The following is a 56,367-nucleotide window of genomic DNA, read 5'->3' as shown; positions in this document are numbered from 1 at the left end:
CCTGAGTGAGGCGCACCAGAAGAGCTATGACACCCTGAAGGCGGCCGTGGGCAGGGCGCGGGCGAACATGGACGCCGTCCGCGACAACTTGGGTGCGAACCAGACCGGACGAACTGATGTGAAGTTCTACATTCAGCGTATGTGGGCGGGCTCGGCCCTGGAGAAGGCTGTGGCCCAGGACCCGGAGGTGCTTGCCGACAGCAACATCACCCACCTCGGCACGTCCGAACCCGGCAAGAAGCTTCCGGACTTCCGGATCGGCGACTCGTATAATGTGGACGTGACTGGAGCCAGTAAGACATCCATCGCCGAGCACATGGGGCGGGACTACTATGAGCACCCGGATCAGCTCATGACGTATCCGACGCTCAAGGGTGCGGACATTGCAGAGATCTTTGGTGGAGTCGGCGAATGACCGACGCCATTGAAGGGTCCTCATTTGAGCGTCTGCGCCAGTACGGCAGTGGGCGGGTCTTCAGCGATCTCGATCTGAGGCGCGTCAAGTTCACCAGTTCTGTGCTGGCGCAGCATGACGACCCGTCATTCGGCCTGGTGGTGCGGGACTCGATCCTACAGAACTGCTCTTTCAGCGCGTGCACAATGGCGGGCGTAAGGCTGGAGAACGTCACGGTGGACGGGGCGAAGCTGAGTAAAAGCTCCATCTCCGGGTGCGTATTCCGCAACGTCACACTGCGCGGGAAGATCGGCCAGTTCATCTTCGCCGGTCCTGTCCGGTCGCTCGGGGCAGAGATGTTTGCAGCCTTCTCGGATGGGATGGCCGACTTCTACCGTGACGTCGACTGGGCCCTGGACATCCGGGATGCCGTGTTCGCTGACGCCACGATTCGTGCGGTGCCGGGAGAACTGGTGCGCAGGGATGAGAACAGGCATTTCCTCCTGCGCCGCGCGGATCGGGACACCGTGCTTTCGCTCCCGGACGCGCCGGACCTCGCAAAGGCGTACTTCAGGGATTTCGATCTCACACCTTTCGACTCCATGGTCGCTGTCGCTTCCCAGGGCTCGAAGACGTTTGAGAAGCAACTCGCCGAACTTCAGTGGCTTCGCGAGCGGAGTCTTGCCGGTTAGTTTCCCGCGCCGATTACAGCAGCCCCTGGTTTCCCGGCAATCTGGGTGCGAGGGGCTGCTGACTCTTCCCATAATGGATTTTATGGAAGATCAGGCCGTTTTCCCGTCACCGGGCTCCGGCGGCGGTGCGTTGACGCTGCTGCTCTTGGCGGTGTTGTTCAAGGCGCCGCGCATCCGCGCGGCGTGGCGCCTGCCTCCGTCCCGCTCCGGCCCGCAGCCCGCACGGGCGCCGCGGCCAGCAACGCACGCCAACCCGAGAACATCAGTGGGGCTCTGCCCCGCACCCGGGCCCTCTCTTGGAGGGGGGAGGGGGTCCGGTCATGCGCGGGTGCGTCGTAGCGCGGGAATGAGTGGCTGCCACGGGTGGGTCCCTCCTCGGCCGGGCCCCGGGGGCGTACCAGGAACCTCCAGGGGCCGCCAAGGCCGAGCGCAAGCGTCACGGTGTGAGCCTTGGCGGCCCCTGGAGAACCCTGGTCCGGCGAAGGTGCCCGACCGAGGAGGGGCCCACCCGCTCCGGTCGGTCGTGTGCCGGTAGGCCGGTCGGCAACCCGCACCACAGGCACGTCTGTTGACGGCAACGGTGACGGCAACCGGGACGCACCCCAGCGCACATTTACGGACGCCGACGGACCGTTGATCTCCCCCTCCTGGGCCCCTGTTTCCGAATTGAAGAGATTGTCGATGATGGTCTGCTCCGCATGCCCTTCACCCCCGCTTGAAAATCTCGCCAGGATTCAGCGAACCATTCTTCTTCCACCCCGTAGGAATGTATTTTTTATTGCTGGCCACCCATATCGTCTCGATCCCATTACCTTCTTCGTCGGCGAGTGACTTACTGCGTACCCCACTGCTTCTGCAGGGCGGTCGCTCGCTTCATCAGCTGGTAAGCGCCACATGCTGTCCCACCGGAGCCGCCGTAACTCGGCAGCGTTTTGCTCGTGGACTTGATCGAGCGATGGTGATGTCGTTCTCCTGACGGACGGCTGTCCGTGCGCTGCTGCTATGTGCGTGAGACGTGTGCGCAAGGGCAGCGTTCGCTTCGGTGGTTCGGCCGCTACCTAAACTTGAAAGCATGATGTCGGTCAGCCGTCTGCGATCAGTCCGGTGCCGGCGTGACGTTCGGCGAAGACGGTGGAGCAGTGGGACAACGAACTCCGGGAGAGCCTGGCCGGAGGACTATTACTCGTGAGCGAGGATTCCGCGGGCCGCAGCCACGAGCTCGGCAGGCAGCGCGGGGCCAGCACAGGCGTGATCAATCAACAGGTCCCGGTACGAGTCGTTCGGCAGGTTCGGCGCCAGTTTGATGAGTTCACTCAGGTCGGCAGGCGAGCCGGTCAGTCGTGCCCGGTAGGCGGCTCCGGCCGCGCGAAGGGTGAGCTCTGTCGGCTCGTGCTTGATTCCCTGATCGATCAGTCGGACCGCGGCAGTGAAGTCGCCCTGCTCTGCGCGAATGTCGGCCAGGTCGAGATAGAGCGACCAGTTGTACGGGTCCAGGGCAAGAGCGCGCTCGAACGCCGCCACAGTCTGTTCAACATCACCCAGCTTGCGCCACGTCCCCGCTCGCACAACTTCCGTCAGCATGATCCGCTCGATGGCGTCCGCCTGGTCGCAGAGGGCGAACGACGCATCGGTGAGACCGCATATGCGCAGCAGGATCGCCATCTTGGCCAACGCTTCTGGAACTGGCTGGCGGGCAGAGACCACATCGATGGCATGGAACCAGGGCCGGAACCGTTCCCGCATGTCATCGGTGTCCAGATCATGGCCATAGTCCGTCGTCCGCATTGCGGCATCAGCCAGCGCCTCGGCACTCACCACACCGAGAAACCGTTCATCGCTGAACCAGGGCGCTCTGGCCCATGCAATATCGGGTCGCGCGCCCGTCACCGATCCGATGTCCAGCACCGCGTCGTCCATGTTGCCCTCGAGGAACCCGATGTACGACCGTGCCAGTACCGCCCGCAAAGAAGTGGCGTCTTGGACGACCTCGGCCAGCTCCGACGGCTTGCTCTTCCACAACTCGGCAAGAACCGCATAGGGCTCCGGGGTCTCGGGCGTGGCCGCGATGGCACTCGCCAGATAGCCCACGGCCGCTGCTGGACTGCCCCCGCAGTGAGCCATCACCCGCGCGAGACCTACTCCAGCTGCTAGCGCACGATTCGACACCATCCGAAGATAACCCAAAGCCTGTCCGTGATCCCAGGTAAGGCGATCCTGTGACCGAACCGTTCAGAGGCCTTATCTCCGCTCAGCCGTTGCCCTCCGGCGGCATCACGCTGACGACGTTCGGGCTGATGAAGGCGGCGATGAGTGTGACGCCTTTCTGCGAGGCGGCGCCCGAAGCGAGACGTGGACTGTCCCAGTGACCCTTGCCTCCGAGTCGGTTGGGGAGGAGTCGGCCCAGACGCTTCGCAGCTGCTCTTCCCAGGCGGAGTCCGTCAGGGTGAGGGTGTAGGCGCCGTCGCCCAGGCCGGGCGTGGCCGGTCCGGCGACCATCACCGTCGAATGTGGGCGGTGGGCGACGACTTCTGCGGTATCGCCAGGACACTGACCTGGACTGCAGTCGCCAAGGAAGGTTTGGCCATGGACATCGCTGCGAAGCTGTCCGCGCTGCCCAATGCCAGGCCGCTCCTTGGCGTCTGGGACGCCTGGGAGCGGTCCCCGGCCCCTGAATTCGTGCTGTTGGCAGCACTCAGCTCCGACCGTCGGTATGCGTTCCGGTTGAACACCAAGGATTCGTACGACGCGGAATTGTGTCGTGCCGTCCTGGAATTCGTACGAGAGCGGGAGGGCGAGGTCATCGGGCGGCCTGAGCCGTTGATCACACTGGCTGGTTTTTCATGGCCGGGACGCGAGTTCGACGTGGTCGGCCGGGTCGGGCCGGAGGCGCACCGGCTGTTCTACGAGGAGCTTGACCTTCACGATGTGGTGTTCGGAGTCTTCCCTGGATGCTCCGCCGAGGTCTCGGGTGCCGAGTCGGTCGATCAGGCCGCCGAGCGGTACGGCCGTATGCTCAAGGCGTCGGACATGAACCGCAGTCCCAGTCCGTACGTCCTGGTCCGTTTCGACAATCCGAGGACAGGTGCGGGGACCATCGGGGAACAGCCGGTGTTCATTTCCCCGGATTACCTGGCGCACGAGCTACGGCTGCTGGAAGGCGTCAGAGGTGCCTACCTTGAGCTGTGGAATCACCGGAACCAGCAGTGGCACGTGCGGTGGGACGGGCTCTGGCACGTCACCTGTGGCGCACGGGAACTGCGTCTGTCGGCCGAGGAAGTCGCCACCTGGCGGCCGAGGTGATCCGATAGATGGAGCGGTGACCACTCGCTCGGCGCATCTACCTGCCCCTCGTTCGCGAGGGGCGGGTTGTTTGTGTCACGGCAGAGGGGGCGCGATACTGCGGTGAAAATGCCCGGGAGGACAGTCCTTGCTCTAGTGCCTCAACGTTCCTGGAAGATGGCAGAATGTCCAATACGGTGACCGTAGAAGTTTGGGACCCCTCGTACCGTCAGTTCGAGGTCCATTTGGCAGAGCTCTCGGACGTGTACCGGTCGATACCATCGGATGCCTCCTTGGGGCTGACTCTGGACGATGGAGAGGGCGACTGTGTCATCGTGACCGTGGAACCGTATTTCTCCACCGTGACGGCGCTCCGTGACCGGACATTCTACAATCTGCAACTCACCGATGATCACGCAGAAATGGAGATCATGACCGCCGGGGAAGAGATCCGCTGGCCGAAGGGGTGCATTCTGCCCCGGGAGATGGGGACTCAAGTCCTTCTTGAGGCTGCGGATCGGGATGTCATGTGGTCGAAGCACACCTGGGTCGAGCAGTGAGGGTATGTCGCCCTGCGTCCGATGTCGGTCCGACTCGTAACGGTGTCCAGGAGAGAGATGTTCAGGCCATGAGTGAAGCACCAGACCAAGTGGCCCGCGTGGCACGGCTGGACGAGGAAGGCAAGCAGGCCGTGGCCGCACTGCTGTTGGTCAGGTACTGCGGCTGGCACACCGACCCAAAGTTCCAGCAGTGGTACGGACAGGCCCGGGAAGCGCTGGCAGACGCCACGTCGGCCGCTCGGGCAGTGCTTCGGGGAGAGGCTCCTGACCTTGCAGGCCTTCGAGACGAGGTCAGCGAGGCCCTGGAGGCATGTGATCCGGACGGACCGCCCTTCGAAGCGGAAATCACGGATCACTTGGTGTTCGCCACCGAAGTGCTTGACTTCCTTCTCGCGCCCGAGGAGACAGATGCGCTTGCCCACGCCTTCAAACGGGCTGACGAATTGGCAGAGGCGTGCGGCGAAATGGTGCAGGAGGAACTGCCCGAGGGCCATGAGCTGGCGACGGTCGACTTCGAAGGTCTGGAGGCCGATGCCCGAGAGGCAGACAGTGAGGTGCCTTTGAACCAGCGTGCGGCTTTGCGGCGCAGCGAGGAATTCGCCGACCTGTATGCGCGCGTCATCGGGCTGAGCTACTCCGAAGAGGATGCCGGAATGAGTGACTGACCTCACTCTGTACGTGTCCGGGCCGAGTTCTAGGTGGGGGCGATCCGCGGGTAGCGGTATCGCCCTCACCTACTTGTGCCTTCTGCCATCGTGCGAGCCGTCGTGGCGACCGGCCAGCGAGTCGGCCTGGTCGCCCCTTCCCCATCGGAGTACCTCTGTCAGCATTCCGCTGAATGCCGGCGAGGCACGCGTCAACGACGGCTGACACAACCGCCGTGGATCGAGTCGAATGAGCTGTGAGACCGCCTGGTGCTACTGGCGTCGGCTGCGGGACTGGAACGAGGCCGGGGTCCGGCAGCGGCTGCACGAGGCGTTGCTCGCCGAGCTGAACGCGGCGGCGAAGCTCGACGGTCGCGCTGTGTGGTCGACTCCTCCCATGCCAGGGTGTTAAAAATGGCCGGGTCGCAGCCGAGTCGCGCAACGGCTCGCGGCGGCGACGACGCGACGGCCTGCGCGGTCGGTGCCCCGAACGCGGCTGGGCCACCCTGCGTCGGGCGCCGGGCGTCGAACATCGCGAACAGCGGAATCCACGTCGCCGTCAGCAGGCACAGCAGGGCGACGGCGCCCAGCGGTGCCGCGGGCGAGGAGCTGTCGTCGGCGACACAAAGGTCTTTGCTGTCGCTTGAGAGAATCATGTGCTGATCGAGGTGATCCGTTTCCCGTTCGCAGGAGCATCATCAGTTAGTTTGCGATGCGCTTCGCGCGCATGGTGATCGCGAGAGATCGCGAGTGATTCCTGGCGATCCCCGGCGATCCCTGATGGTCCCTGGGGTCTCGGCAGGCGAACCCACGCGCTCCGCATCGCATGGGACGCCCCCCGTCGCCATCACTGGCTGACCGGCGAGACACCGCAGCCGTGAAGCCGGAGGGAACCGGAGGGGAGGGGACAACGGATGAGGACCGCTACCATCTTGAGGTCGGCCGCGCTGCGGCTGAACGTCGTACGGGCCGCGCTCACCGCGCTGCCCGTCATCAGCCTCGGCCTCCTGTGCCCCGTGCCGTCCCTGGTGATCGCGCTACGGCGACGCGGACGCGCCGACTGGTGGGCTTTCGCGGTCTTCAGTGCCGTGCTCGTGGCCTGGGTAACCGAGCTGGCACTGACCCCCGAGGACACCCACGGACTGCTGTTCGCAGCTGATCTGCTGCTGATCCTGCTGTCCACGGTGGGGGCCTCGGTGCACGCCTGGACCGCTTGGGCTCGGCAGTCCGACGACCGCTGAGCCGTAGCAAGGCAAGAACGACCGCTGAGCCCGGGGCACAGCAAGAACCGGCGTCCGACGCCGGCGCACGGCAAGAGAGCAGGTAGGACATGACCAAGCAGGTCCGGCAGGTGTCACAGGCGCGCCCGGCGCAGGACAAGCAGCCCGCCACGGGCGCCCGGCTCGCGGTGGTGGGGCGGGCCGCCGTCACGTGGCTGCGCTCAGTGCGCGGGCGCACCATCGCGCTCGCGGCGGGCGCGGTGGCCGTCGTCGGCGCGCTGCTGGTGACCGGCTTCCTGCTCTTCTCGCACGATGACCGGCCGCCGATCCCCGACACCCGGGCCCGGCACTACACCGAGACCGACGCCTGCCTGCTCACTGACAAGGACGGCATCGTCGGTCACACAGCTGCTGCCGTCTGGCAGGGGATGCAGGACGCCTCCCTCAAAACCCATGCCCGGGTCAGCTACACGCAGGTGACCGGGGAGCAGAGCGTCGGCAACGCCCGTCCGTTCCTCAACGGGATGCTGCAGCGCTCCTGCGACGTCGTGCTGGCCGTCGGCCTGCCCGAGGTGACGGCGGCGGCCGACACCGCACCGCACTACGGGAAGGTCGGCTTCGTACTGGTCGGCGGCGGTCACGACGGCGGGAACGTGAGCACGGTCGGCGTCGGCGACGGGCTGCGCGCCGGCGTGGCCGCGGCCGTCGAGCGGGCGGTGAACGACCGGAGTTGAGTGGCGGCGCCCGGGGCGGTATCGGAACAGAGGAACAGGGCAGCATGACGCCCGCCGCTACATCATCGGGCGGAACAAACACGCCGCCGACGAACGCCTGAGTGAAGTTGTCGACAGGGTGAGCGTTGCCTGATGCGGGACTCGTTGACGAATGCGGATGGCCACCCAGATTCTGGGTCAGTTCAACGACGTCAGCTCCACGTACACCCCGACGCGCTCTTCCTCGAGGAATCCTGCGAGAAGTTCGCCCAGCCCATCGAGACGGCGCTGGAGAGCCGTACCGGCACCGGCTGGGACGTCAGATTCGCGCCCATCTACTATGACGTGGACACCGGCGGTTCCGGCTCTGTGTTTGCGCAGAAGGAATGTGCCGACACCACGGGAAATACCGACCGGGGCGCTTACGGTGTCTCCGTAGCGGTGCCGGACGAGAACACCTGGTACCGGGCGCACATCCTCAAGTCGCCGGGCATTGCCGGTTCCGGCATCGAGAAGCGGGCCGCCCTGTGCGCGGCCATCACCTCCAAGGCCGTGATGTACTGCGGCGCGCACTTCAGCACTGGCGGCACGGGGTACGACGACCCCGATTGGACGTACCACGGGTATCAGCGAGACGAGCTGATGAGCGACGAAGCCAGGGCGAAGGCCAGCGGCTACCGCGGGGTTCGGCGGCGATCTGAACGTCAACCCGCCAGCCCGTGGCTGGGACGGCTACGAGGTCCTCAACCCAACGTATGACGCATACCGCGAGTGCGCGCAGCTGCAGGATGCGAACAGCCCACGGGACGGCCAGAACACGCTCAACAACTCGAAGATCGACTATGTCTTCGGGACCGGTCACACGTCCTGCGCGGTCTCCACCAACGCCTGGGGTTCCGACCACCACGCCTTGCGTTCGACGACGGTCCTTCCCTGACCGTCAGCTTCCTCAGCCCGTCGTCTTGCCGACTCACCAGCACCAGCCCCCGCATGGCTCGGTAGGCCTCCTGGGTGCCGAGGCGGGTAGGCCGAAGCCCAGCGCGGCGCGCCGGGCTCCTGCTCCGCTTTCACAGCCACACCTCGCCCCGGCATCACCGGGTCGTCGTCGCGGGTCATGGGGCAGCGAGCCGCCGAAGGTCACACCACCCGTGCTGCGGCGATCGGCCGGTCGGCGACCGTCAGGTTCTCCGCCGTGGTCTTGCTGGTGTTGACGCTCCACCGATAGCGCGAGAACTCCCCAGTGGCGTCGGAGGCGTAGAACATCATGTGACCGATGCCCACGCCCTGGAGGTTCTCGCCGGTGACATTGCTGACCATGCGGCTGTCTGGGTACGCCGGGTAGTTGGACAGGCCGTACACGCCGTGCGGGTCGGACGTGCAGTCGATGATCTCGACGGCGTACTGAGTCTCGCCGGTGAAGTCGGCGGTGCCGGTGAAGGTGCCCTTCACCTCGCGGACCATCACGATGTGCCCGGTGTTGTCCGCGACCTGGCCGTTGTAGTCGATCGCGATCAGGTCGCCCGGCCGCAGGTCGGTCACCTTGCGGATGCGCCGGAAGTGGGGGCCGGCCGTACCGTCGGCGAAGGCTTTGCGGTAGTCCGCGGCCTCCGGGATGGTGTCCTGGAAATACTTCGTGAAGTAGTCGTCCGTCGCCCAGCCGTACGTGTGCTTCAGCACCCGCGTGAGGAAGGACGAGCAACGGGCGTGGGCGATCCACGTCGTCGCGTCGTCGGGAGTGCCCCATGTCACGGACGACGGCGAGCCGACCAGGTAAACGTTGTTGGCGCGGGCCGTCCGGCCGCTGATGACGGCGACCTCGTCGGCGGTCAATGCGCGGCGGTAGGCGCGAACGTCGTCGACGGCGCCGTTGAAGCGGTTCACCGGGGCGCTGTTCCACTTGCCGCGCCCGATGTTGAAGCCTTCCGTCGCAGCCCAGGACAGGGTCGAGTCCGCGCTGCCCTCCAGCGTGCCGTTGACGTAGAGGTGGATCTGCGCGCCGTCCCAGACACCGGCCAAGTGCGTCCAGCGGCCCAGCGTGGCGGGGTTGGCCGCCAGGGCGGAGACCTTCGTGCTCTGGTCCGCGCTGCGCACTTTGAATGCCCACGTGCCGGCTGTGTCGTCGTACTGGAGGAGGAAACGGCTCGCCATCGAGCCGTCCTGGCTCACCGCGGTGTACATGGTGGAAAGACTGGCCGCGTCCGACAGACGCACCCACGCCGAGACCGTGAACGGTGCCGTCGTGTCCAGGACCGAGCCCGTGGCCGCGTAGGCACCCGACGTGCCGTCCAGGCTCAGCTCGCCGCCGGCCCGCAGCGTCGTCCACGTCGCACCCGAACCGAGGGTGACGGAATGTTCGTAGCCCGACCGGTCGGCTGCCGTGCCGTCCAGCGGCCAGTGACCGACCAGACCGTCCGGCAGGTGACCGGCCGCCAGGAGGCGCTGGTACTGAACCATCTGCTCGGCCTGCAGTAGATGCGGCACCGACACCGGCGTGAACGGTGTGTCCAGTGGCGCCTCGGCCGCAGCCGTACCGGCGCTCTGTGCCACGCCCGCCAGCGCCCCGACTCCCACGAGCGCGGCCCCGCCCAGCAATCCGCGTCTGCTCACTACTCCGGCCACTGCGTCCCCTCCCCGAACAGGCCGACCGCTATGACCGGCCCGCCTTTTGAATGATCGGGAGGAGTCTAAGGGCTGTCCTACAAGGGACCCCGCGGATGGGTGCGACAGTGCGGCAGCGTCGGCGGCCCCAGCTCGCCATAGGCCGGCCGGTGCGGCTGGGCTGCTTCCGGGTGGGCTACTTCCCTGCCCGCCAGCGCCGGCACATGGGCCAGGTCCCGTTCCTCCGGCGCGAGCCGGAGGGGTGTGCTGGTGCCGTACCCGGCACCGGCCACATACGAGGGTGACACGACGGCGTTCGGTGTCCTGAGCCCATTCCCCAGGCACGAACAGGCGCCGCTGCGGGGGGCAGGACGCGGTGTCGCTGACCGCGTGCAGGAGATGGGCAAGGGGCGTCAGTTCGGTTGTGCGGGTCAGGCATGGTCCACGAGTTCTGCTTTGCCCTGCTGTCGGGCGCAGTGCGCGCAGCAGAAGAACTGCCCGTCGGCCTGGAGGCCGTGTCCGAGGATGCGGCATTGGCAGTTTTCGCAGATCGGCGCCATCCGCTGGGCGGCGCACTCGAGGCTGTCGAAGGTGTGGACTGCTCCTCCCTTGGCGTGCACTTCGAAAGACATCTCGTAGTCGTTGCCGCAGACGTCACACACGGCCATGGACACTCAACTCCTCACGGTTTCCCGGACGGGACCGCTGCCGGTACCTGCGACCATCAGCGTCCCTTGACGGTAGTGAACAGATACCGCGGTCCTTGGGCGGCGCGTTCGGCCTGTGCCCCAGGCGCACACAGGAATCACTCGGCCGGGCGCGGCGGTAGGCGACAGCCGGGCCTGGTCTCGTCCGGTTCGGTATGCGGCGGGGCCAGATTCGGTATTTGGCGGTGTTTCCGCCGCCGGAAGAGCGGCCGCGGAGGCGGTGGGTGAGCCAGGGGCCGAGGTAGGCGGCGGCCGAGCCACACCATTCCGAAGAAGCGGGACCAGCAACGCCACCGCCGTAACCGGGGCCGTGACGCCTGTCGCCCGCCGCGGTTCGACCGGAAGATCTACCGCTGGCGCAACACTGTCGAACGCTGCTTCAACCGGCTCAAGAGCTTCCGCGGCATCGCTACCCGATATGACAAGACCGCCACCTCCTACGAAGCAGCGGTCTCTCTCGCCTCATTCCTGCTCTGGGCAAGATCCGTTTGAAGACGAACCATAGGCCAGCGACGTCCAGACGCTCTTCACCTCGGTCTACAGGTCGAGTGCGCCGCCGCCCATTTCGCGGCCCCAGCCGCTGGATCCGTAGCCGCCCGAGGGGGCCGAGGCGTCCACGGGGTTGGGCATGTTGATGAAGACGGTTCCGGCGCGGACGCCGTCGGCGACGCGGTGGGCGGTGGCCACGTCCCGGGTCCAGACGGCGGCGGCGAGGCCGTACTCCGTGTCGTTGGCGCGGGCGACGGCCTCGTCCTCCTCGTCGTAGGGGAGGACGCAGAGGACGGGGCCGAAGATCTCCTCGCGCGTGCGCATCGATCTCAACAAGGTCTGGCGTTTCGTCAGACAGGACGTCCCACGGGACCGGTCCCCCTCATTGTGTCAGCCGTTGTGATTCATCGAAGACCCTGGTGTGCGCAGGCCTGACTTTCCGAGAACATGAGGCGGCGACAGTTCCTCTGCTTCCGGCGTAAAGGACGGAACGGATACTTCCGGGGCGTAGGATGACGTGCCGTAAACGAGGGGTGGGCCGTGGACCGAGCAGATGTCGGCGCGCTGGTTCAGTCCGCCGTAGACGGCGACGCGGCGGCGTGGAAGGCGCTGGTGGAAGGGCTGAGCCCGCTCGTGTGGTCCGTGGTGCGCGCGCACCGGCTCCTCGACGTCGACGGGCACGAGGTCTACCAGACCGTGTGGTTCCGCTTCGCCCAGCACCTGGGAAGGATCCCGGAACCGGAGAAGGCGGGGGTGTGGCTGGCGAGCACCGCGCGGCACGAGTGCCTGAAGGTACTACAAGAACTCAAGGGGGCCGTCCCAGGCGGACGATCCGCCCCCCGGACTCGGGAAGGGAGGACGGTACGGCCGAGCCGTCCTTCCTCGATTCCGAGGAAGCGGCAGCCCAGGCCGAACGAAGTCGGCTCATATGGCAGGAGTTCGAAGAACTCGGAGAGCGCTGCAGGCAGTTGCTGTGCGTGCTGATGGCCTCACCGCCGCCCAGCTACGCGGAGGTTTCCGCCGCACTGGGTATCCCCGTCGGCAGTATCGGGCCCATGCGCCAGCGCTGCCTGCGCCGCCTTCGAGCCCGCATCGAGGCCAGGGCCGGCAGTCGGAGTGACAGTGCCGATGACGCTGCCGCTCCCTGTGCGGGACGATGGGTCGGGCGGCGGCGACGCTGAACTGACGTACGGCTGGGCGCATCGTAGGCGCGCTGACGATGGGGGTGGAACGGTGGTCGCGAGGCCGACGGTCCGTGCGGTGAACCGGCTGACCGCGCGGTGGGCAAGTGTCTTGGAGACCGGCACCGCGTTCTCGGCGGCGGCGGTGTGGCCGCTGCTGGCCCACCTGGCCGACGGGGCCGAAGGCGCGGGGCGGGCCGAGTTGGCGGAGGCTCTGGGGTTGCCACGCTGCCGGCGCCCGGCAGATCCCGCCAGGCGTTATTACCCCGGTACTTCCACGCCACTGCATCGTTGACCAGCCGATGATCCCGCCACCGACCGCCGCGCGGTGGATCCGACGGCAACAGATGCCGGAGACTTCGAGTCCGATCGCCGGACGGGCCCGGGCCCGCCGCCGACGGCTCGTCTGAGCCGCAGTCGACGGCGGGCCCGGTAGCGCGGTGAAGCGCTGCGGAGGTGGCGCCCTCTGCTCGGCGGGCGCTACGGCAGCTTCACGAACGGCGCCAGGAAGGCGCGGGCGCCCGGGGTGTCCAGGCGGTAGGACACGTTAGTCGCGTAGCACGGGCCGTCGCCGGTGATCGTGGTGGCCGCGAGCAGGTTCCGGCCGCCGATCACGGCGAAGTTGGGGCCGCCGGAGTCGCCGTAGCAGGCGCCGCCGTTGCCCTGGGGTTCGGTCATCGCCAGGCGGACCCACGCGTCGTTGAGGGCGTCGAAAGTGACGGGCGCCTTCATCCGGACACCGCCGCCGGGGTGGGTCTGGCCGCCGGGGCCACGCTGGGCCTCCTGAGTGCCGTATCCGGCGACGAACCAGTCGGTGGAGTTCAGCGCCTGCGGGCCGAGCGCGCCCAGCTGGTCGGCGGTGGGCAGCGTGGCCGGAGTGAAGGTCCAGCGGGCCTTGACCTTGGTCGCCGGCAGCTCGATCACCGAGATGTCGTGCGGGTCGGACGCGGGCCCGGGGTAGTCGGGATGGCTGTGGGCGGTGCCCTGGACGGCGACGGCGCCCGCCTGCGCGGCCGGATCGCCGGGGTACTTCTTCGCGGCGGCGTCGAGGCCGGCCTGCACGTCCTGGTCCAGGGACACGTAAAACTTCACGTTGTCGGGCCAGTCGGTGGTGCAGTGCGCGGCGGTCAGGAACGTGTCCGCGTCGACCATGGTTCCGGAGCAGACCCAGTCGACCCGGTCGGGTGTCGTGGGGTCACCGTCGTTGTCCCAGGTCGCGATGAGGGCGCCGACCTCGGTGCGCTCGGGTGCGGGTGTCGCGTTGTACGAGTTGATGGCCGAGGACGGCAGGGCGGTGGCTAGTACGGCGGCACAGGCTGCGGTGGTGACGGCGGACGCGCGTAGGGCGGTCAAGAGAAACCCTTCTGCCGAGGGGACGGGTGTTCTCCTGTGGGGGTGGAGCAGCGCCAGTGAAGCGCCTGGGGGCGGCCGCGGCAAGAGCACGCCCGCCCTTCCAGGGTTTTCCCTCTGTGAGGGCTGTGGGTCAGCCCGGCGCGCGATGTGGTCGCCGTCGTACGGCTTGACGTCGCGCAGCAGGCAGGTCAGTCGGGCGGCACCCGCTGGTCCGCGCGCGACCCTCAGTGGGAGCAACGCGTCGCACCCGCCGGTCCTGCTCGTCTTCCACCAGGTCGGCAAGCGGCCCGCGCTGAAGCAGATGGAGCGGGTCGCCGAACTCACCCGCGAGCACGGGCGGGGCCAGTGAGCCGAGGGTGGCTTCCGCGTTTACAACGGGGAACGAAGCCAGCGCCACTGCCGCCACCCCTGCCCCAAACGACGGGGCACCTGCTCGGACCTGCCGGGGCCAAGGCCGCGTCTGCGGCTTGGTGGGTCGTGCGGGTCAGGTGCCGGGATGGTGGGCCCAGGGGTCGATGGGCACAGCGCCTGTGCTCCGGCCCTGGCCGTCGAGCAGTCGGCCCATGCGTTTCGTGAAGCGCAAGACGATGGCGCGCTCTACCAGGGTGAGCGTGGGTATGCGTTCGGCGATCTTGGTCTCCAGTCGCTGGCTGTCGCCGAGGGAACGCAACCAGACGATGACAAGCAGGTTGTCCGTGCCGGTGATCGCGGCGCACATCCGGATCTCCGGCAGGGTGAGCAGGGATTGAGCGATCTTGTCGAGATCACGGGGCGGGACTCTCGCCCAGAAGTAGGCGCTGACCGGCCAGCCGCTGATGACGTCGGAGACTTCGCAGCGGAACGATGCGAGGCCGCTGCGGATCAGCCGTTCCAGGCGCCGCCGGGTGGTGGAGACGGTGTTGGACGTGAGGTGGGCCAGGTCGGCGACGGTGCGGCGCCCGTCGGGACCCAGCGCGAGCAGCACGTCACGGCCTGATGCGGGGAAGGCGTCGTCTCTGGCGGGGCTGTGCGGGGCGTGGCGGGTGAGGTGGGCACGCTGGTCGGGGGAGAGGGCCTGGAGCCTCCACTTGTTGCCTTCGCTGTAGAAGTGGGTGGCGGTGTGAGTGCGTGTAGCGCGCACGCCGGGCAGCCGGCTGACGTGGTCGAGTACGAAGCGGGACAGTGCCTGCAGGTCGGTGAAGAGGGTGACGAGGAACAGGTCGCGGCCGCCGGCGAGTTGGGAGACCGAGGCGACCTGAGGCACGTGGGCGAGTGTGTCGACCACCTGTTGCCGGGCGCTGGGCTCGCAGTCCACCTCGATGAAGGCCAGGCAGTTGTGTTCCGTCCACCAGGACAGGTTCGGGTAGGCGGTCACCCACGCGACCCCGTGGGCGGACAGACGCTCCCAGCGCCGGGTCGCGGTCACCGCGTTGACGCCCAGTACCTTGCCCACTTCGGTCCAGGTGGCCCGCGGTGCGATCTGCATCACATTGATCAGCGACAGATCAGCCTCGTCGAGAATGAACGAATCCTGCACTGAACCTCGTCTCGTGGATTTTTTCGTCAATCTGGGCGGCGATGAAGCTCTCCTGTCCACCCTAATGACATCGGCCGTTCGAATCCGGCCGCAGTCTTTCCGGAGGTGCACCTTCTGCCATGACGAGCTTCGAGGAAGCGGCTTCTCTTCGCGATGATCTGGTCCGGCTGCGGCGCAGCCTGCACGCCGAACCGGAGGTGGGGCTTGGCCTCCCACGCACTCAGGAGAAGGTGCTCGCGGCGCTGGACAGCCTGCCGCTGGAGATCTCCACCGGCGGGCGGCTGTCCTCCGTGACCGCCGTACTGCGCGGTGCCAAGCCGGGACCGGCGGTACTGCTCCGGGCCGACATGGACGCATTGCCGCTGCCGGAGCGGACCGGTGTGGACTTCGCCTCGACCGTGGACGGTGCCATGCACGCCTGCGGTCACGACCTGCACACCACGATGCTGATCGGCGCCGCCCACCTGCTCGCCGCCCGCCGTGGAGACCTGGCGGGGGACGTGGTGCTGATGTTCCAGCCGGGCGAGGAGGGCTATGACGGGGCTGGTGCCATGCTGGCCGAAGGCGTCCTGGAGGCGGCAGGCCGTCGGCCCGCCGCGGCCTACGCGCTGCACGTGTTCACCACCGGATTCCCTACCGGCGTCTTCATGGCCCGCGCCGGTGCGACGATGGCTGCCACCAATGATGTGGACGTCACGGTGATAGGAGCCGGTGGTCACGCTTCCGCTCCCCACCGGGCGAAGGACCCGGTACCCGCGGCATGTGAGATGGTCACCGCGCTGCAGACGATGGTCTCCCGGACGTGCGACCCGTTCGACCCGGTGGTCCTGACCGTCGGTTCCTTCCACGCCGGCACTCGCCGCAACGTCATCCCGGAAACGGTCCGCTTCGAAGGCACCGTGCGCACCTTCTCCACCCAGGCCCAGGGCAGGATGAAGGACGCGGTGGTGACCCTGGTACGACAGATCGCCGCCGCCCACGGCCTGAAGGCGGAAGTGGAGTTCACCCCGCGCTACCCGGTGACCGTCAACGACCAGCACGAAACAGACTTCGTCGAGACCACGGTCAACGACGTCTTCGGCGAGCACCGCTTCCAGCCGCTCACCCACCCGCTCACCGGCGCCGAGGACTTCTCCCGCATCCTGGCCGAGGTTCCCGGCAGCCTGGTCATGCTGGGCGCCACGCCCTCCGGCGCCGACCCTTCGACCGTCGCGAACAACCACTCCTCCTACGTGGAGTTCGACGAGGGCGTGCTGACCGACGGCGCCGCCCTCCTGGCCCAACTCGCCACCCGCCGACTGGCCGCACAACCGGCCGAAGCACTCTCTTCCGCCGGCGCCTCCTGACCCCGCCCCTTACCTGGAGGATCCATGCCCACACCCTCGCCCCGTCCGGCCACCGGCCCATTCCCCGATCAGCCGGACCAGCACGACACCGGCCACGGCCACAGACCCTCGAAGAACGACCGGCGCAGAGCCCTCCTCGGCACCGGCCTCGGCAACGCGCTGGAATGGTATGACTGGCAGGCCTACGGCATCTTCGCCCCCTTCTTCGCCCAGCAGTTCTTCAACCCGCACAACGAACTGTCGGCCCTGCTGTCCACCCTGGCCATCTTCGCCGTCGGATTCCTCATGCGCCCCGTAGGCGCCGTCGTCTTCGGTCGGCTCGCCGACCGCAGGGGCAGACGCCTGGCCATGGTCACCTCCATCGCGCTCGGCGCGGCGGGCAGCCTGATCATCGGTCTCGCCCCGACCTACGCCGGCGTCGGCGCAGGAGCCTCGCTGATCCTGCTGCTCGCCAGGCTCACCCAGGGCCTGGCCCACGGCGGAGAACTCCCCTCCTCCCAGACCTACCTCGCCGAGACGGCACCCCCCGAGCGCCGCGGCCGGTGGACCAGCATCATCTACGTCTCGGGCGCATGCGGCATGCTGACCGCCGCCGTACTCGGCGCAGGACTGTCCAGCCTGTTCGGTACGCAGGCGCTCTCTGCCTGGGGCTGGAGGGTGCCGTTCATCGCGGGCGGGCTCCTCGGCATCTACACCCTGTTCCTGCGACGCAGGCTCACCGAGACACACGTCTTCAGCGAGGACCAGACATCCAGGAACGCGGACCCGCGGCGCCCGTCGGTGCTGCGCGGCATCTGGCACAACCGCGGCGCCGCAGGCCGCGTGATCGGCCTCACCGCAGGCTTTACCATCGCCTACCAGGCCTGGACCACCGCGGCCCCCGCCTACGCCATCAGCGTGACGAAGCTGAACTCCACCGCCGTGCTCCTCGCCGAGGTCATCGCACTCGGCGTCTTCATCGCCGCCCTGCCGCTGTGCGGATCCCTCTCCGACCGCATCGGACGCCGCCCCGTCCTGCTCACCTTCGCCCTGGGCACGGCCGCCCTGTTCTACCCCCTGACACGCCTGTCCCGCGCGGGCGCAGCCTGGCAACTCGGCCTCGCCATGGTCATCGCCCTGCTTTTCATCGCGCTGATCGCGTCCGTCGCCCCGGCGGTCTTCGCCGAACTCTTCCCCACCGACGTACGCACCACCGGCACCGGAGTCCCCTACGCCATCGCGGTTGCGCTCTTCGGCGGCACCACGCCCTACCTGCAGACCTGGCTCGCCAGCATCCACGCACAGTCCTACTTCACCGGCTACGCCATCGCCCTGCTTCTCCTGTGCGCGCTCGTGGTACTCACCAGCCCCGAAACACGGGCCAAGCCGCTCGCATAAGCGACGGCCGACGACAGGCCGCCCCTCACCGCTCGCAGCCGGCGGTCCAGGAAGCGCCCCTGGCGCCAGGCGACCTCAGCGCCCCTGGCGCCAGGCGACCTCAGCGCCCCTGGCGCCAGGCGACCTCAGTGCTCCTGGCGCCGGGCGACCTCAGCACCCCTGGCGTCAGGCGGCCCCGCCCCATTCCGGCATCCCGCCCAGCCCGGCTCCGCCTCCACCGACCCGCACGTACGCAGGCCGGGCCCATTCCGCGCGCAGGCCGGGCCCAGCCCGCGCGCAGGCCGGGCCCACCCCGCACGCCCGACACACCCACCAGATCAGCCATGATCCAGCCCTATCAGGAGCACAATCCATGGCGGACGACATGTTCCGCATCGAACACGACCTCCTCGGCGACCAACCCGTCCCCCACTACGCCTACTTCGGCATCCACACCCTGAGGGCGGTGCACAACTTCCCGATCACCGGCACCCGCCTGACCGCCTACCCCGACCTCATCAACGCACTTGCGTCCGTGAAACAGGCCGCAGCCGAGGCCAACCGCGACCTGCGGCTGCTGGACCCGGCGAAGGCGGATGCCGTCATCGCCGCCTGCGAGGAGATCCGTTCCGGCAAGCTCCACGACCAGTTCGTGGTGGACGTCATCCAAGGCGGCGCAGGCACCTCCACCAACATGAACGCCAACGAGGTCATCGCCAACCGCGCCCTCGAACTCATGGGCCACGAGCGCGGCCAGTACCAGCACCTGCACCCTCTCGACGACGTCAACGCAGGCCAGAGCACCAATGACGCCTACCCCACGGCCCTGAGAGTCGCCCTGCAATCGGCCGCCGCGCGACTGCGGGAGGCCATGACCCTCCTACGGCAAGCCTTCCGAGCCAAGGCCGACGAATTCGCCGGCGTCGTCAAGACCGGCCGCACCCAGCTGCAGGACGCCGTACCCATGACGCTCGGGCAGGAATTCGGCGCATACGCGGTGATGCTCGAGCAGGACGACCAGCTCCTGGCCGAAGCCTGCGCCCTCCTCGGCGAGATCAACCTGGGCGGCACGGCGATCGGAACCGGCCTCAACGCCCACCCCGGCTTCGCCGCTCTCGCCTGCTCTCACCTCAGCGCCATCACCGGCCTGCCGCTCTTCACCGCCCCTGACCTGATCGAGGCCACACAGGACACCGGAGCACTCGTCCACCTGTCCGGCGTCCTCAAACGCCTCGCCGTCAAGCTCTCCAAGATCTGCAACGACCTGCGGCTGCTCGCCTCCGGCCCACGCGCCGGCCTCGGCGAGATCAATCTGCCGCCCGTCCAGGCCGGCTCCAGCATCATGCCGGGCAAGGTCAACCCGGTCGTCCCCGAAGCCGTCAACCAGATCGCCTTCAAAGTCATCGGCAACGACGTGGCCATCACCATGGCCGCCGAAGCCGGCCAGCTCCAGCTCAACGCCTTCGAACCCCTCATCGCCCACTGCCTCTTCGACGACCTCGCCCTGCTCTCCGCCGGGTGCGTCATCCTGACCGAGCGGTGCATCAGCGGCATCACAGCCAACGCGGACCACCTGCGCGCCACCGTCCACCGCACCATCGGCATGATCACCGCGCTCACACCGCACGTCGGATACGCCCAAGCCAGCGCAGCCGCCGAAGAGGCACTGGCCACGCACCGCTCCGTGGCCGACATCGTCGCGGAGCACAACCTCCTCAGCCCCGAAGAGATCGGAGAAATCCTCAGCCCGGAGAGACTTGCGCAGCCCCACGCCCTGCTGGCGGACGCAAGGCCATCGCAGTAACGCTGCTGGAGGCCCACATGGGGCGCATCTCCGTTCACGAGGATTTCGAAGCACTGAACGGCCCGCCGCCGGAAGAGAGTCGGCTCTCCTCGTTCACCTCCCTGTGGCGCTGCGCCCTGCACAGGACGTCGACGGTCCTCCAGGCACACAAAGCCGACATTGCCGGTGCCGCAACTCACCAGCATGGAGTTCACCTGGGCCGTAGACGGTGTCATGCACGCCTGTAGTGAAGATCAGCACTCCACGACGCCGATCGGCGCTGCCCATCTGCATGCGGCCCACCAACAGGCTCCAGCCGCCCACCCGCCCGCCGTCGCACCCTGGCGGCGGCGGACGGTGTCATCCGCGGGCTGGACCGTGGCCGCTGCGGCAGGGCGACGCAGGGTAGTTGCCCCGGCGGCGGTGGCGGGGCCGGCCGGTGTCCGGTTACGGCATGCGGGTGCGTGCGGCGCGGCCGGCGGCGATGCGCTGGTCGGCGAGCGCGCGGGCCTGTTCGGTGTCGTTGCCGGTCAGCCGGGTCAGGATGGCGGCGAGGGAGGTGATCGCCCCGCGTCCGCCCCAGTGGCCTTCGGGAACCTAGCCTGCTTCCTGGGAACCTCATAACCTTGGGTGGCCCGGGCGACGGCCGTGTCCCAGGCCGGTGCGCTCGAGTGTCAGGAGGCTGTGGCATGCGGTCATGAACCGCTTACCGCAGCCGTACGGATTGCCGTTGAAACCGGCGCTGCCCTGGCTCGGGAAGGTCACGGAGCCAGGGCAGCGTCAACAGCCGCCTTGGCGTGTATCCGCGCGGTGGGGAAGACCGGTACCGGGCTGTCCTGCGCACCAATGAGAAGCTCGATTTCGGTGCACCCGAGTACGACGCCTTCTGCTCCCGCCGCGACGAGATCCTTGATGATGCTCCGATAGGCCACGCGGGAGTCCTCCCTCACCATGCCGAGACAGAGCTCCTCGTAGATCACACGGTGCACGAGCGCGCGACCCTCGGCGTCCGGGACGTGTACGTCCAGTCCGCCCGCCTCAAGGCGACCACGGTAGAAATCCTGCTCCATGGTGAACGCAGTGCCCAGCAGGCCGACCCGGCGCATCCCTGCGGCTCGCACGGCATCCGCCGTGGCGTCGGCCAGGTGCAGCAGCGGCACCGACACAGCAGAATCAACTTGATCGGCAACTTTGTGCATGGTGTTGGTGCACATCAGCACCATGTCAGCGCCTGCGCGTTCCAGAGACTGAGCGGCCGCAGCCAGGATGTCCCCGGCCTCGGTCCAGCGGTCCTGGACCTGCAGCTGCTCGATCTCTGCGAAGTCCACCGAGTACAGCACGCACTTGGCGGAGTGCAGCCCGCCGAGCCGGTCGCGTGTGAACTCATTGAGCAACCGGTAGTACTCGGCCGTCGATTCCCAGCTCATCCCGCCGATCAACCCGACCGTTCTCATCGCTCTCCTCGCGTTGAACCAGGCAGCAGCCACGCCGTGCTGCGACTCGGTCATGGTGAACGAGACCGAAATCAAAAACAATTCAAGAAAATGCGCTACCAGCCCAAGGAACTGCTTATGGAAGCAAGGAGATGAGCTGATCCCCGTCAACACGAACTCTCCTTCACGCACGGAGCAGGTTCAAGATCCTCTCCGTGGCTTCGCGGGCGCCTTCCGGGGCCCGCTCGATCGCATCAAGATCTGAGAGGAGCCCGGGTGTGCCAGCCTCTTGCTGGAAACCAGCCGCGGAGCGAACCGCCGTTGGTGCTCCGTGAACACCCGCGGAAACAAGGTCAAGAAGTCGCTTCTCGCCGTGCGCCGACCAGGCCGCGACAAGCTGACTGCCATGCCCTTGGGCGCCAGGGAAGAAGACGGCGGCGAGAGGGGAGCGAAGCCTGGTGGGCGAGGGGAGTTCGCCGGCCCGGCAGGCTGAGCCTGCCAGTCGAAGGTGCAGGGCCTGCCTGCCGCGCCGCAGTGGCGCCCGCTTGCGGTTGGCAATCTGGTCGGCGGGACGGGGAATGACCGTGCGCCGGCCGGGTGCGAGGACGACCGCTTCCAGTCCGGGAACCGCGACGAGCAGTCATGACGGTCTCGAAGGCCAGTGAAGTCCTGCCCGGCGGCCAGTCCGGCGACTGCGGAGCATGTTAGCTGCACGTTAGATCTCGGCGCCGGACCTTGATGGGCCCAGCGGGCCACCGCATGCTCATGCGCATTCCCCGCCGGCGGGGATCTCTCACCCTCCCCCGAGACGCCTCGACTGGAGCCGCCATGTCCTCGTCGTCCGCCAGCATGCCCGGATCATCGCCCCAGGCCCGTGCACAACGCCGGTTCGCCCTCGTCGGCGGATCGCTGGGCAACCTCGTCGAGTGGTACGACTGGTTCGTCTATGCCAGCTTCGCGATCTACTTCGCCGACTCCTTCTTCCCGGGCGACAATCCGACCACCCAGCTGATGAACACCGCCGGGATCTTCGCGGTCGGCTTTCTGATGCGACCGGTGGGCGGCTGGGTGCTCGGCCGGGCCGCCGACCGGCACGGCCGCAAAAGCGCGCTCACCCTCACGGTGGCCATGATGACCCTGGCCGCCCTGCTGATCGCCGTCGCACCCACCTACGGCCAGGCGGGCTATGGTGGCGCCGTGGTGCTGCTGCTGGCGCGGCTGCTCCAGGGCCTCAGCATCGGCGGCGAATACGCGGCCAGCGCCACCTACCTGACCGAGGCCTCGGCCCCGGGCCGGCGCGGCCTGGGATCCTCCTTCCAGTACGTGTCGATGACCTGCGGCCAGCTGCTGGGCCTGGGCATCCTCATCACGCTGCAACACGCCCTCAGCACCGCCCAGTTGGAGAGCTGGGGCTGGCGCATCCCGTTCATCCTCGGGGCCCTCTTCGCCGTGGTGGTGTTCTGGCTGCGGCGCAGGCTGCAGGAGACCGACGCCTTCACCGAGGAATCGGGCACCGACCCTGACCACACCGCTCGCGGCACGCTGGCCGCGCTGTGGCAGCACCGCCGCCAGGCGGGCCTGGTCATGGCACTCACACTCGGCGGAACTGTGGCCTACTACACGTACACCACCTACCTGACCAAGTACCTCATCGGCAGCGCGGGCATGGCCAAGAACACCGCCACCCTCGTCAGCTTCACCGCCCTCGCCGTCTTCGCCGTGCTGCAGCCCTTCGCCGGGATGCTGTCGGACCGTATCGGCCGCCGCCCGCTGCTGATCACCTTCGCGGTCGGCTGCACCGTCGGTACGTACCCGATCATGACGGCGCTCGGGTCCGTGTCGTCCTTCTGGCAGGCCCTCGGCCTGTCCCTGCTGGCCCTGGTCGTCGTCACCGGATACACCTCGATCAACGCGGCCGTGAAGGCGGAGCTCTTCCCCACCCGGGTGCGGGCCCTCGGCGTGGCGCTGCCGTACGCGATCGCCAACGCCCTGTTCGGCGGCACGGCGGAATACGTGGCGCTGTGGTTCAAGGACAGCGGCCACGAGAAGATGTTCTTCTGGTACGTCTCCGGGTGTGCGCTGGTCTCTCTGATCGCCTACGTGCTGATGCCGGACACCCGCGCGGCAGCTCTCAGCCGCGCCGAGGCCGACGCCGACCAGGACCCCGTCCCGGCGCCGGCGGTCACCCGCGTCGAAGGCGTCCACTGACTGCCCGGTGACCTGGGCCGGCGGTTTCCGTAAGCTGCGGTCCAGGTCACCGATCTCCAAGGACTTCCCCATGCACGCGCTTCTCGTCGAGGACGACGACCGCATGGCGCAGGCGCTCGTCACGGCCCTTGCCCAGCGCGGGCACAGCGTCCGCCGCGTCGGGCGAGCCCTGGACGCCCTGCGGCATGCCCGTGAGGCTCAGTTCGTCCTCCTCGACCTGGGCCTGCCCGATCTGGACGGTCTGGAGCTGCTGCGGCGGCTGCGCACCGTCTGCGACGCCCCGCTGATCGTCGTCACCGCCCGCTGCGAGGAGCGCGACGTTGTCCAGGGGCTGCGCGCCGGAGCCGACGACTACGTGGTCAAGCCCTTCCGGATGGCCGAGCTGATGGCCCGGATCGACAGCGTGCGCCGCAGGACCGCCTCGCCGCCCGGCCGCCCGACCGGCGACGCGGCGTCCTCCGTCAGCTCGGGCGACGTGGAGATCGACCTGGCCGGCCGCAGCGTCACCGTGGCCGGCCAGGTCGTGCGGCTCACCCGCCGCGAGTTCGACGTCCTCGCCTTCCTCGCCCAAAGGCCGGACCAGGTCCATTCCCGGGAGGAGATCCTGGACCGCGTCTGGGGCGACGCCTTCCTCGCCGCCTCCCGCTCCCTGGACGTGCACGTGGCCGGCATCCGCGCCAAGACCGGCCGGGCCGGACTCGTACGTACCGTCCGCGGCTTCGGCTACCAGCTCGGTTCTCCCTCGGCCGACGGCGAAGGCGAGGGCGGCGGGTGAGGCGCAGACTCCTCGCCGTGCTGATGCTGCTCATGGGAGCGGCGATGCTGCTGCTGTCCCTGCCACTGGCCGGCTCCTATGCGAGCGGGCGCACCGAACGACTGCTGCTCCAGCGGCGCTCCGAGGCGGTGCGCTTCGCCGATCTGGCCGACCGGGTGCGCACCCGGGCCGACCGCACCGAGCTGTCCGCCGAGATCCGTCGCTACGCCGAGCTGTACGGAGCCGCGGTCGTCGTGGTCGACACGACAGGGCATACCCTCGTACGGGCTGGAACGGGGCCCACCGCGTCCGCGGCCTCCGCGGCGGGGGACGCCCTGCGCCGAGCGCTGACCGGCCGCTCCACCGAACAGCTGCCCACCGTCCGGCCCTGGGGACCGGACACCGTGGTGCTGGCCGAACCGGTCGGCCAGGACGAGCGGGTCAGCGGCGCGGTGCTGCTGGCGGCGCCCACCGATGCCGCCCGCCGGGACGTGTCCGTGCGCTGGTCGCTGATCGCCGCCGGAGCGCTGGGCGCGTTCTCGGCCGCGGCACTGGCGGCGGTGGCCATCGCCCGGTGGCTGATGCGGCCGGTCCGCGACCTGGACCGGGCCGTGGAGGGCCTGGCCGCCGGCAGTCTGCACACGCGCGTCGTCGCGGAGAGCGGGCCGCCGGAGCTGCGCCGGTTGCGGCAGCATTTCAACGCCATGGCGGACGCCGTGGCCGACTCAGTCGGGCGCCAGCGCGACTTCGTCGCCGACGCCTCGCACCAGCTGCGCAATCCGCTGGCGACCCTGGTGCTCCGGCTGGAGAACGTCGAGCCGCACCTCGGCACCGGCCCTGGCCGGGACGAGCACGCCCGTGCCCTGGAGGAGGCGGAACGCCTCGAGGTACTCCTCGACGGTCTGCTCGCTCTGGCGCGGGTGGAGTCGGGTACGGCGCAACCGGTCGACCAGGACGTCTCGAGGGCGGTACGGAAACGCGTGGCGGCCTGGGAGCCCGTCTTCCGCGACGCCGGTCTCGAGCTGACCGCCGCCGCCGTCCCGGACGGCCTCACCGCACTGGCACTGCCCGACGCGGTGGGCCGGTTCCTGGACGCCGTCCTCGACAACGCCTCCAAGTTCCTGCCTCCCGGCGGTCATGTGGAGGTGCGGGCCGTACTGCGGGACGGCGAGGTGGGCGTACGCGTCTGCGACGACGGCCCGGGGGTGAGCGAGGAGCAGCTGCCCCTGCTGCTGCGGCGGTTCGCCCGAGCCCCCGAGCACCAGAACATCCCCGGCAGCGGCCTGGGCCTCGCCATCGCCGACGAGATCGCCCGGCTCAGCGGCGGTCGGCTCACCGCGGCCCGCAACCTCCCGCACGGCCTGGTCCTGGAACTGACGCTCCCGTCCTTGTGACCGCTCAGCCGTACACCGAGCGGTAGTAGGCGACCGCCCCCGGGTGCAGGGGCACCTCACCCGTGGAGATGGCGAAGCGGGGCTCCAGCCGCGCCCCCGCCGTCACCTCCCGCAACAGCACCCGCCACTGGTCGAACACCACCTGCAGCACCTCCCGCGCCGCAGCCTCCGGCACGTCCGCGCGCACCATCAGGTAATTGCCGACGCCGATGGTGCCCATCGGCGTCGGCAGTCCGTACGCCCCGGCCGGGAGCGTCACCGCCGTGTACACGGGTCCGTACCGCTCACGCAGTTCGCTCACCTGCCCGTCAAGCGGCAGGAACCGCAGCGGCAACTCCCCGGCCAGCGCCGACAGCGCGGGCGTGGGCACGCCACCGGACCAGATCAGCGCGTCGACCGTGCCCGCGCGCAGCGACGTCAGTGACTCCGCGAGCCCCAGCTGCCGCTCCCGTACCGACCGCTGTCCGGTCAGCCCGGCCACCCGCAGAAGTCGACTCGCCACCACCTGCGCTCCCGAGCCCGGAGCACCGACGGCGACCGGCCTTCCGGCGAGATCCTGAACGGTGCGCACCGGCCCGTCCGCCGGCACCACCAGGTGCGTGTAGTTGACGTAGATGCGGGCCAGCGCCGTGACCGCGGCCGGGCGGGAGAACGGTGGGCGGCCCCGCACGGCGTCCTGCGCGCTGTCCGCCATGGCCAGGGCGAGCTCCGCCGAGCCGTCGTCCAGCCTGCGCAGGTTGTCCACGCTCGCCGCCGTACTCACCGGACCGATGCGCAGCCGGTTCGCACTCTCGGCGACCGCCGTCGCCAAGGCTCTTCCGAAGGCGTTGTACGGCCCGCCCTGCGGCCCGGTCGCGAACCGCAGCCGCCGGACCGGCTGCGAGTCCCGGGAGCAACCGGCCAGGACAGCGGCCGCGCCTGCCCAGCATGCGGCCCTCAGCAGCCGTCGGCGGCTCGCCCCTGCCTCAGTCACGGCGGGATCGTATCCGCATCTGCGAGCGCCACGCAGTGGGGCGGTGCTGCACAGACTCGATGACGCCGGCCACTTCGACGCCAAGACCGGAACCGACTTCTACCAGCTCGCCCAGAACCGGGCACCGCAGCAAGCCCCCACCCGAACTCCGGATCCGGCCCCGCAAGGCAGGCCTCTTGATCGACAATGGGCCAGTCGTTCCGCACGCTGACCACGGATCACAGCCACCGCGCTGAAGGAGGAACCGATCTTGGCCGCCCCCTGGGATGCTCTGGTGTCCACGAGTGCCGGTGCCGTCGCAACCATCCTCGGCATCGTGGTGGGCGGCTTCGTCGGCCGCCGCAGCCAGAACCAGCAATGGCTGCGCGACACCCAGACAGCAGCCTACGGAGACTTCCTCCGGGAGTTCACCGCGGTAGAGATCGAGTTGCGTGAGGCATACCTCGACGACCGTCCCAACAACGCCAACTGGCCACCGTTCAACGCGGCGTTGACCTCACTCAGCCTGGTCGCCACCCACGACGTCGCGAACGCCGCCGGTGAGCTGGCCGATGCCATCGGCCGGTTCGCGCTCCTGGTCGCCGACCGCGGGCCGAAGAACCGAGATGATCTTCAGCGGATCATGACGGACCTCGCGTCCGGACAGCTTGCCTTCGTCAACGCGGCCCGCCGCTCTCTTGATGGCTCCCAACAGCCCATCGACCGGCAGCTGGGAGGCCCGCCGCCATGGCGCGAGATCGAGCCCTACGCACCCGCACCACGTTCCGGCGACTGACGTCGGCCCCTCAGCGGCAAGGCGGGGCCGACGCCGACGAGACCCTGCTCGCTGTCCGGCAGCCGCGACGGACGCACCCCGTTCACCGAGCTGCAGGCGAGCACCGACCTGCCGGAATCCGCCGTCAAACGGCGCCTGGACCGCCTTCGCTCCAGCGGAGTCCTCTACCTGGACGTGCACGACCACGAGCGCCTGGGCCACGAGGTTGTCGCCATGCTCTGGCTCACCGTCGCCCCGGCTGCCCTCGCCGAGGTCGGGCACGCCCTCGCCTCCCATCCGGAGGTGCGTTTCGCCGCGGCCATCAGCGGTCAGGCCAACATCGTGGCCGCCACCCTGCGCCCCGGCAACGGCGATCTGTCTGCCTACCTCAGCGCCATTTCCGTTGGACCCGGCGGCTGCGAGAGCATGCCGGAGTGACCTTGAAGGTACCGCTCAGCCGTCCAGGAGGAGTTCGGTGGTGGCGAGATTCGGGTGACTCATGGCCGGACCGAGGCGGCGCCGGGCACCGGGTGGTCGGCAGTCTGGAAGACGGACGCACCGTCCATCCGCAGCCCACTGTTATCGAAAGGCGCAGAGGTCATGAGCGAGATCATCGCGGGGGTAGAGATTCCTGAAACGGCGGCGGTCGCCGAAGCCACCCGCCTCATGCAGAAGATGACCAGCCCCCTCATCTACCATCACTCGCGGCGCGTTTTCGTCTTCGGTGTCATTCATGCTCGCAGGCTCGGCTTGGAGCCCGACCCGGAGCTTCTCTATTTGTCCGCCATGTTTCATGACACCGGCCTCTTGACGCCGTTTTCCGACGTAGAGCAGCGCTTCGAGGTCGATGGAGCCGACCACGCACGTAAGTTCATGCTCGACCACGGTTTCCCCGCCACGGCCGCCGACGTCGTGTGGTCGGCGATCGCCCTGCACACGACCCCGGAAATTCCCGGACGGATGGGCCCGGAGATCGCCATCACGAATTTCGGGGTTCTGACCGACGTGCTCGGCTTGGGTCTGGACGAGCTGGATCGCAGCCAGGTGGACGAGATCATCGCCGTCCATCCGCGGGGCGACTTCAAGAACGAGTTTTTGCAGGCCTTCGTCGACGGACTCAAGTACCGCCCGGAGACCACGAACGGAACGGTGAATGCGGATGTGCTGGAGCACTTTATTCCCGGCTTCCGTCGCATAACCACGGTCGAGCGCATCATTGGCGCTCCCTGGCCGAGCTGATCAAGAAGCCATAGAAGACATCGCGATGAAAAGTGTGAGTCGCCCTCGCGACGGGGCGTCGTCTCGGACGTCAGAGCAGGCTCGCTTCCGCCGAGCTGTCTTCGAAGACCCTGAGTCCGAATAGCTACGCTGGATCCGCCAGCTGGAGGAAGTTGCGATCTGTATGGGTGACGGGCACGGGTCCGCACGGCCTGAACGGGAGGACCCGCTCGCAGTCGAATGGGAGCGGCACCGGCCCGCGGTTTTCGGTGCGGCCTACAGGCTGCTGGGGAGTGTGGCCGATGCCGAGGATGTGACCCAGGACGTGTGGCTGCGGGCCGCCGGAGCGGATCTGCAGGACATCGGCGATCTGCGGGCCTGGCTGGTGACGGTGGCCGCGCGACGGTCGTACGACATTCTCAAGAGTGCCCGTTTCCGCCGGGAGACCTATGTCGGGCCGTGGCTGCCGGAGCCGCTGCTGACAGGGCCGGACGCGTCGCAGCCGGTATTCGTCGACGAGTCCGTCACTTCGGCGATGCTCCTGATCATGGAAGAGCTGAGCCCGCCGGAGCGGGTGGCCTTCGTCCTGCACGATGTCTTCGGTCTTGAGTTCGGCCGGATCGCTGAAGTGCTGGACGTCTCCGTGCCGGGTGCCCGGCAGCTCGCCTCGCGGGCACGACGGCGGGTGGCCAAAGCGAAGCAGTCCACGCCGCAGGCGTCGAAGGCGGAACGCGAACGCATCCTCACGGTCTTCCGCGCCGCCTACGAGGACGGGGACCTGGCCGGCCTGGTCAGGCTCCTGCATCCCGACGCCGTCTACGTCACCGATGGCGGCGGCAAGGTCTCCGCGGCCCGCAAGCTCATCCACGGCGGCGAGCGCATCGCAGAGGTCATGGTGCGTACGGGGCGCCGGTGGCACCCGGACCGCATCGACTTCGCCGAGGTCGGCGGCGAGCTCGCCCTCGTGTTCCACCGGGAAGGCGGGGTCTACTCCGTCGACACGGTGCAGATCACAGACGGTCTGATCACCGCGTACCGCAGGGTCATCAACCCGGACAAACTCGTGTGCCTCTGAGCTGTCACACCCGAAGGGGCTACCTCGTCTCCCTGATGAGAACGCAGATGGGCGACGAAGGAACGCGCGAGCAGGTGAAATCGATCATGCGAGACGGCATACATGTACTGCTGCGTCTTCCCGATGACGAGCCGCTGTGAGCCCTGTGTGTGAACGGGCTGCTCGCTCGAGTCGCCCCTCCCGGTAAGGACCTGTATGCAAGCCATCACTGTTCGAGACCGTAACGCCGGTCTTGGCGGGCTGTCCCTGACGGACATGCCCCACCCCCATGCGGCCGAGAACGACGTCATCGTGCGGGTGCACGCCGCGGGCTTCACCCCTGGCGAGCTGGACTGGCCCGCCACGTGGACCGATCGCGCCGGCCGCGACCGGACGCCGAGCGTGCCCGGGCACGAGCTCTCGGGTGTCGTCGTGGAGCTGGGGTACGGCACCACTGGCCTGAGCGTCGGACAGCGGGTGTTCGGCCTGGCCGACTGGACCCGCAACGGCACCCTCGCCGAGTACACCGCGGTGGAAGCCCGCAACCTGGCCCCCCTGCCCGCGGACATCGACCACACCGTGGCAGCCGCACTGCCGATCTCAGGGCTCACCGCCTGGCAGGGCCTGTTCGACCACGGCCGTCTCACCACAGGCCAGACCGTCCTGATCCACGGTGCCGCGGGCGGCGTCGGCTCGATCGCGGTGCAACTCGCCCGCGAGGTCGGCGCCCGCGTCATCGGCACCGGCCGGTCCGCCGCCCGGGACAGAGCGCTCGCCCTGGGCGTAGACACCTTCATCGACCTGCAGACCCAGAAACTGGAGGACGCCGGCGAGGTCGACGTCGTGTTCGACGTGATCGGCGGCGACATCCTCGACCGCTCGGCCGCCCTGGTCCGCCCCGGTGGCACGCTCGTCACCATCACCATGCCGCCCACGGTCCAGCCCAAGGACGGGCGGGCAATCTTCTTCGTCGTCGAACCCCACCGCGCCCGGCTCATCGATCTCGCCGCGCGGGTCAGGGACGGCCGGCTCAAGCCGGTCGTCGGTGCTGTGCGGCCGCTCGCCGAAGCACCCTCCGCGTTCGCCCCCGGCAAGCGCACCCCCGGCAAGACGATCATCCGCGTCACCGATGACCGAACAGGAGACCGATCATGATCGAAATGCGGATCGCCGGCGGCTTGCTGGCCGTCGCCACGCTGGCCGCGGCCACGGCCTGCTCGACCTCGAACCAGACCGCCCACGCCAAGAGGCCGACCGCGGCCGTGGCATCGCCTGCGGCCATGGCATCGACGCGCCCCGCCGAAACACCCGAGCCGCTGCTCCAGCAAGCACTTCCGAATGTGAAGGGCAAGACGTTCACCTCGATGATCGTCGACTTCCCGCCCAACGCACGCGCGATGCCGCACCGGCACGGCCAGGCGTTCGTCTACGCCTACGTCCTCGAAGGCACCGTGCGCAGCCAGCTCGACGGCAAGCCCGTCAGCACCTACCACCAGGGCCAGAACTGGGTCGAGCAGCCGGGTGCCCACCACGTCCTCACCGAGAACACCAGCCCGACCGAACGGGCCAGGCTCCTGGTCGTCTACGTCTCCAACACCGGAGAAAAGCTCAAGGTCGACGACCCGAAGTCGTAGCCGGGGGCACGCAGCGGGCGGCACCACTCTTCACGAACTCCGCCCCTGCCTGAGCACACACCAGCCGCCACCAAAAGACGCGCCCGACGGGCGGGGCGCAGACCACACGAACGAATCGAAGGAACCATGACCGACACCCAGCGCGTCAACATCGGCAAGCAGCACCCGGCCGCCTACAAGGCCCTCATCGCCCTGTCGTCGGAGGTGGAAGAGGCCGCCGCAGCAGCGGGCCTCGACCCGCTCCTGGTCGAGTTGCTGAGGATCCGCACCTCCCAGATCAACGGCTGCGCGTTCTGCCTGCGCATGCACACCCGCGACGCCCTCAAGAAGGGCGAAAACCCCGACCGGATCGCCGTGCTGTCCGGATGGGCGGAGACCGGCTACTTCTCCGAGACCGACCGCGCCGCCCTCCGCCTGACCGAGGCGATCACACGCGTGCCGGACGGACACGTCAGTGACGAGGACTACAACGCCGCCGCGGCCGTACTCACCGCAGACCAGATCTCGGCAATCGCCTGGCTGGCAACCGTGATGAACGCCTTCAACCGCGTCGCGATCACCAGCCGATACCCCGTCGGCGGCTGACCTCGAGGGGGACACCGGCGGTGATGCCGGCTGCCGAAGCCTCCATCGTCGTGAAGGTGATGGAGGAATCGGTCGGGGCTCACTCCCGCGGTCTGGACGACCGCGTCGCCGTCGGCGTCGTACCTGCCGAGCGGCGGCGTCGGGGGAGCGGCCAGAGAGTCGGTGACCGCGCCGACGATCGCACAGGCCGGTGATGAACACCGCGGCGATGACGTCGCCGATGACCGGCTCCTCCATGTCACCGAATAGGTGCCCATGACCACCGGCCAGGACCATGGTTTGGATGGCGATGACGCCGAGGATGTTGCCGACGGCGACGTCCAGCTGTCCGGCCAGGGCGGCCGAGACGGTGATGGCTGTCTCGGGCAGGTTGGTCGCGATCGCCGGCAGGATGAGTCCGCCCAAGGCGCTGCCCAGATGGAGACGTTCGGCGAGGACATCGGTGGTGTCGGACAGCTTGATCCCCGCGCACCAGATGACGGCCGCACTGACGACGAACAACGCCAGCAGCACCGGAGAGCTCAAAGCCCCCATGCGGCGGCGAGTACCCGCCGATCGCGGTGACTTGGCATGTGCCCGGCGAACCACGTCCGCGCGGAGTTCGGCGATGCCGTCGACTTCGTGCTGGACGGCGGCCCCTGCGAAGTCGGCGTCGAGTCGACCATCGTCGACGCCACGGGAGAGATCCCGAGCGTCCCTCGGCCCGGCGGAGTGACGCGGGGGGACCTCGAAGCGGTGCTGGGCTGCCCGATCGCCGTGCCTTCGACGAGCCGTGTCCGGGTGCCGGAACAGCACCCGTCGCACTACGCGCCGCGTGCGCGGGTCGTCCTCGTCGAGCCGGACAAGGTCGTAGCCGAAGCAGAGCTCGCGCAGGAACTGAGGCACCAGGTGGGCGTCTTCCCTCCCCCCTTCCTCGCCGACGCTCCGGTGAAGGCGCACGCCGTGGTAGCAGTCCCCGATTCCATGGCCGCCTACGCGCGCGGGCTGTATGGGTTTCTGCGCGAGCTCGACCAGCGGCGGTGCGACCTCATCGTCGCCTCCTTGCCGGGGGAGCAGGGGCTGGGACTCGCGATCGCCAACCGACTCCGCCGCGCCGCAGGGCCCACCACGGCCAGGGCGGTCAGGACGCTGTGGGGACCGCCGCATCAAGGCCGCGGGCCGCGACAAGCTGCGCGCTGCCGTCGGCCAGGCGGTAGCACAAACCGACCACAGCGGCCTGGCCGGCGGCAACCTTCTCGGCGAGCACCCGGGAGCGGTCCAGCAGCAGGTCTACGGTGTGCCGTACGTGCTCGGCGAGGATCTCCTGCGGCTCAACCCGTCCGGCAGCCCGCGCCGCCAGCACGCTGGGGGTCACCCGTTCCACGACGTCCCGGACGTATCCGGCCGGCGCCATGCCGTCCTCCAGCGCGGCGCACGCCGCGCCGACCGCGCCGCACGAGTCGTGACCGAGCACTACCACCAGCGGGCAGCCCAGCACGTCCACCCCGTACTCGATGCTGCCCAACACTTCGGAACCCATGACGTGGCCCGCGGTGCGCACCACGAACAGGTCGCCCAGGCCGCGATCGAAGATGATCTCCGCGGCCAGCCGGGAGTCGGAGCACCCGAACAGCACAGCGAAGGGCTGCTGGCCCGGTGCGATCTCGGCGCGGCGGGTGGCGTCCTGGTTCGGGTGCTCGGGGGTGCCCGCGACGAAGCGCTGGTTACCGCCCAGCAGCAGTTCGAAGGCGTCGCGGGGCGTCGGCGTCTGGATCTCGCTCATGACCGTAGCCTACGAGCCGGCACCAGCCCTCGCACCGCCTGGTGGATGCAGGCAGTGGATCGGCGCTATCACCTTGTTCGGGTGCTGCGCTGTGCGGGCGGCAGGACCTGGTCACAGGATCAGGACGCCGGGCCAGTGGGGGCGGGGACGGCGAGTGAGAAGGGTCCGATAGTGTCTTCGACTTTGAGCTGCCCGCGTTTGAGGACGAAGGTCTGGTTGGTCAGGCCCGGGTAGCACTGCCAGAGGTGAGTGGGGTCGCCGCTGTTGCGGGTGACGCCGACGTCCAGGCACATCTCCTTGCCGGTGCCGAGGGTGTCTTCGACCTTGATCTGGCCGTCCTGGAATACGAACGTCTGGTTGGCGTTGCCCTCGCTGCACGCCCAGATGCGTACGGGGTCACCGTTGTTTCTGGTGGGTCCGGCATCCAGGCACATGGCGCCAGGGCTGCTGGAGGCGGCGGCGGGGGATGTGAGGGCGCCGGCAGTGTCCTGGCCCCGGGGGAGGGGAGTGGCCGCGACCCTGTGTGCCTGCGATACACCACTTTTGAAGCTACCGAGTCAGCGCTGGCCCAGGGCCCGGCACCTAGGAGCCACGCCATCCGGCTGGAGCGCCACCGGCTCGGCAACCATGACGGTGTGACGGACAGCTACCGGGCGATGTTGCAGCTCGTTTTCACCGCAGCATGAACGGGAGCCCAGCCGCGAGCCAGGCTTGGGTCGCTCGGCCGGCGTCGGTGGACTCGACGGCAGGATCAGGCTGCAAAAGCACGGTAGCGAGTGCTCTGATTTCGACCAGTCCCGGCCGGAACACCTGTTGTAGGCATATGGTTACTGCAGGCCGCTGCGAGACGTGCGCGTTTGCGGTGCCCGCTCTGATGGTCGTCTTCAGCGAGGGAGATTTAGTGTCCGACTTGGTGCTACGGCAGGGCGATGTTGTCGAGGTCGAGTTCGACCGCCCGAGTGCCGCCCTCGCGCTGGAACTGGCCGAACCCGGTGGACTTCCCGAAGAATTGGCCAGGACTGCACGGATTTTGCCGCCACGACGGGAGATCGGTGAAGACTTCACCGTCGGCGCGCACCTGGTCGAATTCGCGATCCTCGTGGCGGGCGGGATCACAGCGGACGGCTTCATCGAGCTGGTCAAGGGCGCCATCTCGGCCCGAGCACGCAAACACGGCGCCAAGACACGGGTGGAGCAGCTTCGTCGTGCGCCCACGGACCTGACGGTCCATCTAGTGGTGCGCCTCGATGACACCCCGGCGCAGGGCGAGCCCGACGGCAACCCCGACAGCAACCCCGACGGCGAAGCGGAGCGCGACGTGCCGTGAGCGGCAGGACCCTGCTTTTGGAGGTTTCCGAGTCCGGCTCGCGTGTCGCTGAACTGGCTGGCCGCCGACTGCCGCGTGCACCGCTGTACCAGTGGCCCGGACTTGGCGGCCGGATGGCGCTGCGCGTGGCCGATCTCTTGCGGGCGAGGGCCTTTGGCGACGAGCTGACGTCCGACGAAGACGCGGACGTCGCAGCGTACGGTCATGCTTTGTGGAGATGGTTGACGCAGTCCTTCGATGCCGAGGACGTGGCGGGGTTTCTGGCCCAGGATGAGCCGACCGTGCTCATCCGGGGGCTGGACCGGGCACGCGAGCCGTTCTGGGATCTGCTCAACACCAGCGAACCCTGCGAACCCCCTCGGTGGTTCGCGTTGAGCGGTTCCGTGGTGCGCGTACCGGCGTCGCGCACCACTGCGACGCCCCGCCCGGACGCGTGCGACTCACTCCTGCTGACCGCCCGGCCGTACTTGGACGACGATGTGCCCTTCGACGTGCCCATCGCAGATGTGGCCACGAGTCTCCATAAGTCAGGTTATGCATCGCCTGCGTGGCTGCCCGGCACGTCGCGCGCCGCACTGCAGCGGATCCCGGCGCCGGCCCAGCGGTATTTCCTGATCCACGCGGACATGCACGGAACTCGGCTGGAGTCGTCCGATCCCGACCGGTTGGGCAGTCGACTCGTGCCGCACCTGGTCCTGGAATCCGAGACTGGGCCACAGCCGCGCACCGTGGGCGCGATGTTGGACGACCTGCCAGTCGATCCCCCAGTCGCGCTGCTCTTGACCTCGTGCGAATCGGACTCCACCGACCTTGAGTTCGAGGACACCGTCCACGGACAGGCTTTCCGGCGGGGCGTGGACGTCGTGATCGCCTCGGCACGCCGGTTGACTCCGGACGAGGTGCGGCTCTTCTCCACAGGCTTCTACCGGGCCATGGCGAGCGGAAGCTCGCTAACCGGCGCGGTGGCGGAGGGACGCAGGACGCTGCATCGTGCCGTCACGCACACACTCGCGACGCCGTCTGCGCGGATCGGCAGCTTCGCCTGGGCGAGCTTCGCCATATACGCGGTCGATGACGGCACCCGGCCCGAGAACGCGACGATCGCCCGACCATGGCGTGCCGCGGGCGAGATGGCACCGCCGTCGGCGCCCCCATTGTTCGCCCGGCCCGCGACGGGTCAGCGCCTGGCCGTGGTCCAGGTCGCCGACGCGCAGGAAGCCAACAAGTGGCGGCAGCGTTTGAGCTGGTGGGCCGGTACTCTCGTGACGCGCCCCCGCGTGGCCGAGGCCCCCGCTCCGGCTGATGTCTCCGCCGGGCTCCTAGACCGTCGGGACGACGGCCGGGAACCTTCTGAACCCTTGATTCGGATCCACGACTGGACGGGGCTCACACGCCCGGAAACGATGCTGGACCGCGTCGCGGAGCGCGACGCGCCGCTCGTTGCCCTGGATCGCATTCTCGACGCCGGGCGTGAGCGTCGCGTGCTCGACGTCGTGTTTGTCACGTGCAGCCCACGGCTGCTTGTGCGTTCATCCCTCTCGCCAGACCTGATCCTGGTGCCTACGGCACCGTGGAGCCGTCAGGAGTTCGACGCACTGCCCGACGCGGCGCAGCCGGCCGCCCCGCATGAAGCAGAGCCCTCTGAAGCCGACCGGTTCGACCGGCTGCTCGATGCACTCCTAAGACGGATCGGCCTGCCGGCGGCGGACTTGTTGTCTGGCCTCCGTTCGTGTTCCTCGGGTTTTCTGCGCAGCGACCGTTTCCGTCCGTCTGACGCGGCGGCCGGCGTGTTCGACGCCCTCGACCAGTTCGCAAACTTGGCGTGGCAGGTCGGCCTGGCGTGGCGTGTGTCGGCGGGCGACCTGGTCTTCGACATCTACCATCCGGGACTCGTGGCGGCCGCGCACCGACGGATCCTCCGATCAGCCGATGCCGGGCAGACGCCCTGGTACGACTGGGAGTTCCGAGTCGCGGCCTGCGCACCGGACCTCACCTACGACTCCGGGTCCGGCCTGGCACTGCCTGACTACCGCACCCTCGAAGACCGACTGCACCGCCCTGACCGGATCTTCGGCCCGGATGCCGCCGCCGTGAGCCTGCGCAACTACTGCTTCTACGCCGTGACCGAATCGGCTGCAGGGCGCATTCCGCGTCAGCCGTGGCCGAGCGCCTGGGACGGCGCCGCCGACTCGGAACGCCGCTGGTTGGAACGCGTGAAGGCCGAGGTCGAGCGCAGCGCTGTCGCCCATGCGGCGGTCGGGCCTGAAGCTGGGGAGACCGACAGGCCCGTGACCAACGCCGTCGTCCTGGAACTGGACCGTGCCGACAACTCGTGGCGCACGGCGGACAGCGAGACGGCGGCGAGGATCGCTCGTTCGGTTGTCGACCTGACCGCTCAGTCCCAGGCCGACCTCGCCTCGTTGATCATGAAAAACGGCGCGCGTCGCAGCATTGGGCCGCTGCAGGTACGCCAGGTGATGGAAGTCCACATCGGCGCGATGCTGCTCAGCGGCTCCGTCACCCGGGATGCGGTGGAGCGCACCCTCGCGCTCTTCCCGTGGCCAGAGGAACGCGGCCACTTCCTGCTCGACCTTGCCGCCCAGTTGACCCAGATGGGCCGCGCCGACGAGGCCGCGCCGTATCTCGCGGACGCGTTGGCCTTGTACATGACCATGGACGGCCCGCACAACGTCGGGCATTGCGTGGAGATCCTGACCATGCAGGCGCGTCAACACCGGCGCATGCATGAGACATCTCAGTGGCAGAGCGCGGTGGCCTTGGCCACGCGGCTCACCGACACACCGCACTGGTCGATGTTCTCCCGGCACCTTGATGCGCTCCTGGACGAGATCAGGCGCGGCGGAGATCTCGCCAGCCACCTTCGGTTGACCGCCCGGCTCCTGCGGACGCCTTCGAACACCGTGCCGCCTTGGCTGATCAAACAGCGATGCCTCGCCCTGATGGACTCCGGGCGCCACATCGAGGCGGAGAAACTGCTCGCCACGGCGGATCTCACGGAAGCGCATCCGCGCACGCGCTCGATCTTGAACCTGCTTCGTGTCAACTGCCTGCTGCGGCTCGGCCGCCACGATCGGGCGCTGATGGTCGTCGATGAACTGCTGACACACGCGACCGACACGGTCCTGGCCGACGCGCACTACCTACGCGGCGAAATCCTCGACAAACGCGGCGAGCACGATGCCGCGCTCGCCAACGACCGCGTCGGCAGCGAGGTGCCCGGTGGACGTTTGTACGCTGACAGATGCGCCCTACGGCTGTGCCTGCGGCTGCTCCGCGCCCAGGACTTCGAAGGCTGCGTCGCCTTGGCGGACGGGCTGCTCGCGAAGCGGGTCTTCCCCCTCTCGCTGACCGCCTGCGCCTACGCGGCCCGTGCGCTCGCGATCTCGGATGCGCCGATGGAGCGTGTGCGGCAGTACGTTGTCATCGCGTGCTGGAGTCCGGATCTCGACGCCTCCACGCAGATGCGGGCCGACCTGTGGCGCACCGGCGCGAAGGACCTGGTCGAAAGCGTCTGGGCCGAGGTTTTGGACCAGCAGACAGCGTGGATTCTCGGCCAGCCGGTCGAGGTTCCAGATGTGGTGACGGTCTCCGCCGCGGAGTTCCTGGCTGTGCGCAGCCAAAGCTCCGTGAAAGCCGTGGAGGACGTGCTGAGCGAACACCCCGTCGACCCTGACGGGTTCCGGGACAACGTCATGCGTCACGAGATCCAGCCGTCCGTTGCTCTCGCGGACGCCCTGTGGGACCAAGGGCGGCTCCACGAAGCCAGGGTGGTGCTCGAGTCGGTGACCGAGATCCTCGACCGCGAGTTCTTTGCCGACGACGTCGAGGCCCGCTCGCAGTTGATCGGAGCGACCTACGCAGTCGCCACCCTCAGCAGACGACTCGGAGAGACCGAACGCGCGATCAAGTGGGCGCAGCTCACACTGCGCCTCATGCCGGACCGGCAGGAAGACCTGCCGGACGACCAGTGGAAACGCATCCAGGATCAACGCCGCCTCTGCTACGACCTGCTCGGCAACACGCACTACGACCAGGGCCTGTTCAAAGCGTCGTACCTCTTCCATAGCGAGGCGCTGCTGTTGGCCCTGGACCTTCCGCCCAAGAGGTACGCGCAGACCGAGGTCGCCTTCATTGTCCACAGACTTGAGCAGCCCCCCTGGGAAGTCGTGCATTGTCTCGGCAATTGGGGCAACAGCATCGGGAAACTTACCGGCTCCAACTACGCGTTGGTCCGTTACGTGACGGCCATCGCCGCGGCGAGGTTGGAGAAGCTCGACGAATACGCCCGCGACCCCGACAAGGCCCACATCCTGAACCTCGTCGTCTCCTCGTTCAGGGATCCGCCAGACGACCTGGAGGACGGCGACGAACTCGGCCACGCTCTCGTCCGGATCCGTGGCGCCCTCGGCACCAGCGTCAAGCCGTGACACGCGACCCCGGCACCCGCCGCAACACCGCGCCGCGTTTCACGGTGGAGCCCATCGGCGAGGAGCCCCTCGGTCGCCACCGGTGCGGACTGCCACGCGAGAAGCGCCTCCCACGCGAGCTCGGCAATCACATCGGCGCCCAAGGCGGCCGCCATCTCGACCTGCTCCTCGACGATCTGCCCGATGAGCTTGCGGCCGGTCGGCTTCCCAGAAGCCAGGCGTGCGGGCGGCCACCCGGGCCGCGAGGACGTCGGCCCAGCCGCGGTAGGAGCCGTCGGGCCGCACGTCCGACCGACGGGCGCCGACACCTCGCACCGAATCCTGTCGTACTGGGAAGGAACAATCGGCGCATGCTTGAGACCTTCGTCGACCTGGGATCCCTCGATGCGCGTCCCGATGCGACCTGCCGAGTGGCCTTGACGCCGGACACCGCGGCAGCACGACGTGCCCAAGGCCAGTAGCCCCGCACTAGCGGGGGCCCACATGCCCGCCGGCCCGCCTTATGCGGGACAGGCCGACGAGCGTTTCCGCAGAGCCTTACGACGATCGAGATGTCAGCGGACGTCGACGAAGTCGCCCCCGGCGGTGGCGGGAGCAGTGCTGGAGGTGCCCGCGAAGGTGTAGCGCCAGTAGCCGTCCGCTGATGCCGTCACGGTGGTCTTCAGATTTCCGTAGCTGTCCGTCGATACCACCTTCACGTTCGTGTAAGTGGACGCCCCCGCCTTGCGGAACTGCAACTGCACCTTCTGGCCGGCGTATCCGTGATAGCCGCCGAGCGTTTCCCAGTCCGCCCGGGAGAGCTTTCCGGTGATGGTTAGGGTCTTGCCCTTGGCCACCGGCTCGGGAGCCGCGTTGGCCGTCAGGCTCGCGTCGCGTAGCAGGGGCTGTGTCTTGGCGGCGTGCAGATCGATGTGTCCAGTGCCGTCCGTGGACTCGGCCCAGGCAGCGACCTTCCACGTCCCAGCGAAGGAGTTGCGGCCAAGGGCCCAGCGCGGGTGGATGTAGGCGAACTGCACCTGGCAGGTGGACGTGGTCGCGTTGACCTTGACGCAGGTCGCTCGCCAGGGGCTGTAGAGGACGGCATCCGGGGTGCCGTACGAGCCCCGGTACAGGTACATGTCGCCGCTCCCGATCCCCGACGGGTCGGTGGCGGTGAACGTGGCCTTGAATTCCTGGAACGGCTGGTCGGACAGCTTCACCGGCTTGCCGCCGTTCACCACGATGTTCGAGATACGGGTCGAGCCCACCGTCTCGTCACCCTGCGGTACCGGCCCTGCGAACGCCCGCGTGATGGTGCGGCTGAGGCTACCGCCCAGGTCGTCGACGGCCTTGACGCGCAGGGCGACGAAGGAGGCGGTGGCGGGAACGTTCAGCGTCGCCGAGCCGTCGGCCGCGACGGGAAGATCGGTCCAGGTCGCGCCGTCGTCCGTGGAGTACGCCAGACCGGTGATCCTGGCGTTCGCCTGCGCCGCGTCCGTGTTGCGGGTGGTGGCGCCGGCGTCGATCCCGACCGGCCCGGAGGCGCGGCCCATCGCATCGATCCCCGAGACCCTCACCTCGGTGTCGATCAAAGGGAGCTCTTTGCCTTCGGCGTATCCCGCCCGGAACGTCCATTCGCTGCGTATGTCCGTGGACAGCCGGGAGTAGGGGACGCGGCGGTGGACGGTCTGGTCGAGGGTGTACGTCTGCGGCGCCGTCGGCACGGTCGACGACGTCAGTGAGTGGGACCCGTCGAGACCGGACGCCTGGGCGTAGGTGACGCCGTCGGAGCCGGTCAGCTTGTACGAGTACGTCGCCCGGAAGTCGTGGCCGGTGTGGCCCGCCGTGTCGCTGAAGGTGTGGCCCTCGTACAGCGATGCCTTCCCGCGGTACCACTGCGAGCCCCGCCAGGACACGCGGACCGGCTGCAGCGGGGCCGCGCCCAGGACCTCTCCCGCGCTGGTCCCGGCAGACAGAGTGCGGTCAGGCAGAATCAGGTTCTGATCGCCGGTGCCGTAGTCCAGCAGCCGCATCGAGGTGACGCCGGGTGTGACGTACTCGGTGAGCGAGCCACCCACGGGCACTGAGCTGCCGATGAAGACGCCCGTCCACTCGCCGAAGGAGGGGACGGTCTGCAGGGTCGCGGTCGTCCGGGTGCCGGGTGCGCGGACCTGGGTGACGGTCTTCGCCAGGGCGGAGGTGGGGATCGTCACGACGGGCGAGGCGGGCACCGTGGTGGTGAAGCTGCGCGTGAGGTCGTAGCGGTAGGGGCTCGGCACGTTGTCTGAGGCGCCCTTCTTACCGAGCACTTCGTGGATCCGAAGGGAGACGCCCTGCACCGAGAACGGGGTGACGTAAACCTTGTCGGCGCGTGAGCCGGCGAAGCCCGCGAGGTCGCCTCCGGGAACGCTCAGCCACACGGCGGAGGACTGCCGGGTGGCGGTGGCGTCGTCGGTTCGGATGCCGGTCTCCTTGGCCGCGCTCTGGTCGAAGGTGACCGTGGTGGCGGCCGAACCGACCGTGAAGGTGCGGGGGAGCAGATAGCTCGGTTGCTGCCAGTCCAGGTGCAGCGCCACGGCGAAGTAGTCACCGGGCGGCAGATTCACGGTCGCCGTGGCACCGTAGGCGCTGCTGTCGACCGCGTATGCCGTCCACGTCTTGCGGTTCCAGACGTAGAACTGCTTGGTCGTGACGTTAGCGTGTGTGATGCTCAGCTTCACCGCATAAGTGGAGCTGGCGGTGCTCATCGTCCTGAAACCGCTGCGCGCGCCCGGCCTGCGCGTGCCAGCAAGGCCGGCCCCAGGCAGTGGAAGCTTCACGGCCCTACGGCCTGCCGTGCGCGCCCAGGCCGGCCGCACGGACACCGTGCCGTCCACAGCGGCGACGGCGTAGCGCCCCGCGTCGACACCGACGCCCGTTTTTCCCGCGATATGGATCTGCCGTCCGCCGACGAGTTCGACGCGCCCGCCGTCCCCCAGTTCGGCGCTCGGCGCTCCCTGGTGTGCCGCGCCCGCTGCCGTGGAGATTACTCCAACCGTTCCTCCACCGGCCGAATCGCCGTCGGACGCAGTCGCGCCAGGCGCGATCAGCAGCGAGGCAGCCAACACCGTCCCGAACAACGACGCTTCGGCAGATCTTCGGACACTGCTGGCCCAGGACATGAACCGCCCCCTGTCCCTCCCCTAGAGAATCGCCTCCGGCTCATCCGCCATAGGAGTCGATCACCTGACTCTAATACTCCGTCAGCGGTAGTTGGCGCTTTCCTCTGTACGGAGGGGCCGACGTGGGTCTGCTGCCCTAGCTGCGGAGTGCGGTCAGTATTCGCTCCGGCTCGACTGAGTGCCGCACGGACCGGACGGCACAGCGAGCGGGCTGCGGCTGACTCCCCGTCACGTGGCGTCGCGCCCCTGAATACCCGCTTCAGCACGATAAGCGTCGCCCTGTCCAACGGACGCCGCGTCCGACCGCGTCCCCCATCCTTGTGAGGAGCCATAGCCATGGGTGCGTCGGCCCACCACACGCGCATGCTCATCGTTTCTTGCGGCGGATGAACATACCGGCCAGTCCCGGTGGCCGTGGCCGCTGCGGTGCAGCAGGCCGCCTCAGCCGTCAGGTCGTCGCTCACTGGAAGAAGATCGTCTGTCTGGCCTTTCCCGGCGGGCGCTGACACGCGAATACCGGCACGCGCCAAGGTGGCCCGGCGGGGGTCCGGGTCACCTTGCACTGATGGGATCAGGCGGGCTGCGGGGCGGGCGTCGCCGGAGCGGCCGCGACCTTGCGGGTCTCGCGCATCATCAGCAGGCCGTTGACCACCATCAGCGTCGCGGTCAGGCCGTGGACGCCGAGCGCGGTGGCCACGGAGCCGTGGTGGGCCAGCACTGTGGTCATGTCGCCGTAGGCGGCGAGGGCCTCCACCAGCAGCACCCAGCCCAGCGCCCGGCGGTGGCCCGTCACCAGCAGGATGCCCAGGACCAGGGCCAAGACGACGTCGCGGATTCCCTTGATGATCAGGAAGCCGCCGCCGTCGCCGGACGGCCAGTTCGGCAGGCCGAAGCCGGGCGCCGTCTTCTCCGGGCTCAGGATGAACTCCGTCCCGAACCAGAGGATGAAGAGAATGAAGGCGGCGGCCAGGACGGTGTTGATCTTCTTCAGCGACATTGTTCTTCTCCTCGCGAGTCTTCGTGAGCTTGGTGGAGCCTGGTGAGTCATATGGGACCTGCTCAGGCGGCGCGGACGCGGTTGATGTGGCGGGCGTAGCGAGGGCGGCCGATGGCGTGCAGATGTCGTGTACCTGCGCGGGGAGAGCGGACAGGGGCGTGGCACGCTCGGCCGGGTTCGCGCTGGCGCCCGCGCCCTGCGGATCCAGCGGAGTTCAAGGGCGTTGGTGTTCGGGACCTGGATGCGGATGGCGGTGGCGATGCCGCACTTCGGGCGCACGGCCGAGCGGTTGCGGCCGGCGACCGGCGGGTGAGCCCGTGGGCTAGGAAAAAGCGGTGACCAGCAGGGTGAAGGCGGCGATGATGACGGCCACGCGGACGTAGTGCCAGCGCTCCCAGCGGTTCAGCTGCTGCTTCCAGTCCTCGGGCCTGTTCTCGGGGGTCCACGTCTTGTTCCGGTTGTTGATCGGGACGAGCAGCAGGAGCGACATGACCACGCTGAGGATCAGCAGCGCGCCGGCGGTGACGACGAGGCCGGCGCCGTCGTGGTGCCATCCGGCGACGGCCCAGACCGCGACGAGGACGAGCGAGCCGATGTACCAGACCGGCATCACGGCGCCGAGCATCCGGCCTCCGTGGGCGTGGCCGAGCTGGCGGCTGTCCTCGGGCAGGGCGTTGAGGATCGGGCCGATGACGAAGGCGACGGCGAACTCCACCCCCACCATCACGCCGACGATCACGGTGGTGACGACCTCGAGTGCGTTGAGCATGATGATCCCCCAGGTATCTAGCGTTGCTAGTTGATGAGGCAACGCTAGTACTGCTGCCGCTCGATTGTCTAGCGATGCTAGGATCGAATCATGTCGGTACAGGAACGCAAGGAACGCGAACGGGCGGAGCGCGAGCGCCTCATCGTGGCGACAGCCCGCGAACTCGCCGAGCAGCAGGGCTGGGACGCGGTCACCACCCGCCGGCTCGCCGAGCGCATCGAATACAGCCAGCCCGTCCTCTACAGCCACTTCCGCAGCAAACGCGAGATCATCGGCGCCGTCGCCCTCCAGGGCGCCACCGAGCTGGCCGCGGCGGTGCGGGCCGCGACCGCCGCCGTGGACGGCCCGCGCGAGCGGGTCGCCGCCCTCGCGCGCGCCTATCTCGACTTCGCCGCACGCAACCCGGCGGTCTACGACGCCATCTTCCAGCTCGACGGCGGTCTGGCGTACGCCCAGGAGGACACCCCGGAACCTCTCAAGGACGCCTTCGCCGCGCTGCTGGAGTGCCTCGGCGAGGTCGCCGGGGACGGCGTCGACCCGGGGCTGTTCACCGAGGTGTTCTGGGCGTCCCTGCACGGTGTGGCGACCCTGACCCGGTCGGGGCGGCTGCCGCCGGAGTACACCGAGCCGAGGGTGGAGCTGCTGGTGGACCGGCTCGCCATGGTCTGACACACCATCCGGGCAGGCACGGCGCAGCCGCACGGGGCGGAGGTCACGCCGACACCGCACTCTGACGACACCAATCATGTCCGCTGTGCCGCCCCAGCGGGCTCCCCGTGTCGCACGACCAAGGGCCCGGTGGCGATCCAGTACCACACGGCCCGCTTCCGGCTCGTGCCCTCGCTGGCGAAGGTGGGGCGCGTACGGGGGTGTCCTCCGGCGAGCCGCGGAACCCGAATCTGTTCCAGCACGGGGATCAACTGCGGGGCATCGCCCCACTGGCCGGGAGTGATGACGAAGGCGAGTGGGCGACGTCCGCCCTCACCTGCCACATGGATCTTGCAGGTCAGTCCGCCCCTTGAACGGCCCAGGGCCTCATCGCCCGGTGACGGATGGGAGTGCTTCGCTTGCCCGGAATTCGCGGTGGGTGGGAGAGGGCTCCGGCCGCGTGCTGATGTGCCCGGCAGGAGGTGGAGTCCACACTGACCATGCTCCAGCCGATCCGGCCCTCAGCGTCGGCGTCGGCTTGCACGGCTTGGACGGCTTGCAGGAGCTTCTCCCACGTGCCGTCCGCTGACCACCTGCGATGACGTTCGTGAACTGTTTTCCACTTCCCAAAGCGGGATGGCAGATCCCGCCACGGCAAGCCAGTCCGCTGCCGGACAGAATCCCGTTGATCACCCGGCGGTGACACTGCCACGCCCACCCCGACCCACACTCCTCGGCACATGAGGTTCCAGCCGAGCCCATTCCTCATCCGAAAGATCACCCCGCCCCACATCGACCGAAACGATCCATCAGGGGGCGAGTGGCACGACCCATCGGACACTGCCTAGTCGAGGTCGGCAAACATGCCGCGGACAATGACGCGGTAGGTGCGGTCACTCATGGGTCAGGGCTTCCCTTCGAGGGGGCGGGTTCAGCTGCCGGATGTGCGTGGTTCTCGGTGAGCAGGGCTGCCAGTCCGTCGAGGAGACGTTCGAGGCCGAAGGCGAAGCGGTCGTCCATGGATGGGGCGGTGAGTTCGCCGGCCAGGGCGACGAGGTTCGGGAAGGTCGTTTCTGGCAGTCCGCGCAGTCGGTCGGCCGCCGCCTGGGCGACTTCGGAACGGCTGGCGCCCTCGGTCTCGGATGCGGAGATGGGTGACTGTTCTTGGAGCACGAAGCCCTGGACGAAGGCACCGAGAAGGTAGTTGGCCAGGGCGGCGTCGGCGTCGGAGAATCCGGCTTCGCGTAGCCGGTCCAATTGCTCCTCCATGAGACGCAGCAAGTTCGGGCCCAGTGCGAGCCGCCCTGCGACGACCTTGGCGGCGTCGCGTTTGGCCAGCAGGTGCCGTCGGTAGCGCAGCGAGTACTCGCGGAGCTGCTCCCGCCAGTCGCCCTGCCTGGGTGGCGGCTCGGCATCAGCCATGAGCTCGTCGGTGAGCAGGTCCAGTAGCTGTTCCTTGTTGCGGACGTGCCAGTACAGGGAGGCCGCCTTCACTCCCAGTTCGGCGGCGACCTTGCGCATCGACAGCCCGCTGAGGCCCTCCCGTTCCAGCACTCGCAGGGCAGCCGCAATGAGCGTCTGACGGGTCAGTCCTGGCTGTGCAGCGCCCTCAGCTGCGCTGTCTTGTGCCACCGGCCACCTCCGTCGAAAGAAAACCAGCTTGCAATCTAACACCGTTAGGGACAGGCTGTCGGCTCTGGATGACCAACTAACACCGTTAGGGAATGTGATGGAGGAGTTGACCTCCCGGCGCAAAAGGCTCGTGCTTGCCGCCTTGTGCGCCACGATGTTCATGGCGATGCTCGACAACGTCATCGTCAACAACGCCCTGCCCCGCATAGGGCAACAACTGCACGCCGGTGTCAGCGGACTGCAGTGGGTGGTCGAGGGCTACAGCCTGGTCTACGCCGCCCTCCTGCTCACCGGCGGCACACTCGGCGACCGATACGGCCGCAAACGGATCTTCCTCATCGGACTGGCACTGTTCACGGCAGGATCAGCGGCGGCAGCACTGTCCGGGTCGACCGGCCCGCTCATCGCCGCACGGATGCTGCAAGGACTCGGCGCGGCACTGCTGACGCCGGGCAGCCTGTCGATTCTGCGGCACGTCTTCACCGACGAAAAGGAGCGGGCCCGGGCCGTCGGGCTCTGGTCCGGTGTCTCCGCCCTGGGGCTGGCGATCGGCCCGGTCCTGGGCGGGCCGATGGTGGACAGGTTCGGATGGGCCAGCGTGTTCTGGATCAACGTCCCGATCGGAGCGACAGGACTGCTGCTTGCCGCCCGAGTGCTCCCGGAGTTCGCAGGCCGGGCCAGGCGAGTGGACCTTCCGGGCCAGTTGCTCTCGGCGCTCGGCTTCGGCGCCCTGGTCTACGCCCTCATCGAAGGACCGGCCCGCGGCTGGACCGACACCCGTGTCCTGACCCTCGCAGCGGCGGCGGCAGTAGCCCTGCTGGCCTTCGTCATGGTCGAACTCCGCACCACCGACCCCATGCTCGACCTGCACTTCTTCCGGGACCCGGCGCTCAGCGGAGCCGCGGTGAGCGGATTCATGATCAGCTTCGGCATGTTCGGTGCGTCGTTCTTCTTGCCGTTGCTCATGCAGGATGTGATGGGCTGGGCGCCGTCGAGCGCGGGCCTGGCAGGGCTGCCCATGACCGCGATGATCGTCGTCGCCGCGCCGCTGTCCGGCACACTCACCGCGCGCTGCGGTCCCAGGATTCCTCTGGTGACCGGCCTGACCCTGTGCGCGGCGGCTCTCGGCGGCCTCTCGTTCTACGGTGAGCACGCCCGCTACCTGGAGTATCTGTGGGTGTTGCTCGCCATGGGAATCGGCATGGGGATGACCTTCACACCGGTGTCCGTCATGGTCATGAAGCGCGTCCCTCTCGCCCAGGCCGGTATGGCCTCTGCGACCCTCAACATGCTGCGCGAGGTCGGCGGCGTCGTCGGCGTCGCCGCCCTGGGAGCCGTCCTCACTAGCCGCTTGGCCGCCACGTTGACCCGACTGCTCGATCGGCTCGGCGTTCCCCCCGAAACCCGCCACGGCATCGCAGTCTCGGTCGCCGGCACGGGAGCAGACAGAACCCAGGTCCTGCCGGCACCTGTCCATGACGCCGTTGACGCCGCTTTCATCGAAGGGCTCCATCTGGCACTGCGCTGCGGCGGCGCGGCCATGGCCGCCGCAGCTGTGCTTGTGGCCGTCCTCCTCCGCTCGGCATCGAGCCAGGCCGCCGCGCCTGCGGACGAACCGGCACAGCAAGACGAACCGGCTTTCCAGTAAGGGGAGGACAAGCGGGGGATGGGGCGGGCGACGGCGGCGGCCGTGGTGCTGGACGAGGCCACCCGCAAGTAGTTGGAGCGGACCGTCGCGTCCGCATCCGGGAAGGTCTGTCAGGTACTACGGGCCACCAGATCGCTGATGCCTGTGGCACCAGCGTGAACACGGCGCGCAAGTGGCGTGGCCGCTTCGCACTCCTCGGGCTGCCCCGGGCTCTACGACACCCACCGTCCGGGGCGCCCGACGGCCTATGGGCCCCAAGCGCGCGTCCGGATCGTGGCCACAGCCACCAGCGCGCCGCCATACCCGGAGTCCACCTGGTCCCACCGGCGGATCGCCAGGCGTCTGGCGGATCTCGGGATCTCCAGCTCCCAGGTCGGGCGGATCCTGAACGACCTGGACATCCGCCCGCACCGGGCCCGCGGCAGGCCGACTGGCCGCGACGACCCCGCGTTCTGGGAGCGGACCATCGACGTGTGCGGCCTCTACCTGGCACCCCGCCCGGAACCGTGCGGATCTCGATCGACGAGAAGACCTCCGTCCATGCCAAGTGCCGCAAATACGCCGGCAGCGCGCCGCTGTGGGCCGGCCCGCACGCCAGGAGTGCGAGTACATCTCACGCACCGTCTCGATCATCGCCGCGATGGACATCGACACCGGCCAGGTACAAGATCGAAGCCTTCACGATCCTTCTCCTGGGTCGTTCGTCGGTGGGGGCACTGCTCGCGCTGGACCACGGGGTCAGCCCAACGGGTTGGTGGTGTCGCGCAGGGCGGTCAGCATTGGCGCGTACATACGGGATTTTGTGGTGCCGAGGGTGTCGCCGGACTGGTGGAGATCCGCTGGGGGAGCGGCGGCAAGCACCGCACCCCGGTGAAGGACGGGCTGATCGTCGCGGTCTTCCGGCACTACGAGTCCAGAGCCGGAAAACCCCTGCTCCATGACCACGCGATCGTCTCGATCCGCGCCCGGCGGCCGGACGACAAGGGGACGTGGGGCAACCTGTCCGCGGACTCGATGCTGGAGCACATCGTTGCGGTAGGCACCCTCTACACCCTCACCTTCATGGAGGAGCTCTCCGCCCGACTCGGATGGGCGTGGGAGCCGCGCGAGGTGACGCCCGGCAGAAGGCCGGTCATGGAGTTCGCCGGGATCGACCAGCGTCTCATCGGCTGGCAGTCGACCCGCCATCAGCAGATCGCCGACGCGCTGCCCGTCCTCATGGCCGACTACCAAGAGACGCAGGGCCACCCGCCGGGACAGCGGGCCGCCTACGCGCTCAAGCGGCAGGCCGCCGACCAGACAAGCCCACCGAAGCGCAAGACAGCGCGGTCACTGTCCGAGCTGCGCGACGGCTGGCGGAAATCGGCGATCCGGGCATTCGGCGCCTGCACCATCTACCGCCTGGCACAGCGGGCACACGCGGCAGCCGCAGCGGTGTGGGCGCGAGTGCGGCCGGTGGTCGACGTCGCCCTGGCCGCCGTCGACTTCACCGCCGTGGTGTGCGTGATGCGCGGCGCGTTCCGACGCTGGCACTTGCTCGCCGAAGCCCGCCGCCACCTCGCCCACACCCTGCGCGGCCGACCCCACCAGCCCGGCCTGGACGAACAGATCGTGCAGGCCGCTATCGACCGCTACACCCGCCCGCTCGGCCGCACGATGACCGCCGATCTGCGCAAGCGGCTCCACGCAGCCGCGCGCCGCCACTTCGCCGCCGGACAGTCCCGCCGATCCCGCACCCGGCAGAACCGCATCGGCAGTGCAGCCGCGCGCCGCAACGCGCGCGCCATGTCCCGAATGCGGCACTCCAACGCGTGGCTGTGGTGACCGTACGCCGCAGCCGGTGCACTCGATGCGCGCCTGCACAATGCGCGGAATCGAGTACGGCGTATCCGATGCGCACCGCACTGGATGCGCACCGCGCCACACCGATGCGCATCCCCTGAAAACTGGGTGCGCTGGGTGGCCGGCCCACCCCTTGTCCTTGGGGCCGACGGGGGCGTATTCCCTTGTCCAGGCTCGCTATCCGGCTCAAGCCAGCGCAAGCCGACGGGGAAGAGGCGCACCCCGGGCCACCGAACGGGAGGCGCAGCGCCCGGCGTCCAAGCGGTGCGGGGGCGAATTTCACCGACGAGCGGCGGGAGAGACCACAGCATGCGGCGACGCCTGGAAGGCCGACGGCCTGTCCATGTGCGCCACTCGCCACGCCGACGACGTCGCCCGCGAGAAGGCCGCTGCCGAACCTGCCTGGGATGCGCCTGCTCCCGCGCCGCAAGAACCGAAGAACGACCGCGCCCCGGAGCTGACCCCTCGCGGTCATGGCCCGTTCCGCCGGAGTACCTGACCCGAGCACAGCGGGAGCCAGCCGCGACCGCCCGGCGGGACGGCTCCCGAAGTCACCGCGCCACTGGGCGGGAGGCGAGGGGCGGGGGCAAGGGCCTGCGCCTCACCTCGGCGTACACAGGTTGCCTCGTACGTCACCAGCACCGGAGGGCTGCCCATGAGACGCAGCAAGGAGGAGCGTATGGACAGACAGACCGGGCTCGGCAATCCAGGAGGCCTGTGGCACGCGATGGCCCGCCTCCACGCGACCCATCCGGAACCGGTCGGCCGCAGCGCGTCATTCGCCCCGGCGCGGGCGCAGTCGACGCGGTCACGCACTATGTCCCCAGCGCGGTCGCCATCGCCTGCCTCCACATCGCCGAGTTCGAGATGCCGCTGCCCAGATTGGACTTCGCCGAACACATCAGCATCCTGCTGGCCGCCGCCACCGCCGCAAGCACCATGACGGCCGCCCCACCCCAGCCACGCCGAACGCTTCCACGACTGCCCGGCCGCCACGGAGACTCCCACCGGCAGAAGTAACCGTTACCTGCCGATCTCCGCACCCGGATCCGGCGTCGAGCTACTCTCTCCTTGACCTGCGCCGCGTGCGCGGTCGCCGGTGGCACAGTCGCCCGCCGTCCATATTCAGCAGGTCGAAGAGAGAAGCGATCAGTACGCTGACCCTCGTGGGGCTGGACATCACAGTGATGATCGCGGACTGGTCATGGCTCGAAAAGGCGCCGTCCCGAAAGCGTCTTGAGCGGTTGCGGGATGCCTGGTACGCCGACGAGACCGGGCTATGGGACTACGACGCTCCCGCGGTGGAGGGCGACTGGGTGTGGCCGCAGGGACGCGACGGCGCCTTCTTCGCCGTGTACGAGTTCCGGCACACCTGCGGTTCGTTCAAGGCGCACTTCTGGGCCGGGGAGCGATGGGAAGCCTTCCGCGACCATGTCGACCCGCCGTTGCGGGCCGAGTTGGACGCCTTGCTCATGGGGCTGATCTGGAACGGGCCGGACGCTGAGGCGGAGCACACGGATCCTGGCTTCTTCAGCGACGACCCCAGCATCTTCTATGGCGTGCTGCTCGCACGGTCACCGGACACCGTGCGTCAACTGGCGGCCGCCTGGGAGCGTATACGGCCACGTCTGAACGAGATGCGCGGGCCATTTGTCGAGCATGCCGCCAGCCACCGGGGATGGGTTGGCACCTTCGACGCCTTCACCCACCTGCTGGAGGACTGGGGACGCGTCCTCAACGAAGCCGCCCGGCGTGGCTGGGGCGTCGTGGGACTGAGCGAATAGGCACAGCCAAGCCCCCGCCTTCCGCCCCGTCCGCCCAATCGGAGTCGCCGTCGAGCGGGACGGCGGCAGGCGCCAGCGGGGCAGCCGCCCCGGGCGGGGCGTCGTCGATCCCGGTCGGCGCTGGCCCGCAGTCGACGTACACCGTGCAGAGACAGCCCCCAGCGGGCAGCTGCCACTACCGTCGCGAGGGAGGCGAGCCGCTCCCTGACCCCAAGTGCACACCCGGCGCGACCTCCCCTGCCGTCACCCAGGCGACGGTGAAGTCGACGATCTGCGGCAAGGGCGGCTACACCAAGAGCATCCGCCCGCCGGTATCCATCACCAGCAGGGAAAAGCGCCTCAACGCTGCGTCCTACGGCTACACCGGCCGCCTCGGAGACGCAGAGTACGACCACCTGTTATCCGGCGTCGCGACGGTGTATGGGCGCTTCTGGCCTCGTCAGGGCCTCAGCGGCATGCTGCTGAGGCGGTGTGCATGAAGCCTGTCAACGCACGAGTCCGATTGGGGGCACCCTCTTCGCAGGTCGGGTCCCTCCGGAGGTTCGGGTGCGAGCTCAAACGGGCGGGCTGACCGGGGACAACACGTCCATCCACTGTTCGGCGCCCCACTCCTCGAACCGTTGCACCTCCGTGAACCCCAGCTTCGCGGCGAGGCGCATCGAGCGGTCGTTGGCGGTCTGGGTGCAGAGCACCACCGGCTCGCCGGGAAGCGCGTCGGCGAACCAGCCGAGCGCCGCCGCGCACGCCTCGGCGGCGTACCCGCGTCCCCGTGCCTCTGGCAGGAACAGGTAGCCGAGCTCGGCCCCCCGGCATCCGGACGCACATGACTCCGACGCTCCGCGTCGCGCCGGTTGAGTTCGATCATGCCGATCATCACTCCGTCAAGCTCGACCACGAAAAGGCCAGGGCGCTGCCCGGGCACCTCAGGCGCCGTGCGCTCGAGCTCATCGCGCGGTCGAGAGCCACCGACGTAGGTGCCCACCTCTGGCAAGGTGAACAGCTGGATGAACGCCGCACGGTCCCGGGCCTCGGACTCGCGGAGCACGAGGCGCTCGGTCTTGATCGGGGCAGGTGGCCAGGCAACGGACCTAGGGTGCGTATCGAGTCGTGATCAATGGGCGGGATTCGCCCTCGTAACAAAGGCTGATCACACGGCCAACGGGCAGTCGCACTGAATGTGCATGCCGGTCAGCCTGTGGGCAGGCCGATCTGGTCGCGTTCGAGCACGGAGCGCAACTCCGAAAGGACCTGTACAGCGGCCAGTCCTGAGGGGCCGCCGAGGGCGCCTTCGGTCAGCTCGGCCAGAGTTTCGGTGAAGGTCGCCTCAGCCGCCGCGACGAGTTTCAGGCCGTCATCGGTCAGGTCCAGCAGTGATGAGCGGCGATCCGATGGATTGGGTCGCCGCATGACCCAAGCCTGCTTCTCCAAGCGGTCGATGCCCTTGCTGGTCGCACCGATCCCGATGACGAACTCGGCGGCGAGGTCCGCCACCCGGGAGCCGGGGTGGTCGCGCAGGAAACGCAGGAACTCGAACTGCGAGGTGACGATCCCGTGCCGCTCGCGAAGACGGTCGTTCAGCGCGTTGTAGAGGCGCGTCTCACAGCGGACGAGATCGTCGAAGAAGCCCGGGAGGTCGACCCGGCCACCGCTTGACTTAGATGCCATGGCATATATTCTAGCCTAGATGCCTAGGCATATAGTTCTTTGGCATGCACTTGCGATGGAGGCGACAATGAGCAGGCAACAGCGCGCGGAGATCGACGCGATGGTCCGGCGGCCCCAGCCCGACGGCCCTCGGTCGGTGGAGGAGCTCCGTGCCGGGTTCAGGGCGATGATGGCCGAAATGATCGTCCCGGCTGGGATCCGCACCCGGACTGCGACGCTCGGCGACCGGCCCGCGGTGCTCGTCGAGCCGGCCGGCACTCCGAAGGCCGGGACGATCCTCTACTTTCACGGCGGCTCCTACGTGTTCGGCTCACCGGAGACGGCGATGTCGCTGACGGGGAACCTGGTGACCAAAACGGGGTTCAGGGCGTTCTCGGTGGATTACCGGCTTGCCCCTGAGCACCCGTTCCCGGCCGCGATTGAGGACGGGCTGAGCGCCTACCGCGCACTTCTCGACAGCGGCGAAGAGCCTTCGACGATCGCGTTCGCCGGGGACTCCGCCGGTGGCGGCCTCACCGTCACCACCTGCCTCGCCGCCCGCGACGCGGGCCTGCCCACGCCCGCCGCGATCGTGGCGTTCTCCCCCGGACTCGACATGACCCGGACAGGCGAGAGCATGGACACCAAAGCGGGCATCGACCCGTTCTTCACGCGTGAGGGCCTGGAACACACCGGGGCCATGTATCTCGCGGGAGAGGACCCGCACCAGCCCATGCTCAGCCCCGCCACCCTCGCCGACCTGACCGGCTTCCCCCCGATGCTCCTTCAGGCGGGCACCAACGAAATGATCCTGGACGACTCCACGCGCATGGCCACGCGCGCGAGGGAAGCCGGAGTGGACGTCATCCTGGACATCACCGCTGACGTTCCACATGTCTTCCAGGCGTTCGCCAGCGGCCTGGACGAGGCCGACGAGGCACTGGACCGCGCCGCTCTCTTTCTCAGCCAGCACATCCGCACCAGGGGCACGGCACACACGCCGGCAGGCTGAAGCCGGCAGACGGTCTCATACGGACCACGGTCCGAACCCCGGGCCCTGTCTCGCCGTTCCCCTCCCTGCGACCGGCCCCACCCCGCTCCGAGGGCCATGCAAGACCCCGGGGGTGCGTTCTCCGCGGGCGGTAGTTCACGCGGGGATGCTAGATCTTCTTGCGTGACGCGAGTGCAACTGACCCACGGTGAATGGGAATTCGTCGAGCCGTACCTGCCGATCGGCGAGTATGGCCCGTACCCCCAGCGGCTGCGGCAGCAGTTCGAGGGTGTGATCTGGCGATTCAAGACGGGCGGGCAGTGGCGGGAGATGCCGTCCGCTACGAGGCGACCGTTCTTGTCGCTGCCGTCAACGAGTGGCTGTGACCAGCACATTCGATCCACGCCCTAGTTGGGGGGTGACTCGTCGGCGAGCTGGTTGCTGCGGTCGATCTCCGGCATGTGTGTCTCGGCCCAGACCCGCAGGGCGGAGAGCGGTCTTTCGAGGGACAGGCCGAGCTCGGTGAGCCGGTAGTGGACGGCGGGCGGCACGGTGGGTTCCACTCGGCGCGCGACCAGGCCGTCGCGGACCAGGCTCTGCAGGGTGACGGACAGCATCTTCTGTGAGATGCCAGGGATACGGCGCCGCAGTTCCGCAAAACGGAGCTCGTCCGGAGCCTCCTCGGCCAGCACCTTGACCGCCATCGACGTCCACTTGGTGCCGATACGGTCGAGCAACTGGCGGGTCGGGCAGCGCGGATCCAGCAGATCACCCCGCTCACCGGGCCGCCGGCTGGGTTCGCCGGGCCTCGATGTGGTCACTCGGGGCTCACCACCTGAAGGGAAAGTGCCGTCTTGGACGGACCAGGATAGTTCCATAGCGTGAGCTGGTCACTATTCCTCACCACACACCTGGAGCCTCTCCATGCCCGAGCTGCGGCGCGTCCCCGTCAACGGTGTCGAACTGAACGTCGCTCTCGCCGGATCGGGCCCGGCCGTACTGCTGCTGCACGGTTTCCCCCACACCTGGGAGCTGTGGACGGACGTCATGGCCGACCTGTCCGGCCGCTACCGCGTCATCGCGCCGGACCTGCGCGGGTTCGGCGCGAGCAGCCGGGCCGCCTCCGGGTACGACGCGGGCACCCTGGCCGAGGACGCCGCGGCGCTTCTCACCACGCTCGGCGTGTCCTCGGCCGCAGTGGTGGGCATCGACGCGGGTACCGCGCCGGCCTTCCTCCTCGCCCTGCGTCGCCCCGGTCTCGTTCGGCGTCTGGTCGTCATGGAGTCCCTTCTGGGCAGGCTGCCTGGTGCCGAGGACTTCCTCGCCGACGGGCCGCCGTGGTGGTTCGGCTTCCATTCCGCCGCGCCCGGCCTCGCCGAGACCGTGTTGGAGGGCCACGAGGCCGCCTACGTCGACTGGTTTCTGCGCGCCGGCACGCTCGGCGATGGGGTGCGCCCTATTCTCCGGGACGCCTTCGTCCGCGCATACACCGGCCGCCAGGCGTTGAGCCGCGCGTTCTCGTACTACCGGGCGCTGCCCGAGAGCGCGGTACAGATCGAGCAGGCGGTCGCCACTACCCGCCTGACGGTGCCGACGATGGCGTTGGGCGCCCGGCCCGTCGGTGCTGCGCTGGAACGCCAGCTCCGCCCGGTCACCGACGATCTCACCGGACACATCATCGAAGACTGCGGCCACATCATCCCGCTGCACCGCCCGCGCGCCCTGCTCACGCTGCTGCATCCATTCCTGGCCGGCGAGGACGCGAAAGCAGCGTGACCGGGGGCCGGGGGCTGACTTTCGATACACGCCCTAGCTTGATCTTTAACCTGTGCGGCGGGGTCGTGGGTTCGTTGACTTCTTCGTTCGCTGCTTCCCGGCGCTTGGTTTGGAGACTGTG

Annotated in this window: 48 protein-coding genes and 12 pseudogenes (1 of these 60 only partly in view); 40 read left to right on the top strand and 20 right to left on the bottom strand. The window is 68.5% G+C overall.

Annotation, left to right across the window (positions count from 1 at the left end; all coding sequences use genetic code 11):
- Positions 1-415: the end of a LamG-like jellyroll fold domain-containing protein gene (locus ACIRC0_RS33890; protein WP_403624107.1), read on the top strand. The gene continues 10,511 nt to the left of window position 1, outside the view; only the last 415 of its 10,926 coding nucleotides appear in the window; its start codon lies beyond the left edge, outside the window; its stop codon occupies positions 413-415.
- The gene (locus ACIRC0_RS33885) at positions 412-1,086 is read left to right on the top strand and encodes a pentapeptide repeat-containing protein (RefSeq protein ID WP_403624104.1); all 675 of its coding nucleotides are present in this window, start codon (positions 412-414) and stop codon (positions 1,084-1,086) included. Before ACIRC0_RS33890 ends, ACIRC0_RS33885 begins: the two co-directional genes overlap by 4 nt.
- 1,179 nt (positions 1,087-2,265) lie before the next feature.
- Here ACIRC0_RS33885 and ACIRC0_RS33880 read toward each other — a convergent pair.
- Positions 2,266-3,207, bottom strand: a complete 942-nt coding sequence (locus ACIRC0_RS33880; RefSeq protein ID WP_403624101.1) for a tetratricopeptide repeat protein — start codon at positions 3,205-3,207, stop codon at positions 2,266-2,268.
- A gap of 95 nt (positions 3,208-3,302) precedes the next feature.
- Here ACIRC0_RS33880 and ACIRC0_RS33875 point away from each other — a divergent pair, with 95 nt between their 5' ends.
- The 9 genes and pseudogenes from ACIRC0_RS33875 to ACIRC0_RS33835 all read left to right on the top strand — a co-directional run bounded on the left by ACIRC0_RS33875 (position 3,303) and on the right by ACIRC0_RS33835 (position 8,261).
- Complete coding sequence (locus ACIRC0_RS33875) at positions 3,303-3,452, top strand: hypothetical protein (RefSeq protein WP_403624098.1); 150 nt, start codon at positions 3,303-3,305, stop codon at positions 3,450-3,452.
- Positions 3,453-3,600: 148 nt separating this feature from the next.
- Positions 3,601-4,386 carry a hypothetical protein gene (locus tag ACIRC0_RS33870; protein ID WP_403624096.1) on the top strand — a complete coding sequence of 262 codons (786 nt, stop codon included), beginning with the start codon at positions 3,601-3,603 and terminating at the stop codon, positions 4,384-4,386.
- A 164-nt stretch (positions 4,387-4,550) separates the two neighbouring features.
- Positions 4,551-4,925, top strand: coding sequence for a hypothetical protein (locus ACIRC0_RS33865; RefSeq protein ID WP_403624093.1), 375 nt, complete (start codon positions 4,551-4,553; stop codon positions 4,923-4,925).
- A 68-nt stretch (positions 4,926-4,993) separates the two neighbouring features.
- Complete coding sequence (locus ACIRC0_RS33860; RefSeq protein WP_403624090.1) at positions 4,994-5,590, top strand: hypothetical protein; 597 nt, start codon at positions 4,994-4,996, stop codon at positions 5,588-5,590.
- A gap of 256 nt (positions 5,591-5,846) precedes the next feature.
- Positions 5,847-5,983, top strand: a pseudogene (locus ACIRC0_RS33855) (IS5/IS1182 family transposase); the annotation flags it as partial.
- 500 nt (positions 5,984-6,483) lie between these two features.
- On the top strand, positions 6,484-6,810 hold the full coding sequence (locus ACIRC0_RS33850; protein ID WP_403624087.1) for a hypothetical protein: 327 nt from the start codon (positions 6,484-6,486) through the stop codon (positions 6,808-6,810).
- Positions 6,811-6,899: 89 nt separating this feature from the next.
- Entirely contained in the window at positions 6,900-7,523 is a 624-nt protein-coding gene (locus ACIRC0_RS33845) for a hypothetical protein (RefSeq protein ID WP_403624084.1), read from the top strand.
- 29 nt (positions 7,524-7,552) lie between these two features.
- A pseudogene (locus tag ACIRC0_RS33840) lies at positions 7,553-7,656 on the top strand (transposase); the annotation flags it as partial.
- Positions 7,656-8,261 carry a hypothetical protein gene (locus ACIRC0_RS33835; RefSeq protein WP_403624081.1) on the top strand — a complete coding sequence of 202 codons (606 nt, stop codon included), beginning with the start codon at positions 7,656-7,658 and terminating at the stop codon, positions 8,259-8,261. The pseudogene ACIRC0_RS33840 and the gene ACIRC0_RS33835, both read left to right, overlap by 1 nt.
- Positions 8,262-8,639: 378 nt before the next feature.
- Here ACIRC0_RS33835 and ACIRC0_RS33830 read toward each other — a convergent pair whose 3' ends face one another.
- The 3 genes from ACIRC0_RS33830 to ACIRC0_RS33820 form a co-directional block, all read right to left on the bottom strand.
- The gene (locus tag ACIRC0_RS33830) at positions 8,640-10,109 is read right to left on the bottom strand and encodes a LamG domain-containing protein (protein WP_403624078.1); all 1,470 of its coding nucleotides are present in this window, start codon (positions 10,107-10,109) and stop codon (positions 8,640-8,642) included.
- A gap of 422 nt (positions 10,110-10,531) precedes the next feature.
- On the bottom strand, positions 10,532-10,768 hold the full coding sequence (locus ACIRC0_RS33825) for a hypothetical protein (protein WP_200419964.1): 237 nt from the start codon (positions 10,766-10,768) through the stop codon (positions 10,532-10,534).
- Positions 10,769-11,344: 576 nt separating this feature from the next.
- A complete protein-coding gene (locus ACIRC0_RS33820) occupies positions 11,345-11,620 on the bottom strand; it encodes an aldehyde dehydrogenase family protein (protein ID WP_403624075.1) in 276 nt (91 codons plus the stop codon).
- 216 nt (positions 11,621-11,836) lie between these two features.
- On the opposite strand from ACIRC0_RS33820, the pseudogene ACIRC0_RS33815 reads away from it, so the two are divergent.
- Positions 11,837-12,399, top strand: a pseudogene (locus tag ACIRC0_RS33815) (RNA polymerase sigma factor); the annotation flags it as partial.
- 558 nt (positions 12,400-12,957) lie between these two features.
- On the opposite strand, the gene ACIRC0_RS33810 reads toward ACIRC0_RS33815, so the two are convergent.
- Positions 12,958-13,830, bottom strand: coding sequence for a trypsin-like serine protease (locus ACIRC0_RS33810; RefSeq protein WP_403624072.1), 873 nt, complete (start codon positions 13,828-13,830; stop codon positions 12,958-12,960).
- A gap of 166 nt (positions 13,831-13,996) precedes the next feature.
- Here ACIRC0_RS33810 and ACIRC0_RS33805 point away from each other — a divergent pair, with 166 nt between their 5' ends.
- Entirely contained in the window at positions 13,997-14,179 is a 183-nt protein-coding gene (locus tag ACIRC0_RS33805) for a hypothetical protein (RefSeq protein ID WP_403624069.1), read from the top strand.
- A 135-nt stretch (positions 14,180-14,314) separates the two neighbouring features.
- Here ACIRC0_RS33805 and ACIRC0_RS33800 read toward each other — a convergent pair whose 3' ends face one another.
- On the bottom strand, positions 14,315-15,346 hold the full coding sequence (locus ACIRC0_RS33800) for an Lrp/AsnC family transcriptional regulator (RefSeq protein ID WP_403624066.1): 1,032 nt from the start codon (positions 15,344-15,346) through the stop codon (positions 14,315-14,317).
- Between the two features lie 119 nt (positions 15,347-15,465).
- Here ACIRC0_RS33800 and ACIRC0_RS33795 point away from each other — a divergent pair, with 119 nt between their 5' ends.
- The 3 genes from ACIRC0_RS33795 (at position 15,466) to ACIRC0_RS33785 (ending at position 19,852) form a co-directional block, all read left to right on the top strand.
- Entirely contained in the window at positions 15,466-16,692 is a 1,227-nt protein-coding gene (locus ACIRC0_RS33795; RefSeq protein WP_403624063.1) for a M20 family metallopeptidase, read from the top strand.
- Positions 16,693-16,716: 24 nt separating this feature from the next.
- Positions 16,717-18,069, top strand: a complete 1,353-nt coding sequence (locus ACIRC0_RS33790) for an MFS transporter (RefSeq protein ID WP_403624060.1) — start codon at positions 16,717-16,719, stop codon at positions 18,067-18,069.
- 352 nt (positions 18,070-18,421) lie between these two features.
- On the top strand, positions 18,422-19,852 hold the full coding sequence (locus ACIRC0_RS33785) for an aspartate ammonia-lyase (protein ID WP_403624057.1): 1,431 nt from the start codon (positions 18,422-18,424) through the stop codon (positions 19,850-19,852).
- A gap of 740 nt (positions 19,853-20,592) precedes the next feature.
- Here the strand turns inward: ACIRC0_RS33785 and ACIRC0_RS33780 are convergent.
- Positions 20,593-21,285: an aspartate/glutamate racemase family protein gene (locus ACIRC0_RS33780; RefSeq protein ID WP_403624196.1), complete on the bottom strand. Its 693-nt coding sequence runs from the start codon at positions 21,283-21,285 to the stop codon at positions 20,593-20,595.
- Positions 21,286-21,544: 259 nt separating this feature from the next.
- Here ACIRC0_RS33780 and ACIRC0_RS33775 point away from each other — a divergent pair.
- The 4 genes and pseudogenes from ACIRC0_RS33775 to ACIRC0_RS33760 all read left to right on the top strand — a co-directional run.
- Positions 21,545-21,757, top strand: a pseudogene (locus tag ACIRC0_RS33775) (hypothetical protein); the annotation flags it as partial.
- 356 nt (positions 21,758-22,113) lie between these two features.
- Positions 22,114-23,472, top strand: a complete 1,359-nt coding sequence (locus ACIRC0_RS33770; RefSeq protein WP_403624193.1) for an MFS transporter — start codon at positions 22,114-22,116, stop codon at positions 23,470-23,472.
- 70 nt (positions 23,473-23,542) lie between these two features.
- Entirely contained in the window at positions 23,543-24,247 is a 705-nt protein-coding gene (locus ACIRC0_RS33765) for a response regulator transcription factor (protein ID WP_403624054.1), read from the top strand.
- Positions 24,244-25,620: an ATP-binding protein gene (locus ACIRC0_RS33760; RefSeq protein ID WP_403624051.1), complete on the top strand. Its 1,377-nt coding sequence runs from the start codon at positions 24,244-24,246 to the stop codon at positions 25,618-25,620. Before ACIRC0_RS33765 ends, ACIRC0_RS33760 begins: the two co-directional genes overlap by 4 nt.
- Positions 25,621-25,624: 4 nt before the next feature.
- Here ACIRC0_RS33760 and ACIRC0_RS33755 read toward each other — a convergent pair whose 3' ends face one another.
- A complete protein-coding gene (locus ACIRC0_RS33755) occupies positions 25,625-26,593 on the bottom strand; it encodes a TAXI family TRAP transporter solute-binding subunit (protein WP_403624048.1) in 969 nt (322 codons plus the stop codon).
- Positions 26,594-26,843: 250 nt separating this feature from the next.
- Here ACIRC0_RS33755 and ACIRC0_RS33750 point away from each other — a divergent pair, with 250 nt between their 5' ends.
- From ACIRC0_RS33750 to ACIRC0_RS33715, 8 genes and pseudogenes are all read left to right on the top strand, one after another.
- Positions 26,844-27,368: a hypothetical protein gene (locus ACIRC0_RS33750; protein ID WP_403624045.1), complete on the top strand. Its 525-nt coding sequence runs from the start codon at positions 26,844-26,846 to the stop codon at positions 27,366-27,368.
- A gap of 51 nt (positions 27,369-27,419) precedes the next feature.
- Positions 27,420-27,485, top strand: a pseudogene (locus tag ACIRC0_RS33745) (hypothetical protein); the annotation flags it as partial.
- Positions 27,486-27,581: 96 nt separating this feature from the next.
- The gene (locus tag ACIRC0_RS33740; RefSeq protein ID WP_403624042.1) at positions 27,582-27,785 is read left to right on the top strand and encodes a hypothetical protein; all 204 of its coding nucleotides are present in this window, start codon (positions 27,582-27,584) and stop codon (positions 27,783-27,785) included.
- Between the two features lie 162 nt (positions 27,786-27,947).
- The gene (locus ACIRC0_RS33735; protein WP_403624040.1) at positions 27,948-28,586 is read left to right on the top strand and encodes an HD domain-containing protein; all 639 of its coding nucleotides are present in this window, start codon (positions 27,948-27,950) and stop codon (positions 28,584-28,586) included.
- 163 nt (positions 28,587-28,749) lie between these two features.
- Positions 28,750-29,640: an RNA polymerase sigma factor SigJ gene (sigJ, locus tag ACIRC0_RS33730; RefSeq protein ID WP_403624037.1), complete on the top strand. Its 891-nt coding sequence runs from the start codon at positions 28,750-28,752 to the stop codon at positions 29,638-29,640.
- A 195-nt stretch (positions 29,641-29,835) separates the two neighbouring features.
- Positions 29,836-30,774 (top strand): NADP-dependent oxidoreductase, encoded by a 939-nt coding sequence (locus ACIRC0_RS33725; RefSeq protein ID WP_403624035.1) that lies wholly within the window; start codon positions 29,836-29,838, stop codon positions 30,772-30,774.
- Positions 30,771-31,253: a cupin domain-containing protein gene (locus ACIRC0_RS33720; RefSeq protein WP_403624032.1), complete on the top strand. Its 483-nt coding sequence runs from the start codon at positions 30,771-30,773 to the stop codon at positions 31,251-31,253. Before ACIRC0_RS33725 ends, ACIRC0_RS33720 begins: the two co-directional genes overlap by 4 nt.
- 126 nt (positions 31,254-31,379) lie before the next feature.
- Positions 31,380-31,838 (top strand): carboxymuconolactone decarboxylase family protein, encoded by a 459-nt coding sequence (locus ACIRC0_RS33715; protein ID WP_403624029.1) that lies wholly within the window; start codon positions 31,380-31,382, stop codon positions 31,836-31,838.
- A gap of 321 nt (positions 31,839-32,159) precedes the next feature.
- Here the strand turns inward: ACIRC0_RS33715 and ACIRC0_RS33710 are convergent.
- Positions 32,160-32,372 (bottom strand): annotated as a pseudogene (locus ACIRC0_RS33710) (hypothetical protein); the annotation flags it as partial.
- A 45-nt stretch (positions 32,373-32,417) separates the two neighbouring features.
- Here ACIRC0_RS33710 and ACIRC0_RS33705 point away from each other — a divergent pair.
- A pseudogene (locus tag ACIRC0_RS33705) lies at positions 32,418-32,942 on the top strand (L-threonylcarbamoyladenylate synthase); the annotation flags it as partial.
- A 16-nt stretch (positions 32,943-32,958) separates the two neighbouring features.
- Here the strand turns inward: ACIRC0_RS33705 and ACIRC0_RS33700 are convergent.
- Together ACIRC0_RS33700 and ACIRC0_RS33695 are read right to left on the bottom strand one after the other, a co-directional pair.
- A complete protein-coding gene (locus ACIRC0_RS33700) occupies positions 32,959-33,600 on the bottom strand; it encodes a carbonic anhydrase (protein WP_403624027.1) in 642 nt (213 codons plus the stop codon).
- A gap of 119 nt (positions 33,601-33,719) precedes the next feature.
- The gene (locus ACIRC0_RS33695) at positions 33,720-34,034 is read right to left on the bottom strand and encodes an RICIN domain-containing protein (protein WP_403624024.1); all 315 of its coding nucleotides are present in this window, start codon (positions 34,032-34,034) and stop codon (positions 33,720-33,722) included.
- Positions 34,035-34,474: 440 nt separating this feature from the next.
- On the opposite strand from ACIRC0_RS33695, the gene ACIRC0_RS33690 reads away from it, so the two are divergent.
- Entirely contained in the window at positions 34,475-34,927 is a 453-nt protein-coding gene (locus ACIRC0_RS33690; RefSeq protein ID WP_403624021.1) for a hypothetical protein, read from the top strand.
- On the top strand, positions 34,924-39,375 hold the full coding sequence (locus ACIRC0_RS33685) for a hypothetical protein (RefSeq protein ID WP_403624018.1): 4,452 nt from the start codon (positions 34,924-34,926) through the stop codon (positions 39,373-39,375). The genes ACIRC0_RS33690 and ACIRC0_RS33685 overlap by 4 nt, the downstream gene beginning before the upstream one ends.
- A 125-nt stretch (positions 39,376-39,500) precedes the next feature.
- Here ACIRC0_RS33685 and ACIRC0_RS33680 read toward each other — a convergent pair.
- The 4 genes and pseudogenes from ACIRC0_RS33680 to ACIRC0_RS33665 form a co-directional block, all read right to left on the bottom strand.
- Positions 39,501-39,690: pseudogene (locus tag ACIRC0_RS33680) on the bottom strand (hypothetical protein); the annotation flags it as partial.
- A gap of 239 nt (positions 39,691-39,929) precedes the next feature.
- The gene (locus ACIRC0_RS33675; protein ID WP_403624015.1) at positions 39,930-42,101 is read right to left on the bottom strand and encodes a hypothetical protein; all 2,172 of its coding nucleotides are present in this window, start codon (positions 42,099-42,101) and stop codon (positions 39,930-39,932) included.
- Positions 42,102-43,086: 985 nt separating this feature from the next.
- Positions 43,087-43,512, bottom strand: a complete 426-nt coding sequence (locus ACIRC0_RS33670) for a DUF4267 domain-containing protein (RefSeq protein ID WP_403624012.1) — start codon at positions 43,510-43,512, stop codon at positions 43,087-43,089.
- 322 nt (positions 43,513-43,834) lie between these two features.
- Positions 43,835-44,281: an anthrone oxygenase family protein gene (locus ACIRC0_RS33665; RefSeq protein ID WP_403624009.1), complete on the bottom strand. Its 447-nt coding sequence runs from the start codon at positions 44,279-44,281 to the stop codon at positions 43,835-43,837.
- 90 nt (positions 44,282-44,371) lie between these two features.
- Here ACIRC0_RS33665 and ACIRC0_RS33660 point away from each other — a divergent pair, with 90 nt between their 5' ends.
- Positions 44,372-44,950, top strand: coding sequence for a TetR/AcrR family transcriptional regulator (locus ACIRC0_RS33660; RefSeq protein ID WP_403624006.1), 579 nt, complete (start codon positions 44,372-44,374; stop codon positions 44,948-44,950).
- Between the two features lie 185 nt (positions 44,951-45,135).
- Here the strand turns inward: ACIRC0_RS33660 and ACIRC0_RS33655 are convergent.
- A pseudogene (locus ACIRC0_RS33655) lies at positions 45,136-45,720 on the bottom strand (IS5 family transposase); the annotation flags it as partial.
- A gap of 106 nt (positions 45,721-45,826) precedes the next feature.
- The gene (locus ACIRC0_RS33650) at positions 45,827-46,561 is read right to left on the bottom strand and encodes a TetR/AcrR family transcriptional regulator (protein WP_403624003.1); all 735 of its coding nucleotides are present in this window, start codon (positions 46,559-46,561) and stop codon (positions 45,827-45,829) included.
- Positions 46,562-46,589: 28 nt separating this feature from the next.
- On the opposite strand from ACIRC0_RS33650, the gene ACIRC0_RS33645 reads away from it, so the two are divergent.
- The 5 genes and pseudogenes from ACIRC0_RS33645 (at position 46,590) to ACIRC0_RS33625 (ending at position 52,314) form a co-directional block, all read left to right on the top strand.
- A complete protein-coding gene (locus ACIRC0_RS33645; protein ID WP_403624000.1) occupies positions 46,590-48,209 on the top strand; it encodes an MFS transporter in 1,620 nt (539 codons plus the stop codon).
- A 177-nt stretch (positions 48,210-48,386) separates the two neighbouring features.
- Positions 48,387-48,584: pseudogene (locus tag ACIRC0_RS33640) on the top strand (helix-turn-helix domain-containing protein); the annotation flags it as partial.
- 453 nt (positions 48,585-49,037) lie between these two features.
- Entirely contained in the window at positions 49,038-50,033 is a 996-nt protein-coding gene (mobF, locus tag ACIRC0_RS33635) for a MobF family relaxase (RefSeq protein WP_403624191.1), read from the top strand.
- A gap of 1,184 nt (positions 50,034-51,217) precedes the next feature.
- A complete protein-coding gene (locus tag ACIRC0_RS33630; protein ID WP_403623997.1) occupies positions 51,218-51,835 on the top strand; it encodes a hypothetical protein in 618 nt (205 codons plus the stop codon).
- A 257-nt stretch (positions 51,836-52,092) separates the two neighbouring features.
- Entirely contained in the window at positions 52,093-52,314 is a 222-nt protein-coding gene (locus ACIRC0_RS33625; protein WP_403623994.1) for a hypothetical protein, read from the top strand.
- A gap of 75 nt (positions 52,315-52,389) precedes the next feature.
- Here ACIRC0_RS33625 and ACIRC0_RS33620 read toward each other — a convergent pair.
- Together ACIRC0_RS33620 and ACIRC0_RS33615 are read right to left on the bottom strand one after the other, a co-directional pair.
- A pseudogene (locus ACIRC0_RS33620) lies at positions 52,390-52,898 on the bottom strand (GNAT family N-acetyltransferase).
- 125 nt (positions 52,899-53,023) lie between these two features.
- On the bottom strand, positions 53,024-53,500 hold the full coding sequence (locus tag ACIRC0_RS33615; RefSeq protein ID WP_403623991.1) for a MarR family winged helix-turn-helix transcriptional regulator: 477 nt from the start codon (positions 53,498-53,500) through the stop codon (positions 53,024-53,026).
- Between the two features lie 67 nt (positions 53,501-53,567).
- Between ACIRC0_RS33615 and ACIRC0_RS33610 the strand changes: the two genes are divergently transcribed.
- Both ACIRC0_RS33610 and ACIRC0_RS33605 read left to right on the top strand, forming a co-directional pair.
- Entirely contained in the window at positions 53,568-54,491 is a 924-nt protein-coding gene (locus tag ACIRC0_RS33610; RefSeq protein WP_403623988.1) for an alpha/beta hydrolase, read from the top strand.
- Between the two features lie 162 nt (positions 54,492-54,653).
- Positions 54,654-54,809: pseudogene (locus ACIRC0_RS33605) on the top strand (transposase); the annotation flags it as partial.
- Between the two features lie 68 nt (positions 54,810-54,877).
- On the opposite strand, the gene ACIRC0_RS33600 reads toward ACIRC0_RS33605, so the two are convergent.
- Complete coding sequence (locus tag ACIRC0_RS33600; protein ID WP_403623985.1) at positions 54,878-55,291, bottom strand: winged helix-turn-helix transcriptional regulator; 414 nt, start codon at positions 55,289-55,291, stop codon at positions 54,878-54,880.
- A gap of 103 nt (positions 55,292-55,394) precedes the next feature.
- Between ACIRC0_RS33600 and ACIRC0_RS33595 the strand changes: the two genes are divergently transcribed.
- Positions 55,395-56,246: an alpha/beta fold hydrolase gene (locus ACIRC0_RS33595; RefSeq protein WP_403623982.1), complete on the top strand. Its 852-nt coding sequence runs from the start codon at positions 55,395-55,397 to the stop codon at positions 56,244-56,246.
- Positions 56,247-56,367 lie beyond the last annotated feature (121 nt).

This window comes from Streptomyces sp. NPDC093984 (assembly GCF_044764595.1).
GTDB lineage: Bacteria > Actinomycetota > Actinomycetes > Streptomycetales > Streptomycetaceae > Streptomyces > Streptomyces cynarae.
This window is presented reverse-complemented; position numbering and strand designations above follow the sequence as displayed.

What these genes read in the sequence shown, in the direction of transcription:
- ACIRC0_RS33885 (WP_403624104.1), top strand. Translation starts at nt 412, where the DNA reads ATGACCGACGCCATTGAAGGGTCCTCATTTGAGCGTCTGCGCCAGTAC.
- ACIRC0_RS33880 (WP_403624101.1), bottom strand. Translation starts at nt 3,207, where the DNA reads ATGGCTCACTGCGGGGGCAGTCCAGCAGCGGCCGTGGGCTATCTGGCG.
- ACIRC0_RS33865 (WP_403624093.1), top strand. Translation starts at nt 4,551, where the DNA reads ATGTCCAATACGGTGACCGTAGAAGTTTGGGACCCCTCGTACCGTCAG.
- ACIRC0_RS33860 (WP_403624090.1), top strand. Translation starts at nt 4,994, where the DNA reads ATGAGTGAAGCACCAGACCAAGTGGCCCGCGTGGCACGGCTGGACGAG.
- ACIRC0_RS33850 (WP_403624087.1), top strand. Translation starts at nt 6,484, where the DNA reads ATGAGGACCGCTACCATCTTGAGGTCGGCCGCGCTGCGGCTGAACGTC.
- ACIRC0_RS33845 (WP_403624084.1), top strand. Translation starts at nt 6,900, where the DNA reads ATGACCAAGCAGGTCCGGCAGGTGTCACAGGCGCGCCCGGCGCAGGAC.
- ACIRC0_RS33835 (WP_403624081.1), top strand. Translation starts at nt 7,656, where the DNA reads ATGCGGGACTCGTTGACGAATGCGGATGGCCACCCAGATTCTGGGTCA.
- ACIRC0_RS33825 (WP_200419964.1), bottom strand. Translation starts at nt 10,768, where the DNA reads ATGGCCGTGTGTGACGTCTGCGGCAACGACTACGAGATGTCTTTCGAA.
- ACIRC0_RS33820 (WP_403624075.1), bottom strand. Translation starts at nt 11,620, where the DNA reads ATGCGCACGCGCGAGGAGATCTTCGGCCCCGTCCTCTGCGTCCTCCCC.
- ACIRC0_RS33795 (WP_403624063.1), top strand. Translation starts at nt 15,466, where the DNA reads ATGACGAGCTTCGAGGAAGCGGCTTCTCTTCGCGATGATCTGGTCCGG.
- ACIRC0_RS33790 (WP_403624060.1), top strand. Translation starts at nt 16,717, where the DNA reads ATGCCCACACCCTCGCCCCGTCCGGCCACCGGCCCATTCCCCGATCAG.
- ACIRC0_RS33785 (WP_403624057.1), top strand. Translation starts at nt 18,422, where the DNA reads ATGGCGGACGACATGTTCCGCATCGAACACGACCTCCTCGGCGACCAA.
- ACIRC0_RS33780 (WP_403624196.1), bottom strand. Translation starts at nt 21,285, where the DNA reads ATGAGAACGGTCGGGTTGATCGGCGGGATGAGCTGGGAATCGACGGCC.
- ACIRC0_RS33770 (WP_403624193.1), top strand. Translation starts at nt 22,114, where the DNA reads ATGCCCGGATCATCGCCCCAGGCCCGTGCACAACGCCGGTTCGCCCTC.
- ACIRC0_RS33765 (WP_403624054.1), top strand. Translation starts at nt 23,543, where the DNA reads ATGCACGCGCTTCTCGTCGAGGACGACGACCGCATGGCGCAGGCGCTC.
- ACIRC0_RS33740 (WP_403624042.1), top strand. Translation starts at nt 27,582, where the DNA reads ATGCTCTGGCTCACCGTCGCCCCGGCTGCCCTCGCCGAGGTCGGGCAC.
- ACIRC0_RS33735 (WP_403624040.1), top strand. Translation starts at nt 27,948, where the DNA reads ATGAGCGAGATCATCGCGGGGGTAGAGATTCCTGAAACGGCGGCGGTC.
- sigJ (WP_403624037.1), top strand. Translation starts at nt 28,750, where the DNA reads ATGGGTGACGGGCACGGGTCCGCACGGCCTGAACGGGAGGACCCGCTC.
- ACIRC0_RS33725 (WP_403624035.1), top strand. Translation starts at nt 29,836, where the DNA reads ATGCAAGCCATCACTGTTCGAGACCGTAACGCCGGTCTTGGCGGGCTG.
- ACIRC0_RS33720 (WP_403624032.1), top strand. Translation starts at nt 30,771, where the DNA reads ATGATCGAAATGCGGATCGCCGGCGGCTTGCTGGCCGTCGCCACGCTG.
- ACIRC0_RS33715 (WP_403624029.1), top strand. Translation starts at nt 31,380, where the DNA reads ATGACCGACACCCAGCGCGTCAACATCGGCAAGCAGCACCCGGCCGCC.
- ACIRC0_RS33700 (WP_403624027.1), bottom strand. Translation starts at nt 33,600, where the DNA reads ATGAGCGAGATCCAGACGCCGACGCCCCGCGACGCCTTCGAACTGCTG.
- ACIRC0_RS33695 (WP_403624024.1), bottom strand. Translation starts at nt 34,034, where the DNA reads ATGTGCCTGGATGCCGGACCCACCAGAAACAACGGTGACCCCGTACGC.
- ACIRC0_RS33690 (WP_403624021.1), top strand. Translation starts at nt 34,475, where the DNA reads ATGGTCGTCTTCAGCGAGGGAGATTTAGTGTCCGACTTGGTGCTACGG.
- ACIRC0_RS33675 (WP_403624015.1), bottom strand. Translation starts at nt 42,101, where the DNA reads ATGAGCACCGCCAGCTCCACTTATGCGGTGAAGCTGAGCATCACACAC.
- ACIRC0_RS33670 (WP_403624012.1), bottom strand. Translation starts at nt 43,512, where the DNA reads ATGTCGCTGAAGAAGATCAACACCGTCCTGGCCGCCGCCTTCATTCTC.
- ACIRC0_RS33665 (WP_403624009.1), bottom strand. Translation starts at nt 44,281, where the DNA reads ATGCTCAACGCACTCGAGGTCGTCACCACCGTGATCGTCGGCGTGATG.
- ACIRC0_RS33660 (WP_403624006.1), top strand. Translation starts at nt 44,372, where the DNA reads ATGTCGGTACAGGAACGCAAGGAACGCGAACGGGCGGAGCGCGAGCGC.
- ACIRC0_RS33615 (WP_403623991.1), bottom strand. Translation starts at nt 53,500, where the DNA reads ATGGCATCTAAGTCAAGCGGTGGCCGGGTCGACCTCCCGGGCTTCTTC.
- ACIRC0_RS33610 (WP_403623988.1), top strand. Translation starts at nt 53,568, where the DNA reads ATGAGCAGGCAACAGCGCGCGGAGATCGACGCGATGGTCCGGCGGCCC.
- ACIRC0_RS33595 (WP_403623982.1), top strand. Translation starts at nt 55,395, where the DNA reads ATGCCCGAGCTGCGGCGCGTCCCCGTCAACGGTGTCGAACTGAACGTC.